The following is a 56,941-nucleotide window of genomic DNA, read 5'->3' on the forward strand; positions in this document are numbered from 1 at the left end:
CAGCGAAAGAAGGTTCTGTTGTAGTTCCGGTTTGTGCTGCTGTTGAAGCAGACATTGCCGAACTGGACGACGAAGAGCGTGACGAGTTTATGCAGGAGCTTGGGCTGGAAGAGCCGGGCCTGAACCGTGTGATCCGTGCCGGTTATAAGCTGCTGAACCTGCAAACTTACTTCACCGCTGGGGTGAAAGAAGTGCGTGCATGGACCATTCCGGTTGGTGCAACCGCGCCGCAGGCAGCGGGCAAAATCCATACTGATTTTGAAAAAGGCTTTATCCGTGCACAAACCATCTCGTTTGAAGATTTCATCACTTACAAAGGTGAACAAGGCGCGAAGGAAGCAGGCAAAATGCGTGCAGAAGGTAAAGACTACATCGTTAAAGATGGCGATGTGATGAACTTCCTGTTCAACGTCTAATTCCGCGTAATATCCTGGCGGTTAATAACGAGCCATTATGTGAGTTGCACGTAATGGCTTTTTTACGCCTGCTACGCGTCTTCTTTCAATTCTGAGTTACCAAAACTCATAATCAGACTCCTGACAATATTAACAATGCAGCTTTTATGTGATAACAATCACAGTGCATTAACCGTTCAAGAGTTTGTCATGAAAAAAACATTTACCTTCAGCCTGTTAGCAATTGTCTTTGCAAGCCTGTTGAGTGCTTGTGTTCCCCACCATCATCACCGCCACAGCGATGGCCCTCGTGGTCCTGCGCCCTCAGGTAAGCCAATGCCACCTTCAAATGGTGGACCAAATCACGGCAGTCATGGTCGCTATTAATTAGCAATTCATAGCGGGAAAGTACATACTCTCCCGCTATCCACGGCGCTTAAACTGCCCTGCATCAATGCCATGTTGCTTCATTTTCCGCCACAGCGTAGTGCGGCCGATCCCAAGTAAAGCCGACATTTCCTGAATGCGACCGCCTGTGACCTGGGCTGCGTTAATAATTGCCTCTTTTTCAACTTCCGCAAATGACAGACTGGTGGAAAGGCGGGTGGCGCTGACATCATCTGTCGCCTGCTCGGTAAACAGATGTTCCGGCAAATCACTGACGCGAATGCGCCCATTATCACTACTCAGAGCAAGATTCTCGATGACGCTGTAAAGTTCAAAATCGTTGCCAGGCCATGCACAGGAAACCAGGCGAGCGAGGGCATCGTCATCAATTTTCAGCCGCGTAGAGAAGCGTTTTTCAAGGCTGCGTAATTTGTTATTCACCAGCGCCGGAATGCTGCCACGCCGCATACGCAGTGGCGGGATGGTAATTTCAAATGCATGCAGCGCGTAATACAGCTGGCGACTAAAACGATTTTGTTCCACCAGCATTGCGAGGTCCGCGGTCGTTGTGGCAATCACTTTGACATCAATGGGTATTAAACGCCGCGCATCCAGTCGCGTGATAACCCCCTGCTTGATAACCTGAAGCAAGGCAGACTGTAACTCCACCGCCAGATATTCAATCTTTTCAAGAAACAGCGTGCCGCCGTGCGCCAGTTCCAGCCGACTCAGACGGCCATTTTCACTATCCGTGCGATCGCCACCAATAAATTCTTCCGCCAGCGCCGCATCACCATATAACTCACAATTGACGGCGATATAAGGCCCCGCTGCACGCTCGCTTTCATTATGAATTGCCTGACTTAGCAGTGCCTTGCCCACGCCCTCTTCTCCACAAAGCAGGACAGGAAAGCTACTGCGTGCCGCCTGGCGACCAAAATGAATCAAGCGGCGGGTTTGCGGATCGTCCTGTGGCATATGAGCGAAGGTATGGCTGACTTTTCCTAATTGACTGGTCATTAACTGCCGCATCTGTTCCACAGGATGGAGCAATAAAATAAAGCTGGTTCCCTGCGTTTCTATTATCGGTTTAAGGGTTATCACCGCATCAATAAACTGATGCTGACTTTCAAAGGTGGCTTCTACGTGTTTGAGCGGATGTGCCTGTTTTATTGCTTGTTGCAATACGGCGGGTAACGTTAAGAGTTCAGTGATTGCCCTTCCCTGACTTGCCGTCGCGTCAAGGCGCAAGACTCGCGCCGCCTGGGCGTTGATAAATTGCAAATTACCCTGCTCGTCCCAGCTAATCACGCCATCATCCATACTTTCTAACAGGGCATTAAGTTGATTTAAATGACGGTTAGTTTCAGCGAGCAAACTGTCCGTCAGCAGTAAATTTCCGACCTCGCGTGCGATTGCCAACGTCAACGGCAAATCAGCTGCGGTAGTTTGCTCAACCGGACACGCCAGCGCTATTGTTCCCGTCAATCGGCCCTTGCTGTCAAACAACGGCGTTGCGCAAAAGGCCCAGTTCCAGAGTGCCTGTTTGAAATGTTGATCGGCCATCGTTTTCACGGCCTGACCAGAGATAGCCGCTAACGATAGCGCACAAGTACCAATAATTCCCTCGGCGCAATACGTGCCGTCATTGAATCCCAGTACACTTAGCTGCTGCAAGGTTTGCGGATCGCCATTACGGCTGAGAATGCAGGCGGTTTCATCGAGGATAAGCAACGCACACTCTCGCGGTGCCATATATTCCCAGGCATCTTCCAGCGCAGCCTGCCCGAGCGTCAGCATCGCTTTCTTACGCCGATAAATAGAAGCAAATGTCACGCCCTGGGCCTGGTGTGGTACGTTCCATGTCTCCCGTTTCATCAGCTTATTGCATCTCTCCCAGGAGGTTGCAATTAAGGGAGATATGCCCCGACCATCGTTGTTAAAAGCGCCACTCATATCCCGCATCCCTTATGACAAAAGGTGTTCCGGCTCGCAATTTTAAGTATTAATACACGTAAAAGTTTCAATATGGAACATTCATTAAAGCATATGTTTCACTATGAAACATAATTTGAGCTAATTTTCTTTTCCCTTGCCTGATGCACAATGGATTCATCGGCAGTCAGTGGTCGCCGTGTCGTTGAACATCATCCATGCCCTACCGTAATTGCTGGAGCAAAATAATGAAAAAATTGATCAATGATGTGCAAGACGTACTGGACGAACAACTGGCAGGACTAGCGAAAGCGCATCCATCGCTGACACTGCATCAGGATCCGGTGTATGTCACCCGAGCTGATGCCCCCGTTGCAGGAAAAGTCGCCCTGCTGTCGGGTGGCGGCAGCGGACACGAGCCGATGCATTGTGGTTATATCGGTCAGGGGATGCTTTCTGGGGCCTGTCCGGGCGAAATTTTCACCTCACCGACGCCCGATAAAATCTTTGAATGCGCCATGCAAATTGATGGCGGCGAAGGTGTACTGTTGATTATCAAAAATTACACCGGCGATATTCTTAACTTCGAAACAGCAACCGAGTTACTGCACGATAGCGGCGTAAAAGTGACCACTGTGGTCATTGATGACGACGTTGCAGTAAAAGACAGTCTTTATACCGCAGGGCGGCGCGGCGTTGCCAACACCGTATTAATTGAAAAACTCGTAGGTGCAGCGGCGGAGCGTGGCGACTCACTGGACGCCTGTGCGGAACTGGGGCGTAAGTTGAATAATCAAGGCCATTCAATAGGTATCGCTCTCGGTGCCTGTACCGTTCCTGCCGCGGGCAAACCTTCTTTTACCCTGGCGGATAATGAGATGGAGTTTGGCGTCGGCATTCATGGTGAGCCAGGTATTGACCGCCGCCCCTTCTCTTCCCTTGATCAAACCGTCGATGAAATGTTCGACACCCTGCTGGAAAATGGCTCATACCATCGCACTTTGCGTTTCTGGGATTATCAACAAGGCAGCTGGCAGGAAGAACCACAAACCAAACAACCGCTCCAGTCTGGCGATCGGGTGATTGCGCTGGTTAACAATCTTGGCGCAACTCCGCTTTCTGAGCTGTACGGCGTCTATAACCGCCTGACCACACGTTGCCAGCAAGCGGGATTGACTATCGAACGTAATTTAATTGGCGCGTACTGCACCTCACTGGATATGACCGGTTTCTCAATCACCTTACTGAAAGTTGATGACGAAACGCTGGCACTCTGGGACGCCCCTGTCCACACCCCGGCCCTTAACTGGGGTAAATAAGGAGAAAGCAATGTCACTGAGCAGAACTCAAATTGTTAACTGGCTCACTCGTTGTGGCGATATTTTCAGCACCGAGAGCGAGTATCTTACTGGACTGGATCGCGAGATTGGCGACGCTGACCACGGGCTAAATATGAATCGAGGCTTTAGCAAAGTGGTGGAAAAACTCCCTGCTATCGCAGATAAAGATATCGGTTTCATTCTCAAGAATACCGGCATGACGCTACTTTCCAGCGTCGGAGGTGCCAGTGGTCCGCTGTTCGGTACCTTCTTTATCCGCGCCGCACAGACAACCCAGGCACGGCAAAGCCTGACGCTGGAAGAGCTTTATCAGATGTTCCGCGATGGCGCGGACGGCGTAATCAGTCGCGGGAAAGCCGAACCTGGCGATAAAACCATGTGTGATGTGTGGGTGCCGGTGGTGGAATCGTTACGTCAGTCCTGCGAGCAAAATCTCCCTGTTCCGGCGGCGCTCGACGCTGCCAGTAGCATCGCCGAATCCGCTGCACAAAGTACGATTACGATGCAAGCCCGCAAAGGCCGCGCCAGTTATCTCGGTGAACGCAGTATTGGTCACCAGGATCCCGGCGCGACCTCGGTGATGTTTATGATGCAAATGTTGGCGTTAGCCGCAAAAGAGTAAGGAATTGGTGATGGTAAACCTGGTCATAGTTTCACATAGCAGCCGACTGGGAGAAGGTGTCGGTGAATTAGCCCGTCAGATGTTAATGAGTGATAATTGTAAAATCGCCATTGCCGCGGGAATTGACGATCCACAAAATCCCATTGGTACCGATGCCATCAAAGTGATGGAGGCCATCGAATCTGTTGCCGATGCCGACCATGTGCTGGTCATGATGGATATGGGTAGCGCATTATTGAGTGCTGAAACTGCGCTGGAATTGCTGGCTCCCGAGATCGCCGCAAAAGTACGTTTGTGTGCTGCGCCGTTGGTCGAAGGTACACTGGCAGCAACGGTCAGCGCGGCCTCGGGGGCGGATATCGACAAAGTGATCTTTGACGCCATGCATGCGCTGGAAGCCAAACGTGAACAACTGGGTTTACCGTCCTCCGACACTGAAATCTCTGACACATGTCCTCCGTACGATGAAGAAGCCCGTTCTCTGTCGGTGGTCATAAAAAACCGTAACGGCCTGCATGTACGTCCGGCCTCCCGGCTGGTTTATACCTTATCGACATTTAATGCCGATATGTTGCTGGAGAAAAACGGCAAATGCGTTACACCGGAGAGTATTAACCAGATTGCGTTACTACAAGTTCGCTATAACGATACGCTGCGCCTGATTGCGAAAGGACCAGAAGCTGAAGAGGCACTGATCGCTTTCCGTCAGCTGGCTGAAGATAACTTTGGTGAAACGGAGGAAGTTGCTCCACCTACTCTGCGTCCCGTTCCGCCTGTTTCGGGTAAAGCCTTTTATTATCAACCTGTTTTATGTACGGTACAGGCAAAATCAACCCTGACCGTGGAAGAAGAACAAGAACGATTACGCCAGGCCATTGACTTCACGTTATTAGATCTGATGACGTTAACAGCGAAAGCAGAAACCAGCGGGCTTGACGATATTGCCGCAATCTTTTCTGGTCACCATACACTGTTAGATGATCCGGAACTGCAGGCGGCGGCAAGCGAACTCCTTCAGCATGAACATTGCACGGCGGAATATGCCTGGCAGCAAGTTCTTAAAGAACTTAGCCAGCAATACCAACAGCTGGATGATGAATATCTACAGGCTCGATATATCGATGTGGACGATCTTCTGCATCGCACCCTGGTCCACCTGACCCAAACGAAAGAAGAACTCCCGCAGTTTAACTCGCCAACTATTCTACTGGCGGAGAACATTTATCCCTCCACAGTACTGCAACTGGATCCAGCGGTTGTAAAAGGTATCTGCCTTAGCGCCGGAAGTCCGCTATCCCACAGTGCCCTAATCGCCCGTGAACTGGGAATTGGCTGGATTTGCCAGCAGGGTGAGAAACTGTATGCGATACAACCAGAAGAAACGCTAACGCTGGACGTTAAAACGCAACGTTTCAACCGTCAGGGTTAAACCACCGTTCGGATGGCATCATTCTGATGTCATCCGGCAATTTACTCTGCACTGATGTTTTTAACTACCTGTTATATTTTTCACCAAATTATGATGATTTTTCTTCGCTAATCGCAAACCCAACGTCGCTGGCTGACTAATAAACAGATGTTATTTTATCACTCTATTTCGCCGTTATTTATCCCTTTAATTCCCTTTTCTAAAATGTCTGTCAGTTCGCAGAATGTGATTTCGATCATGCAGCTAGTGCGATCCTGAACTAAGGTTTTCTGATACTTGAATACCGTTTTATTCGGTTTCGCCAAAGGAGAATGACTGATGAAATCCCCCGCACCTTCTCGCCCGCAAAAAATGGCGTTAATTCCAGCCTGCATCTTTTTGTGTTTCGCTGCGCTATCGGTGCAGGCAGAAGAAACATCGGTAACACCACAACCGCCTGATATTTTATTAGGGCCGCTGTTTAATGATGTGCAAAACGCCAAACTTTTTCCGGACCAAAAAACCTTTGCCGATGCCGTGCCGAACAGCGATCCGCTGATGATCCTTGCTGATTATCGGATGCAGCAACACCAGAGCGGATTTGATCTACGCCATTTCGTTAACGTCAATTTCACCCTGCCGAAAGAGGGCGAGAAATATGTTCCGCCAGAGGGGCAATCACTGCGCGAACATATTGACGGACTTTGGCCGGTATTAACGCGTTCTATCGAAAACACCGAAAAATGGGATTCTCTATTACCGCTGCCAAAACCTTATGTCGTGCCAGGCGGACGTTTTCGCGAGGTATATTACTGGGACAGTTACTTCACCATGTTAGGACTTGCCGAAAGCGGTCACTGGGATAAAGTCGCGGATATGGTGGCCAATTTTGCTCATGAAATAGACACTTACGGTCATATTCCCAACGGCAACCGCAGTTACTATTTAAGCCGCTCGCAACCGCCCTTCTTTGCCCTGATGGTAGAGTTACTGGCGCAGCATGAAGGCGACGCCGCGTTGAAACAATACCTGCCGCAAATGCAAAAAGAATATGCTTACTGGATGGACGGTGTTGAAAACCTGCAAGCCGGACAACAGGAAAAACGCGTTGTAAAACTTCAGGATGGTACCCTTCTCAACCGCTACTGGGACGATCGCGATACGCCACGACCAGAGTCATGGGTGGAAGATATTGCCACTGCCAAAAGCAATCCGAATCGACCTGCCACTGAAATTTACCGCGACCTGCGCTCTGCCGCTGCGTCTGGCTGGGATTTCAGCTCGCGCTGGATGGACAATCCGCAGCAGTTAAACACCTTACGCACCACCAGCATCGTACCGGTCGATCTGAACAGCTTGATGTTCAAAATGGAAAAAATCCTCTCCCGCGCCAGCAAAGCTGCCGGAGATAACGCGATGGCAAACCAGTACGAAACGCTGGCAAATGCCCGTCAAAAAGGGATCGAAAAATACCTGTGGAACGATCAACAAGGCTGGTATGCCGATTACGACCTGAAAAGTCATAAAGTGCGCAATCAGTTAACCGCGGCCGCCCTGTTCCCGCTGTACGTCAATGCGGCAGCGAAAGATCGCGCCAACAAAATGGCGACGGCGACGAAAACACATCTGCTGCAACCAGGCGGCCTGAACACCACGTCGGTGAAAAGTGGGCAACAATGGGATGCGCCAAACGGCTGGGCACCGTTGCAGTGGGTCGCGACAGAAGGATTACAAAACTACGGGCAAAAAGAGGTAGCGATGGACATTAGCTGGCACTTCCTGACCAATGTTCAGCACACCTATGACCGGGAGAAAAAGCTGGTGGAAAAATATGATGTCAGCACCACCGGAACAGGGGGCGGCGGTGGCGAATATCCATTACAGGATGGCTTTGGCTGGACCAATGGCGTGACGCTGAAAATGCTGGATTTGATCTGCCCGAAAGAGCAACCGTGTGACAATGTTCCGGCGACGCGTCCACTCAGTGAATCAACAACACAGCCGCTAAAACAAAAAGAGGCGGAACCTACGCCTTAACTTTACTGTATATCGAGCAATGCCATTACGTGCATAAAATTGGCATTGCTCTTTCTTCATCACGAAATACCAAATACCACTCTTTCTACGGTCTATGCCTTTATTTTCTTTTATTAGAGAAGATTTTAATTTTATTTTATCAACTTGTTAATCATTACACCTCTATTTATATTTTCCCCCACTCCCCATTCTCCCTGACAATTTTCTTGTGGAACAAAGTGTTATTTAAGAAACAAGCAAATCATTCTGTCTCTTTAGACAAATTTTGACATCAAACATGATCTTTTTCGCTATATGTGTAAGTATATAGCGGTTTTAATTATCAGGATATTACTTATGTCACTAACCAGACGGAGGTTTACACAGATTCTTGCGTCGACATTGTTCCTGCATCATCTGCCGTCCTTTGCACAATCAGTCAAATTCTGGGCCTCACGGACGCTTCCCGAAGCCCAAAACATTACACGCATCGTCAGCGCAGGCGCGCCCGCCGATTTACTATTGCTGGCTGTCGCGCCAGAAAAAATGGTCGGTTTTTCCTCTTTTGATTTTGCCCGTCAGGCATTAATTCCATTGCCAGAGCACATTCGCCAGTTCCCCAGGCTGGGACGACTCGCCGGGCGCGCCAGCACACTCTCGCTGGAAGGGCTTATGGCGTTACATCCCGATTTGGTCGTTGATTGCGGCAATACGGATGAAACCTGGATCTCCCAGGCACGGCAGGTTAGCGAACAGACACAAATACCCTGGTTATTGCTTAACGGGAAACTGGAACAATCAGCAGAACAGTTAACAACGCTTGGCAAAACGTTAGGCGAAGAGCACCGCGCCGCAGAACAAGCCAATCTCGCCAGCCGCTTCGTTGGTGAAGCTCAGGCATTCGCCACCTCACCCGCCGCTAATCTCAGCTTTTATGCTGCGCGCGGTCCTCGAGGGCTGGAAACGGGCTTACAGGGTTCGTTGCATACCGAGGCGGCGGAATTATTAGGTTTGCACAACGTCGCGCAAATAGCCGATCGCCACGGTCTGACACAGGTTTCCATGGAAAATCTCCTGCGCTGGCAGCCGGATATTATTCTGGTTCAGGAGGCCGTTACTGCAGATTTTATTCGTCGTGATCCTCTCTGGCAGGGCGTGAAAGCCGTTGCGGAACAACGCATCTTATTTTTAAGTGGCCTGCCCTTTGGCTGGCTGGATGCCCCGCCGGGAATCAACCGTCTTCTGGGATTACGCAGACTTCACGCCTGGCTGGATCCCGCCATCAATCGCCAGTTTAAAAGTGACATACAGCATTACGCCCAACTGTTCTGGCATTGTTCACTCAGTGACGCCGACTATCAAAAATTGGTGGCGAGCTAATGAGAACCGTAAACGGATGTATTTTGCTGCTAGCAGCTATCAGTATCACTTTTGCCGCCGTAAGTGGGGCTTATCATCTCGATATGCAGCAACTGCTGGCGCTCATTCTTCGTCAAGAAAATGTTCCTGTGCAGGAACAAATTGTCTTCTGGCAAATCCGCGTGCCGCGTATTCTTGCTGCGCTGTTTCTGGGCGCGGCGCTGGCAGGGGCCGGAACCACCTATCAGGGAATGTTGCGTAATCCCTTAGTGTCACCGGATATTTTAGGCGTCTCCGCCGGTGCCGGACTTGGTGCCTGCGCGGCAATCCTGTGGGGATTATCCATTGTTTACATCCAGCTGTACGCATTTTGCGGCGGGCTGATGGTGGTCGCGGGCGTCTGGTTGATTACGCGTCGGGTGACCCGCCACGATCCGATCTTAACCCTGGTGCTGGTAGGTATTGCGTTAGGCACGTTGTGCGGAGCGGGGATATCGCTAATAAAAACGCTGGCCGATCCTTACACCCAGTTACCGTCAATTACCTTCTGGTTGCTGGGGGGGCTGTCCACCGTGACCTTACGCGATCTCTGCTATGCTGCACCGATCATTCTCATAGGCTCCTTGCCCCTGTTTTTTCTCCGCTGGCGCATGAATTTACTCACGCTTTCCGACGACGAAGCCCGTTCGCTGGGACTGAACGTGACACGTCTGCGCTTTGGATTGATTGTCTGCGCCACACTCATCACCGCCAGCACGGTAGCAATAGCGGGCATAATTGGTTGGGTCGGACTGGTCGTTCCGCACATTGCCCGCTTGTTGACCGGTCATAACCATCAGCAGCTGTTGCCCATGGCAATGTGTACTGGCGCGATTCTGCTCCTGCTTACCAATACGCTGGCACGCAGCATTGGAACAACAGAAATCCCACTTGGCATTCTGACCGCTTTTGTTGGCGCACCGTTTTTCCTGTTTTTGTTGTTACGCGGAGGTCGCCAGTGACTTTGCTTGCCGTCCGTCATGCGTCTCTGGGTTACTCCCGCCATCCGGTGCTACGCGACGTGTCCTTCACCCTGTCGCAAGGAACAATTTGTTGTCTGTTAGGAGTCAATGGTTGCGGCAAAACCACACTCATGCGCTCCATTCTTGGCGTTATACCGTTATTAAAAGGCGAGATCTTACTGGATAGCCTCCCTGTGCAGACACTCAGCCATCGCCAGCGCGCGCAGGCTATTGCCTGGGTGCCGCAGGCGCACGACGGCATTTTTGCTTTTAGTGTGCTGGATATGGTGTTGATGGGCCTGGCCCCCACCATAGGCGCTTTTTCCGTTCCCGGTAAGCAAGAACGCCTGAAAGCAACGGAGCAACTGGAAAAGCTGGGCATTTTGCATCTGGCGACACGACGCTGGAATACGCTTAGCGGCGGTGAACGTCAGCTGGCTTTAATCGCCCGTGCACTCGTCCAGCAACCGCGCTTGTTATTACTGGATGAGCCTGCCTCCAGCCTCGATTTCGGTCATCAGATCCAACTTCTGGACACGCTGGCGCAGCTCAAAAATAACGGCATGACAATGTTAATGTCGACTCATCATCCGCTCCATGCAAACGCCATTGCCGACAGCATTATCCAGGTAGAGCCAGATGGACGAGTAACACAAGGCTTACCGACCGAACAGTTAACAACGAAAAAACTGGCTGCCCTGTACCGGGTTTCTGCCGACCAGATTCACCATCACCTCTCTGCAATTAAGCACTAAGGAAAAATCATGCTCATTGACGATATTGATTTTGCAGACCTTTACCTTCAGCAACTCAGGCTGGCCCATCGCACAGAAAAAACGCCGGATCACTGGGATCAACGGGCGGAAAAAATGGCGGAAAATTGCGCCTCGCCTACGGACAGCTACCTGCAACAACTGACCTCAAAAATTGACCTGCAAGGCGCGCAAACCTTATTCGATATGGGCTGCGGACCGGGTACCGTATCGCTGGCGCTGGCGGACAAACTCACGACGATTTATGGCGTTGATTACAGTCAGGGGATGCTGAACGTTGCCGCCCGTCGCGCCGCCGCGCTAAAGGCAGACAATGTCCACTGGATCCAGCGCGCCTGGGAAGAGGACTGGAGTGACCTACCACGCTGCGATATTGCCGTGGCTTCCCGCTCCACTCTGGTGGCTGATATGCGCCAGGCAATGAGCAAACTGAATAATCAGGCACGGCTTCGCGTCTATACGACTCATCTGGTCAGCACCTCGTTCGTCTCTCCAGCCATTCAGCGGGCGGCTGGTCGGGAAGTGATCGAATTACCCAACTATATCTTTGCACTCAACGTCCTGTATCAGATGGGAATTTATGCTCACGTTGATTTTATCCGTGGACAAAATTGCCAACAGGATAACAGCACCTGGGAACGTTTTGAGCAGAACGTCAGCTGGAGTCTGGGCGCGCTTAACGACGATGAGCGTGAGCGGTTATATCGCTGGTATCAACAACAAGATGCTCGTGCCCTCGCCCCTGCCAGCCGCGACTGGGCGCTCATCTGGTGGGATAGCGTACCGCAGGAGACACTGCGATGATTTTCCTTTCTCAGGCACAAATCGATGCGTTACTGCTGGAAGATATCCAGGGCGGTGACCTGACCACGCGAGCATTAAATATTGGACACCAGCATGGCTATATAGAGTTTTTTCTCCGTCAGGGCGGCTGCGTCAGCGGAATTTCTGTCGCGTGTAAGATGTTAACTACGCTGGGATTAACTATTGATGACGCGGTCAGCGACGGTTCTCAAGCGAACGCGGGTCAGCGGCTAATCCGTGCGCAAGGTAATGCCGCAGCACTTCATCAGGGATGGAAGGCAGTCCAGAATGTGCTGGAGTGGAGTTGCGGTGTTTCTGATTATCTCGCTCAAATGCTGGCGTTACTTCGTGAACGTTACCCTGATGGCAATATCGCCTGCACCCGAAAAGCAATTCCGGGCACCCGCTTACTGGCCTCGCAGGCAATTCTGGCTGCCGGAGGACTGATTCATCGTGCCGGATGTGCGGAAACCATATTATTGTTTGCCAACCACCGCCATTTTCTTCATGACAATCAGGACTGGTCAGGCGCAATCAATCAGTTACGTCGCCACGCACCCGAGAAGAAAATAGTTGTTGAAGCCGACACGCCGAAAGAGGCAATCGCCGCGTTACGCGCGCAACCAGACGTACTTCAGCTCGACAAATTTAGTCCGCAACAGGCAACTGAAATTGCGCAAATAGCACCGTCGCTGGCTCCCCACTGCACGCTGGCTCTGACCGGCGGAATTAATCTGACAACACTCAAAAATTACCTCGACTGCGGCATTCGCCTTTTTATTACCTCCGCGCCTTATTACGCGGCACCTGCTGACATTAAAGTCAGTCTGCAACCCGCAGCCTCTATTTAATTCTTTGTTAAACGGAATTTATTCTATGAGACTCAAAAAACGTTATCTCTGCACAGTATTATCACTTGCCTTTACCCAGCAGGCCGTAGCGGCTCAGGAGAGCGACACGCTGACCGTATGGTCCAGTCCGGTATCATCAACGACGACCACCGTTCTCGATCAACCCACCATGAAGGCCCTGGATAAACAGAATGTCGCTCAGGCATTAAGTGTCGTCCCCGGCGTGGTGCTGCAAAAGTCAGGTAGCCGCAACGAAGAACAGGTCAAAGTTCGTGGCTTTGATAGTCGTCAGGTGCCGGTCTATTTCGACGGTGTGCCCATTTATGTTCCCTATGACGGCAACCTCGATCTGGCGCGGATTCTGACCAACAATTTGGGGGCAGTTGAAGTTTCCAAAGGGTATTCGTCGCTGCTTCAGGGGCCTAATCAGATGGGCGGAGCCATTAATATCACCACCCAGAAGCCAACAAAACCTCTGGAAGCAAATCTGGGATATCGCCAGGGATGGAGCCGTAGCCAGGACAATGCCTACGATATGCATGCTTCATTTGCCGCCAGCAGCGATCTGGGGTATTTGCAAGTCAGCGGTAGCCAGCTAAAGCAGGATTTTCTCGGCCTGCCGCATGGTGTAAATAATGATATTGCAGGCAAACACGGCAAGATGATTAATTCATCGGCTGATGATAAACGCGGCATTGTGAAGCTCGGTTTTACACCACGCGAAAACGATGAATACACATTGACTTACATTAAGCAGGATGGTGAAAAAGATAACCCGCCATACAGTGGAAATAGTGGTCAGAAATCACGCTACTGGCAGTGGCCAGAGTATGACAAAGAAAGTTTTTATTATCAGGGAACGACCCAACTAAACGATCGTTTTACCCTGAAAAGTCGGCTGTATCACGACACCTTTGAAAATACGCTAATGATGTACAACTCGCTGGCTGATTTGAAAAATAAAAAAGGCAGCTACAGCCATTATTCCGATTACAGCGACGGTGCCGGGTTACAACTGGCAGCCGATGTGCGTGAAAACGATCTGCTGTCGTTTGCCGTTAACTGGAAAGATGACGTACACCGGGAAAAAGGTGCGCCGCACGCCGCTTACGATCGCTATGAAGATCGTACCTGGTCGCTCGCCAGTGAATATCAATGGGCTGCTGCCGATAATGTCGATGTCGTGGCTGGAATCAGCTATGACTGGCGCGATAGCGTAGAAGCGAAAAAACATGAGAAAGATGGCAGTATCACCCATTATGACGACAACAATCAGTCAGCTTTTAACTGGCAGGTGATGGGGAAATACCACTTTGCCAATGAAGACACGCTGGCGCTTTCGTACTATGACCGCACACGCTTTCCGACGCTGAAAGAACGCTATACCACGTCCAAACCTGCGTATAACCAGATAGCGATTGTTAACCCGCAGCTCAAGCCGGAACGCGCGCGCGGGGTGGATTTAACCTGGAATGGTGCCTTCACGCACGACTGGGGATTTGAGGTCAGCGTTTACTATAACCGGGTGAGTGATGCCATCCTCTCGCACAATATCGATGCCGATACCATTCAAAATCAGAACAGCGGCACGGTGGATTACAGCGGTCTGGATGCCGGTATTAAGGGGAAAATCAGCAATATACTGGATGTAGGATTGAGCTACGCCCTGATCCACGCTGATGCCAAACGCAAAGACATCGGCAAGATAACCGATCTGCCAACGCAGACAATGACCGCATGGATGACTCTCAAACCGTGGGAGCCGTTAAGCGTAACGCTGTCGGAAGAGGCGCGTTCCTCCAGCTACAGCAACAGTGACGGTTCACAAAAAGCCGCCGGTTTTGCGGTGACCCACATTCGAGCCGATTACACCTTAGGTCATGGCTTCAGCGTTAATGCGTCGGTCAATAACCTGTTTGATACCAAATATGCCTACAGTGAAGGGTTTATTGAAGAAGGTCGCAATTTCTGGGCTGGTATCGAGTATACGTTCTGATGTGAAAGCGGATAGCGGCATCTGTATCGCTATCCGCCTTATGAAAATCTTATTCTCTTCGCAGGAGGCGGAATACGCCCAGCACCAGGATAGCGCCCACCACCGCCACCAGGAAGCTGTGCAAATTAAAACCGCTGATGGAGCCGCCAATGCCAAACATGGTCGCCAGCCAGCCGCCGACCACCGCACCGACTATCCCAAGAATACAGGTCAGGAAAAATCCACCACCATCACGCCCCGGCATGATTAGCTTGGCGATAATACCGGCTATCAGGCCAAAAATAATCCAGGCAATAATTCCCATGTTCAGGCCCTCGTTTCGATGAATCGGACGCAAGAAATGCTTACGTCAACGCTCTAAGTATAGGCAAGGGCGGGATCGATGCTGGGCGTATGTCGGCTGATTTAAGAACAACATGTAAAAAATATTCGCGCATTTGTATTAAGTTTTGTTAACTGCGACCGATAAACCAAAGACAGTTTGTCAGTCAGGAGTTTTTCCGCGTGAGTCATTACCATGAGCAGTTCCTGAAACAAAATCCGTTAGCCGTCCTGGGCGTGTTACGCGATTTGAACAAAGCCGCAATTCCTTTGCGTATCAGCTGGAATGGCGGGCAGCTGATCAGCAAAATACTGGCAATAACTCCGGATAAACTGGTGCTGGATTTCGGCAGCCAGGCCGAAGACAACATCGCCGTGCTAAAGGCGCAGCACATTACCATTACCGCCGAAACTCAGGGTGCGAAAGTCGAGTTTACTGTTGAACAACTACAGCAGAGTGAATACTTGCTGCTTCCGGCATTTATTACCGTACCGCCTCCCACCTTATGGTTTGTACAACGACGCCGATATTTCCGCATCACCGCCCCACTCCATCCGCCTTATTTTTGCCAGACCAAACTGGCGGATAACAGTACGTTACGTTTCCGCCTGTATGATTTGTCGTTAGGCGGCATGGGCGCATTACTGGAAACAGCAAAGCCTGCCGAATTACACGAAGGCATGCGCTTCGCTCAGATTGAAGTCAACATGGGGCAATGGGGTGTTTTTCACTTTGACGCCCAGTTAATCTCCATCAGCGAGCGCAAAGTGATTGATGGCAAAAATGAAACCATCACCACTCCCCGTCTGAGCTTCCGTTTTCTTAACGTCAGCCCGACGGTGGAGCGGCAATTACAGCGGATTATTTTCTCTCTCGAGCGAGAAGCCCGGAAAAAAGCGGACAATGTGCGCGACTGATTTACATCGCGTCCAGTGCCTGCTCAAGTTTGTAGATATAGCGCGGAGCCTGCGGCGCAGGATGATTTCGCGCTACGTGATCGAGGAACTCATCAGCATCCAGATCGTTGATTTTGCTGATCGCCTTTTTCCGATCTGACGAGAAAGTCCGTAGCAGCGCACCTGCCCCGTTAGCGTATGACACCACCAGCGCATATTGCAGTACCTTCGGATCTTCAATGCCTGCCAGCGGGCCGGTTTCCAGAATATTCAGGTAAGCCGCCCCCATTGAAATATTACGCTCCGGATTTTTCAGCTCGCTGGTCGTCGGCTCACCGCTCCAGCCCATACGACGATATACATCACGTCCGGAGGTTGAAGCTTTTATCTGCATCAAACCAATGGCATTCGATTTACTCACCGCGTTCGGATTACCACCCGATTCGATAGCGATAATCGCCGTGATCAATTGTGGATCGACGCCCCAGGCTGCACCGGCTTTCTGGCTTATTGGCATCCACTGCATCGCACGTTGCACCGGAACTTTCGCGTTCCACGGCGGGTTCGTATAGTCATGCTTTGATGAACAACCCGCTAATAACACAATCAAAAAGGCAAACCATCTCAATTTCACTTCTTCTGTCCTTATAGCCTGGAATCGCCGTTGAGGTGACAACGGCACACCTAAGCGGCATGATATATATTTCGTTTCTGTTGTCAGCAAGGAATTGCCATGTCTCTGTTTCACTTAATTGCCCCATCGGGTTACTGCATTAAACAGCACGCCGCGCTGCGTGGTATCCAGCGCCTTACCGACGCGGGGCATCAGGTCAATAACGTCGAGGTTATTGCCCGTCGTTGTGAGCGTTTTGCGGGTACGGAAACGGAGCGTCTGGAAGATCTCAATTCTCTTGCCAGACTGACTACCCCCAACACCATCGTGCTGTCTGTACGCGGCGGTTACGGTGCCAGTCGTTTACTGGCAGATATTGACTGGCAGGCACTGGTGGCTCGCCAACAACATGACCCGTTACTCATTTGCGGACATAGCGATTTTACCGCCATTCAGTGCGGTCTTCTGGCGCAAGGCAATGTCATCACCTTTAGCGGCCCCATGCTGGTAGCAAACTTTGGCGCGGATGAACTAAATGCCTTTACCGAGCACCACTTCTGGCTGGCGTTACGCAATAAAACGTTCACCATTGAATGGCAAGGGGAAGGCCCGACATGTCAGACCGAAGGCACGCTGTGGGGAGGCAATCTTGCGATGCTGATTTCACTGATTGGTACACCGTGGATGCCAAAAATTGAGAACGGTATTCTGGTGCTGGAAGATATTAACGAGCACCCTTTCCGCGTCGAACGTATGCTGTTGCAGCTCTATCATGCTGGAATTTTGCCACGTCAGAAGGCGATTATTCTCGGTAGCTTTAGCGGCAGCACGCCTAATGATTATGACGCAGGTTACAACCTGGAGTCAGTGTACGCGTTTTTGCGTTCCCGCCTGTCGATTCCACTCATTACCGGCCTCGATTTTGGTCATGAACAACGCACGGTTACACTGCCGTTGGGCGCACATGCCATTCTTAATAACACCCAGGAAGGCACCCAGTTGACGATTAGCGGTCATCCTGTTCTTAAAATGTAAAAAAATCACGCTTCAGGGCTAAGTAAAACGCTGTCTCTGCCGCTAATATGGTAGGGTTTATATAAGAGACAGCGTAATCAGGAGTAACCGACCGTTGGATGCCACAACAATAATTAGCCTTTTCATCTTAGGATCCATCCTTGTCACCAGCAGTATATTACTTAGTTCATTTTCTTCCCGTCTTGGCATTCCCATTCTGGTTATTTTTCTGGCGATCGGCATGCTGGCGGGGGTTGATGGCGTCGGCGGTATCCCGTTTGATAATTACCCCTTCGCCTACATGGTAAGTAACCTGGCGCTGGCGATTATTTTGCTCGACGGCGGGATGCGTACTCAGGCCAGTTCCTTTCGTGTGGCGTTAGGACCGGCACTGTCGCTGGCGACGCTGGGCGTGCTTATCACCTCTGGTTTAACCGGCATGATGGCGGCGTGGCTGTTTAATCTTGATTTGATTGAAGGATTATTAATCGGCGCTATCGTCGGCTCCACCGATGCTGCAGCGGTCTTTTCTCTGCTGGGTGGTAAGGGGCTTAACGAACGTGTTGGCTCGACGCTGGAAATTGAATCCGGCAGTAATGATCCAATGGCGGTCTTTCTGACGATTACCCTGATTGCGATGATCCAGCAACATGAAAGCAGTGTCAGTTGGATGTTCGTGGTCGATATTCTGCAGCAATTTGGCCTCGGGATTGTCATCGGGCTTGGCGGTGGTTATTTACTGCTGCAAATGATTAATCGCATCGCCCTGCCCACCGGATTATATCCATTGCTGGCATTAAGCGGCGGTATTTTAATTTTTGCTTTAACCACGGCGCTGGAAGGCAGCGGTATTCTGGCTGTTTATCTGTGCGGTTTTCTGCTGGGTAATCGGCCGATTCGCAACCGCTACGGCATCCTGCAAAATTTCGACGGCCTCGCCTGGCTGGCGCAAATCGCCATGTTCCTGGTGCTGGGGCTATTGGTTAACCCAAGCGATCTGCTGCCTATTGCCATTCCGGCGCTCATTTTGTCCGCATGGATGATTTTCTTCGCCCGTCCTCTTTCGGTATTTGCCGGATTGCTACCGTTCCGTGGCTTCAATCTGCGTGAGCGCGTGTTTATCAGCTGGGTAGGATTACGCGGCGCGGTGCCGATTATTCTGGCTGTGTTCCCGATGATGGCGGGGCTGGAGAATGCGCGACTGTTCTTTAATGTCGCCTTCTTTGTGGTCCTGGTTTCACTGCTATTGCAGGGAACATCACTCTCGTGGGCGGCGAAAAAAGCCAAAGTGGTCGTTCCGCCAGTGGGACGTCCGGTGTCACGCGTTGGCCTGGATATTCATCCGGAAAATCCGTGGGAGCAGTTTGTTTATCAATTGAGTGCCGATAAATGGTGCGTGGGCGCGGCACTGCGTGATTTGCATATGCCAAAAGAGACGCGTATTGCGGCACTGTTTCGTGATAACCAGTTGCTTCATCCCACCGGCAGCACCCGACTGCGCGAAGGCGATGTGTTGTGTGTAATTGGTCGGGAACGCGATCTCCCGGCGCTCGGTAAACTGTTCAGCCAGTCGCCGCCGGTCGCGCTGGATCAACGCTTCTTTGGTGACTTCATTCTCGAAGCCAGCGCCAAATATGCTGATGTGGCGCTGATATATGGCCTGGAAGACGGGCGAGAATATCGCGATAAGCAGCAAACGCTGGGTGAAATCGTCCAGCAGTTGTTAGGCGCAGCACCGGTTGTCGGTGACCAGGTAGAGTTTGCCGGGATGATCTGGACGGTGGCCGAGAAAGAAGATAATGAAGTGTTGAAGATTGGTGTTCGGGTAGCGGAGGAAGAAGCCGAATCTTAAGTTTAATGTGTTTTGTAACGCTGGATACGACGCTGGTCGCATCCAGCGATAACAAGTTACACCGTCACAACCGGGACGCGTAACGCCAGCGCGCACATCAACTCATAGCCTACCGTTCCGGCAGCGGCGGCGACATCATCAATTTTGATCTCCTTGCCCCACAGCTCAACTGGCGTACCAATACCCGCTTGCGGGCAAGGCGTTAAATCGACCGCCAGCATATCCATCGAGACTGTCCCCACCGTCATGGTGCGAACGCCGTCCACTAAAACAGGGGTACCGGTAGGCGCGTGGCGCGGATAACCGTCGGCGTATCCTGCGGCGACAATGCCGATTCGCTGTTCATCGCGCGCAGTATAGCGACCGCCGTAGCCCACACGCTCGCCCGCTTTTAGCGTCTGGACACCAATAATCTCACTGCTTAGCGTCATCACCGGACGTAATCCGGTATTGGCGATATCACGCCACTGACCGGACGGCGAAGCGCCATACAAAATAATACCAGGCCGAACCCAGTCAAAATGCGCTTCCTGGTGCCACAGAGTCGCCGCCGAATTGGACAACGAACGCCGACACTCCAGCCCTTCCGCCGCCTGCTCAATACGCGCCATCGCGCTGGAAATTCCATCAGGATGTTCCGCTTCGGCAAAATGCGACATCAGAGTCATTTCGCCAACATTCGCCATTGCCCGCAACTGCTGCCAGACGGTAAGCACGCGATCGGGCTGGAAGCCCAACCGATTCATCCCACTGTTCACTTTAAGATAAATATCCAACGGTGCTTTTAGCCGCGCATTTTGCAGTGCTTTGAGCTGCCAGTTGCTGTGTACGCAGGTGGTCAGGCGGTGCTGGTCATAAATCTCCAGATCCTGAGCATGGAAAAATCCTTCCAGCATCAGGATCGGTCCTTTCCAGCCGCGCTCACGTAACGTTATTGCCTCTTCCAGGTTAAGCAATGCAAAGCCATCGGTAGCCCCGAGCGCGCTCCAGATACGCTCAATACCGTGCCCGTAAGCGTTCGCTTTTACCACCGACCAGACGCGCGCGCGCGGCGCGGCCTGGCGGACAATGGACAGATTCTGTTTTAATGCCTGCAGATCGAGGCTGGCCTGTATCGGACGGGTCATCTCGTTTCCTTAGCTGTGTGCGCCATGTAAATGGCCCGGGCGTGATGGCGTAAATCCACGGCTGTAGCGCGCTACGCTTAGATCTTCATACGGGATCGCTGGCGTGCGCCCCGAGAGCAGATCGCTTAACAACTGACCGGAACCGCAAGCCATCGTCCAGCCGAGCGTGCCGTGACCGGTATTCAGCCACAGATTTTTAAAGCGTGTACGTCCGACAACCGGCGTGCCGTCTGGCGTCATCGGGCGCAGGCCAGTCCAGAAAGTCGCCTGCTCAACATGACCGCCGCGTGGATAGAGATCGCGAACCACCATCTCCAGCGTTTCACGACGCGGTTGCAACAGCTCGGTGTTAAAGCCAACAATTTCCGCCATTCCGCCGACACGAATGCGGTTATCGAAACGGGTAATGGCGATTTTGTAGGTTTCATCAAGAATAGTGGATACCGGCGCACCATCTTCCTGCGCAATTGGAATGGTCAGCGAGTAGCCTTTCAGCGGATACACCGGAATATCAACAATGCCTTTGAGCATCGCCGTCGAATAAGAACCAAACGCCATCACATACGCATCGGCCTTAATCACTTCATCACCACACTTCACGCCGTAAATTTGCTCGCCGTCGCAAAGCAGTTGGTCAACGGGCGTATTAAAGCGGAATTTAACCCCCGCCTGCTCCGCCATCCGCGCCAGATTCTGGGTAAACAGCTGGCAGTCTCCGGTTTCATCATTGGGTAACTGCAGGCCGCCCGTCAGTTTGTGCGCCACTTCTGCCAGCGCGGGCTCCACTTCCGCCAGGCGGCTGGATTCCAGCAGCTGATACGGTACGCCAGCATCTTCCAGCACGGCGATATCGCGGGTCGCGTTTTCATACTGTTGTTCAGTACGGAACAGTTGCAGCGTCCCACCCTGACGCCCTTCATACTGAATATTGGTTTCGGCGCGCAATGCTTTCAGGCAATCACGGCTGTATTCCGCCAGACGTACCATCCGCCCTTTGTTTTCCATGTAGTGGCTGGTGTCGCAGTTACGTAACATTTGCCACATCCATTTCAACTGGAACTGCGTACCGTCGAGACGAACCGCCAGCGGCGCATGGCGCTGGAACATCCATTTAATCGCTTTTAAAGGCACACCTGGTGCCGCCCACGGTGCAGCATATCCGGGGGAGATTTGCCCGGCATTCGCGGCACTGGTTTCCAGGGCGGCCCCCGGCTCCCGATCAATGACGGTGACCTCATGTCCTGCCTGATTTAAGTACCAGGCGCTGGCAACGCCTACCACACCACTTCCCAGTATGACAACTCGCATAGCCACTCCGATAACGGTAGATACAGTAAAAGAATAATAATCTAATTACATCTTGATAACTCAGTTGAAAATATTATTCAACATACAGCTTTTTTATGGTGAGCTGGCTCACATCTCCCTGACTCTGCGGCAATATGGCGTCTTTAGTATCTCCTGCTGAACGCCCTTTTTATCCAGCATAAAATTCCGTTCAGAAGCGGATTAGTGGCACTCTGATAATAAGAAATCGCAAAGAAAAAAATTCTCCGGCGACGCGGTTTTTAACAGGTGTTCTATGCTTGAAATGAGGTGCTCCACACAGAGAGCGCCGACAACAATGAGGTGCGCGTATGGCGACGATCGATTCTATGAATAAGGACACCACACGTTTGAGCGATGGACCCGACTGGACGTTCGACCTGCTGGATGTTTATCTGGCAGAGATAGACCGGGTGGCGAAACTCTACCGGCTGGATACCTACCCGCACCAGATTGAAGTGATAACCTCAGAACAGATGATGGATGCCTACTCCAGCGTCGGCATGCCAATTAACTATCCGCACTGGTCATTCGGTAAAAAGTTTATCGAGACTGAACGGCTGTATAAGCACGGTCAGCAAGGACTGGCCTATGAAATCGTCATTAACTCTAACCCGTGTATCGCTTACCTGATGGAAGAGAACACCATTACCATGCAAGCGCTGGTGATGGCTCATGCCTGCTATGGGCATAACTCTTTCTTCAAAAACAATTACTTATTCCGTAGCTGGACCGACGCCAGTTCGATTGTCGATTATCTGATTTTTGCCCGTAAATATATTACCGAGTGCGAAGAACGTTATGGCGTTGATGAAGTAGAACGGCTTCTGGACTCGTGCCACGCGCTGATGAACTACGGCGTGGACCGGTACAAACGCCCGCAAAAAATCTCGCTGCAAGAAGAGAAAGCCCGGCAGAAAAGTCGCGAAGAGTATCTGCAAAGTCAGGTCAATATGCTCTGGCGTACCCTGCCGAAGCGCGAGGAAGAGAAAACGGTTGCTGAAGCGCGCCGCTATCCGTCCGAACCACAAGAAAACCTGCTCTATTTTATGGAGAAAAATGCGCCACTGCTGGAATCATGGCAGCGTGAAATCCTGCGTATTGTGCGTAAGGTGAGCCAGTATTTTTATCCGCAAAAACAGACTCAGGTGATGAACGAAGGCTGGGCGACCTTCTGGCACTACACCATCCTTAACCATCTGTATGATGAAGGGAAAGTAACGGAACGTTTTATGCTGGAGTTTTTGCACAGCCACACCAATGTGGTCTTCCAGCCGCCCTATAACAGCCCGTGGTACAGCGGCATCAACCCGTATGCCCTCGGGTTTGCCATGTTCCAGGATATTAAACGGATTTGTCAGTCGCCAACGGAAGAAGACAAATACTGGTTCCCGGATATCGCCGGTTCCGACTGGCTGGAAACGCTGCATTTCGCGATGCGTGATTTCAAAGATGAGAGTTTTATCAGCCAGTTCCTGTCACCGAAAGTGATGCGTGATTTCCGCTTCTTCACCGTGCTGGATGACGATCGGCATAATTATCTGGAGATTTCCGCTATTCATAATGAAGAAGGTTATCGGGAGATCCGTAACCGGTTATCGTCTCAATATAATTTAAGTAATCTGGAGCCGAATATTCAGATCTGGAACGTGGATTTGCGCGGCGACCGTTCGCTGACGCTGCGTTACATTCCACATAATCGCGCACCGCTGGATCGGGGGCGCAAAGAAGTGCTGAAGCATGTGCATCGCCTGTGGGGATTTGATGTGATGCTGGAACAGCAAAACGAAGACGGCAGCGTCGAGTTGCTGGAACGTTGCCCGCCGAGAATGGGAAATCTGTAAATAGTCCTCCTCGTTTGAGGAGGACTCATTTTTGCCGGATGCGGCGTAAATGCCTTATCCGGCCTACAAAGTATCGCAAATTCAATACATTGCAAAAAAACACGTAGGCCTGATAAGCGTAGCGCATCAGGCAATTATACGTTTGTCATCCGTCTGGAAGGATTATCGTCCCTGAATGGCTAAATCACCCGGCAGATTTTTCTGCATCCGGTGCCAAATCTCGCCACTCTCATGCCCATAGCGACGCACTGTTTCGTATACCTGATCGTGTGCGCCTTCACTGCACAACGCCGACAGTTTGTGATAGAAGCCCAGCGCCAGACTGCGCGCTTCCGGATTGGCGAAATAGTGACGACCAATGCGCGTATACAGCCCTTTCATCCCGTTAAGGATCAGACCGTAAATCGGGTTGCCGGAAGCAAACGCCAGGCCGCGGAAAATGTTGTAATCCAGCTCGGCAAAGGCGTCGGCGTGATCGGCCACTTCATTAGCGGTTGCCAGCACTTCCTGCGCTTTATCGGGATGTTGACGAAACGCGGTGCGAATAAAAATAGTTGAAATATTGGTACGCACCGACAGCAAATTATCAATAAGCTGCGGCACACTTTCGTGGTCCAGTCGCGCCAGTGTTTCAAGGATATTTAAACCAGAGGTTTCCCAGAAATTATTCACCTTCGTCGGCTTGCCGTGTTGAATGGTCAACCAGCCATCTCGTGCCAGACGTTGTAACACTTCACGTAACGTAGTACGCGTTACGCCAATTAATTCTGAAAGTTCACGTTCTGCGGGCAAAATAGTCCCGGGAGGGAAGCGGTTATTCCAGATACTTTCAATAATGTACTCTTCCGCGAAACCCGCCGGGCTTTGCGCCTTAATGACCATAGTGAGATTTCCATAACACAGCAAAACAAAGTTGGACTCATCATACCAGAGGGCTAACTACGCTGATAGCAGACAAAAAGAAGAAAAAAGGGATCAAGGCTTCATTTTCCGCATCTCTTTCCCCTTGACTATCAAGACTTGCCTCACTCCTGCCTGACCGTTAAGCTTTGCGTTTAAACATAAAAACATCATTGATTATTTGTAAGGTAAGGGAAACCATCATGGAGATCTCCTGGGGCCGCGCGCTATGGCGCAATTTTTTGGGCCAGTCCCCCGACTGGTACAAACTCGCCCTCATCATTTTCTTAATCGTAAATCCGTTAATTTTCCTCATCAGCCCTTTCGTCGCGGGCTGGTTGCTGGTAGCGGAATTTATTTTCACTCTGGCGATGGCCCTGAAATGCTACCCGCTGCTCCCCGGTGGTCTGTTGGCTATCGAAGCGGTATTCATCGGCATGACCAGCGCGGAACACGTCCGTGAAGAGGTGGCGGCAAATCTTGAAGTCTTGCTGTTACTGATGTTTATGGTGGCGGGTATCTATTTTATGAAACAGCTATTGCTGTTCATATTTACCCGTTTGCTGTTAAGCATTCGCTCCAAAATGCTGCTGTCGCTCTCTTTTTGCGTGGCGGCGGCGTTCCTCTCCGCGTTCCTCGATGCCTTAACCGTCGTGGCGGTGGTGATCAGCGTTGCCGTCGGTTTTTATGGTATTTATCACCGCGTAGCCTCTTCCCGTACTGAAGATACCGACCTGCAAGACGATAGTCATATCGACAAGCATTACAAAGTGGTTCTGGAACAGTTCCGTGGCTTTCTGCGTAGCCTGATGATGCATGCCGGTGTTGGCACCGCATTAGGCGGCGTGATGACCATGGTGGGCGAACCACAGAACCTGATCATCGCTAAAGCGGCTGGCTGGCATTTTGGCGATTTCTTCCTGCGCATGTCGCCGGTGACCGTCCCGGTTCTGATTTGTGGCCTGTTAACCTGCCTGCTGGTAGAGAAGCTGCGTTGGTTTGGCTACGGTGAAACGCTGCCGGAGAAAGTCCGCGAAGTGTTGCAACAGTTTGACGATCAAAGCCGCCACCAGCGTACCCGTCAGGATAAAATCCGTCTGATTGTCCAGGCGATTATTGGCGTCTGGCTGGTGACTGCGCTGGCGTTGCATCTGGCGGAAGTTGGCTTGATTGGTTTGTCAGTCATTATTCTGGCGACATCATTGACTGGTGTCACCGATGAACATGCTATCGGTAAAGCCTTCACCGAATCTCTGCCATTCACCGCACTGTTGACGGTGTTTTTCTCGGTAGTCGCGGTGATTATCGACCAACAACTGTTTTCGCCGATTATTCAGTTTGTGTTGCAGGCATCGGAACATGCTCAGCTGTCGCTGTTCTATATTTTCAACGGTCTGCTGTCATCCATTTCGGATAACGTCTTCGTGGGGACGATTTATATCAACGAAGCGAAAGCGGCAATGGAAAGTGGCGCTATCACGTTGAAGCAATACGAGCTGCTGGCGGTCGCCATTAATACCGGTACCAATCTGCCCTCCGTCGCTACGCCGAACGGTCAGGCTGCGTTCCTGTTCCTGCTGACCTCTGCACTCGCGCCATTGATTCGCCTCTCTTATGGGCGCATGGTGTGGATGGCCCTGCCTTACACCCTCGTCCTGACACTCGTCGGCTTGCTCTGCGTCGAGTTTACGCTTGCCCCTGTAACCGAATGGTTTATGCAAATGGGCTGGATAGCAACGCTTTGATAACAACTTACCGGGCATATAAATGCCCGGTTTGCCTTTTCGCCCGATAATTGTCCAATTGCGTCCTATTTTTGCTGCCTCCTGGTGGCGCAGCGAATGAATTGGTTTAAACTGCGCACTCTATGCATATTGCAGGGAAATGATTATGTTGCGATTTTTGAACCAATGTTCACAAGGCCGGGGCGCATGGCTGTTGATGGCGTTTACTGCTCTGGCACTGGAACTGACGGCGCTGTGGTTCCAGCATGTGATGTTACTGAAACCTTGCGTGCTCTGTATTTATGAACGCTGCGCGTTATTCGGCGTTCTGGGTGCTGCGCTGATTGGCGCGATCGCCCCGAAAACTCCGCTGCGTTATGTAGCGATGGTTATCTGGTTGTATAGTGCGTTCCGCGGTGTGCAGTTAACTTACGAGCACACCATGCTTCAGCTCTATCCTTCGCCGTTTGCGACCTGTGATTTTATGGCTCGTTTCCCGGAATGGCTGCCGCTGGATAAATGGGTGCCGCAAGTGTTTGTCGCCTCTGGCGATTGCGCCGAGCGTCAGTGGGAATTTTTAGGTCTGGAAATGCCGCAGTGGCTGCTCGGTATTTTTATCGCTTACCTGATTGTCGCGGTGCTGGTGGTGATTTCCCAGCCGTTTAAAGCGAAAAAACGTGACCTGTTCGGTCGCTAATCCATTCGGCGCTCCTGCGGGAGCGCTTTTTCCTGCCGCTATGTTTATTTGACCCGCAGTAAATCAGAACTTCGCGTTGTATAACATGGTGAAAGCATGGCACGCTTCATCTGCCATTGTTGCTGGATCCCCTGCCCGGCAAAATAGAGTGTTCCTCTGCCCTCTTTAGCATTCAGCGTATCCATTACCGCCATCAATTGCTCACTCCCGGGGCGCGGTGCGTTGTCATCGAATAAATTGAGCTGCGCGACTCCCTGACTGAAGAAATCCCCCAGCATCACGCCCGCTTTTTGGTAGCGATGGCCCGCTTGCCAGATGGCATCCAGAGATCGCGTAGCGGCGTTAATGATATCCCTGCTGTCCTGAGTGGGCGTCAGCAGTTTTACCGATGCGCTATTGCCGTAATAAGGTTCATTGAACGCAAATGGTGACGTCTTAATAAACGTGGAGATAAACCGACAATATTGATGCTCGCTGCGAAGTTTTTCCGCCGCCCGGGCAGCGTAACTACAAATGGCCTGCCGCATCGACGGATAATCCGTGATGCGTTCACCAAACGAGCGGGAACAGATAATTTCCTGCTTCGTCGGTGCAAACTCTTCCAGTTGCAAACAGGGTTCACCGCGCAGTTCACGCACCGTTCTTTCGAGCACGACATTAAAATGTTTACGGATAAACCGGATATCTGAATCCGCCAAATCGAGAACGGTTTTGATCCCCATCGCGTCCAGTTTTTTGCTGATCCGCCGTCCAATCCCCCAGACTTCATCCACGGGGAGAGCAGACATTAATTTACGCTGGCGTTCCAGATTTGATAAATCCACCACCCCGCCCGTCTGCCGCTGCCATTTTTTTGCCGCATGATTGGCAAGCTTAGCCAGCGTTTTGGTCTGGGCGATCCCCACACCAACAGTAAGATGGGTACGTTGTAGCACCGTTGCGCGAATTTCTCTGCCAAAATCAGTCAGATCGCGACAATTATGCACACCTGTCAGATCGCAGAATGCCTCATCAATACTGTAAATCTCGACGCGGGGCGATAGTTCTTCCAGCGTCGACATCACCCGATTACTCATGTCTGCGTAAAGCTCATAATTGCTGCTAAAGCAAACCACGCCACAGCGACGAAACAGATCTTTTTGTTTGAACCAGGGATCGCCCATTTTAACGCCCAGCGCCTTTGCCTCAGCGTTTCGGGCGATAACGCAACCGTCATTATTCGATAGCACAACCACCGGTTTACCCCATAAATCAGGGCGAAACACCGTCTCACAGCTGGCATAAAACGCGTTTACATCACAGAGGGCAAACATCAGCGCATCGCCTTAACGACGTGGATCACCACACCAAAGACATCCAGCGTATCTTCGCTACTGATGGTAATGGGCGAGTACGCACTGTTCATAGGAATAAGCTGTACCGTCGGGCGTAGTTGCAATTTTTTCACCGTAAACTCGCCGTCAACAGCAGCGATGATAATATCACCATGGCTGGCGGTAATAGCGCTATCGACAATCAGTAAATCACCGTCACTAATCCCACCATCAATCATAGAATCACCACTTGCTTTGACGAAATAAGTCGCGCTGGGATGCTGGATCAACAGTTGATTCAGATCGATACGCTGTTCAACGTAATCTGCGGCCGGTGAAGGAAAGCCACACTGAACAAGATCGCTAAATAGCGGAAAAGTCAAAATTTCGCGGAGATCCGCAGGCTTGATAAACAACATAATAATCTGCCTGAAGTTATACTGTTTTTATATACAGTAGTCTGTTCTTGTCAGCAGATCAATACTGATTCAGGCTATCAATATTTGTCGCTGCATAGACTGCTGATTTTTCGTTCTCTTATCCTGTGCTCACGCGGCCTTCTGGCGACAGCGTCCATCCAGCAGAAAGGAAAAATATCACCTGGTTTAAAATAGAATCGAAGCATTCGCCCAGAAAGGCATTCTCATTAAGATACTGGATGACGGCATCAAGAAACTGTGTTCTATTGCTGCGGGCGTAGTTGAAGGGAAACTGATTCCAGAATTGAAGAACAAGTTAAAATCTGTGCAGAGTTTCTTTACCACCCTGTCTAACACGGTTAAACAAGCGAATAAAGATATCGATGCCGCCAAATTGAAATTAACCACCGAAATAGCCGCCATCGGGGAGATAAAAACGGAAACTGAAACAACCAGATTCTACGTTGATTATGATGATTTAATGCTTTCTTTACTAAAAGAAGCGGCCAAAAAAATAATTAACACTTGTAATGAGTATCAGAAAAGACACGGTAAGAAGACACTCTTTGAGATACCTGAAGTCTGATAAGCGATTATTCTCTCTATGTACTCAAGGTATAAAGTTTATCACATTTAAAAATACAGACGTTTTTTAAAGATTGAGAGTTACCTGTTGATAATAAGGTATCGAGTAACTCTCATTATGACAGAGCGCTTTCAAAAACAGGGCTACGAAATGGCGAGCATCCAGACGTATATTAAGAAAGCCCCCATCAACATCTATTAAATTTATCACTGCGCCCAGTCAGGTTTATTTAAGATATGATCCTGCCAGTCAATCACTTCTGATTCTTTTACTGCGATATGACGCACAGAGATACGTTCACCATGCATTGCCGCTTTCGAACCAGTAAGTAGCGGATGCCACGCAGGTAAACCTTTACCTTCCGCCAGCAAACGATAAGCGCAGGTCATTGGCAGCCATTCGAATGTTGGCAGATTTTCACGGGTTAATTTAATGCAGTCGGGTTCAAACTCGAAACGACGTTCGTAGTTCCGACATTGACAGGTTTTAATATTGAGCTGGCGACAGGCGACGTTAGTGAAGTAGATTTCGTCGGTGTCTTCATCCATCAGTTTATGCAGGCAACACTGACCGCAACCATCACACAACGACTCCCATTCCGCATCGCTCATTTCGTCCAGGGTTTTACTTTGCCAGAAAGGTACATCGCTCATCAGGTGTTCCGCCATTACGTTAAAACGCACCTTATAACCAGTCTGGCACAGCGATGCAAGTTTTGCCGCCGCTTTCAGGCGGCAAAAAGTATTACAAAACGCGAGTTGTCAAAGAATGCCCATCGAAAGTGACTGTCAGCTCATCACCGCTTTGCAACGGGCCGACACCATCAGGCGTGCCTGTCAGCACAACGTCACCGGCCTTGAGGGTAAAAAACTTGCTCATATAAGCGATCAGCGGAACGATTTTATGGATCATGTCCGCAGTCGTACCTTGCTGGCGTTGCTCGCCGTTTACGCTCAGGCCCAGCGTTGTATTTTGTGGGTCGCCGGTAAACTCCGCCGCGGGAATAAACCCGGAAAGCGGACAAGAGTTATCAAACGCTTTGGCCTTTTCCCACGGCTGCCCGGCTTTCTTCATTTTTCCCTGAACATCACGCAATGTCAGATCGAGCGCCACGCCGTAACCGGCAATGGCTTTGCGGACATGCTCTTCCGTAGCCTGACGCAGCGTCGCGCCAATCAACACCGCCAGTTCGACTTCATGATGAACTGAACCGAAATCGGATGGGATCGCCAATGGCTGCCGCAGATCGCACAGTGCCGTTTCTGGTTTAATAAACAGCACTGGCTCTTCGGGCACTGCGCTGCCCATCTCTTTAATATGTTTGGCATAGTTACTACCAACACAGACTACTTTACTCACCGGATAATCCAGCAGCGCACCTTGCCAGTTGTGATGTTGATACATAACGTTCCCCTCACCTTATCGTGGATATGAAAACCCGCGCCGACAAAGATAATGCCACCGCCGGATATCGGTTATTTGTTAATGTCGTCTGTTTTTTGCCCCATGACGGAAAGATGTTGCTTCAGCAAATCTTCGGGTGGTGGCGGTAACTGCAAATAGTAACCTTGCTCGGTTAATGCCTGTTTAACCTTTTCAATATCGGCATTAACCAGTTTCTTCCGCCCATCCAGCGGAAGAATCATCGCTAACTGAGGCTGACCAAAACCTTTCATCAGTTCCTCAGGAACACGCGAAAAATCGTCTTTTTTTTCGACATATAAATAGGTCTGGTCACGCTTGCTGCTTCGATAAATCACACAAAACATACTTTTACTCTTTAAGATGCCAGGTTTTGGCATAAGCTAACATCAATGAAACCCGCGCCACAAGCCAGCCAGCTGTAGATTTCTACGGTTTGTTCAGTCCATGCCCCCTTTATAAGTAATCCCCCCGGCAAAAATGCCGCGCCGGGATTTAACCGAACACAGGAAAGTCACTGGAATTCTCCCGTGAAGGATTGTTATATTATAACAGTTCATCGTACTCATTCTGAACAGGAGACTACCAATGAAAATTAAGGGCATCAGTAAGGCTGTATTGTTGCTTGCACTGCTAACCTCCACGAGCTTTGCTGCGGGTAAGAATGTCAATGTTGAGTTTAGAAAAGGCCATAGCAGCGCTCAGTACTCCGGCGAAATAAAGGGATACGATTACGATACATATACCTTCTATGCCAAAAAAGGTCAGAAAGTGCACGTGAGTATCTCTAACGAAGGCGCTGATACTTACCTCTTCGGGCCAGGAATCGATGATTCTGTTGATTTATCCAGATATTCCCCAGAACTCGATAGTCACGGACAATACTCACTCCCTGCTTCTGGCAAATATGAGCTGCGAGTGCTGCAAACCCGAAACGACGCCCGTAAAAACAAAACTAAAAAATATAACGTCGATATTCAAATTAAGTAAATATCAACCGACGGGGACTCTCCCCGTCATAAACGTTAACGCCCCACTCCTCTCTGTCGCTTAAGAGGTTAATGACGAATAGAACATAATGTAAACAAGACATCACTCACGACACATAAATAACATCTTTGTGGTGGTTTGATTGATTTTTCCATTCCGCTTACCATTCACACCAAAATAACGATCATCACGACATAATTTTTCTTTAACATCGCAAAATACACCGTTAGAGAATGTAAATTCGCTGGGATCGTAACCTTGTACTGATTGTAAGTTTTCAGCGGCTTTTTCGCCGAGATATTTCCTTGTTAACTCTGGGGAAATGCCATCTGAGTTAACACAAATATACGGGTCGCAAACAACGCCGCACGCCGGAGATTGAAGTCCGCCAGCGTCATTTCCAGACGCCATTGATGAGAACATCATCCCCACACCTGACAATCCGATATAAAAAATACGCATCATATTCATAGCACATCCTGATAATCCAACCGTACAACACTTATGCTCATTTCATCATCAATCCGTAATCAAAACCGCTGACCTGGACGAGTTACGATGACCTGACAGAAGTATCAGACGTCTTCTGCGGTTTCTATGATAGAGCAATTCTGTGGCGGATATTAAGATAACGGGTATCTGTTCTTTAATGATGCTGCAAAAAATGGAAAGTTAAGAAAGCCTGGCGTGGTGAAAAAATACACTCGCCTCAACACTGGATATTTAAACAGGCCTGAAGATGCTGTCACGATTAGGGTGCGGAAAAAGGAAGCGTAAATAAGAACAATCAAAAGTACGACGGCAATGGGTTGATTGACAAGGGTATTTTTTAAGCTATGAATCAGCGCCATTTATCACAGAATAGACTTTTACTCTGAATAAATGGGAGGGTGACTTGCCTCAATATAATCCAGACTATAACATGCCTTATAGTCTTCGGAACATCATCGCGCGCTGGCGATGATTAATAGCTAATTGAGTAAGGCCAGGATGTCAAACACGCCAATCGAGCTTAAAGGCAGTAGCTTCACTTTATCTGTGGTTCATCTGCATGAGGCAGAACCTAAGGTTATCCATCAGGCGCTGGAAGACAAAATCGCTCAGGCCCCCGCATTTTTAAAACATGCCCCCGTTGTACTCAACGTCAGTGCACTGGAAGCCCCGGTAAACTGGTCAGCGATGCATAAGGCGGTTTCGGCAACCGGTTTGCGGGTTATTGGCGTAAGTGGCTGCAAAGATGCGCAACTTAAAGCCGAAATTGAAAAGATGGGGCTGCCTATCCTGACGGAAGGAAAGGAAAAAGCGCCGCGTCCAGCTCCCGCACCGCAGGCTCCAGCGCAAAATACAACGCCGGTCACAAAAACGCGTTTAATTGATACCCCAGTGCGTTCCGGTCAGCGTATTTATGCTCCACAATGTGATCTGATTGTTACAAGCCACGTTAGCGCAGGGGCCGAATTGATTGCCGATGGTAACATTCATGTCTATGGCATGATGCGCGGTCGTGCGCTGGCAGGGGCAAGTGGTGACCGGGAAACGCAAATATTTTGTACGAACCTGATGGCGGAACTGGTGTCCATCGCAGGTGAATACTGGCTGAGTGATCAAATCCCAGCAGAATTTTATGGCAAAGCGGCACGACTGCAGTTAGTCGAAAACGCTTTGACCGTTCAACCGTTAAATTGATCCCTTTTTAACAAGGAATTTCTATGGCACGCATTATTGTTGTTACTTCGGGCAAAGGGGGTGTTGGTAAGACAACCTCCAGCGCGGCCATCGCCACTGGTTTGGCCCAGAAGGGAAAGAAAACTGTCGTGATAGATTTTGATATCGGCCTGCGTAATCTCGACCTGATTATGGGTTGTGAACGCCGGGTCGTTTACGATTTCGTCAACGTCATTCAGGGCGATGCAACGCTAAACCAGGCGTTAATTAAAGATAAACGTACTGAAAATCTCTATATTCTTCCGGCATCGCAAACTCGCGATAAAGATGCCCTCACCCGTGAAGGGGTCGCCAAAGTTCTTGATGATCTGAAAGCGATGGATTTTGAATTTATCGTTTGTGACTCCCCGGCAGGGATTGAAACCGGTGCGTTAATGGCACTCTATTTTGCAGACGAAGCCATTATTACCACCAACCCGGAAGTCTCCTCAGTACGCGACTCTGACCGTATTTTAGGCATTCTGGCGTCGAAATCACGCCGCGCAGAAAATGGCGAAGAGCCGATTAAAGAGCACCTACTGTTAACGCGCTATAACCCAGGCCGCGTAAGCAGAGGTGACATGCTGAGCATGGAAGATGTGCTGGAGATCCTGCGCATCAAACTCGTCGGCGTGATCCCAGAGGATCAATCAGTATTGCGCGCCTCTAACCAGGGTGAACCGGTCATTCTCGACATTAACGCCGATGCGGGTAAAGCCTACGCAGATACCGTAGAACGTCTGTTGGGAGAAGAACGTCCTTTCCGCTTCATTGAAGAAGAGAAGAAAGGCTTCCTCAAACGCTTGTTCGGAGGATAAGTTATGGCATTACTCGATTTCTTTCTCTCGCGGAAGAAAAACACAGCCAACATTGCAAAAGAACGGTTGCAGATTATTGTTGCTGAACGCCGTCGCAGCGATGCAGAACCGCATTATCTGCCGCAGTTGCGTAAAGATATTCTTGAGGTCATTTGTAAATATGTACAAATTGATCCTGAGATGGTAACCGTACAGCTTGAGCAAAAAGATGGCGATATTTCTATTCTTGAGCTGAACGTGACCTTACCGGAAGCAGAAGAGCTGAAATAAGCCCCCTGTAAAAGCGCATTTATCTTCAAGGCAGAGTCATCTCTGCCTTGAGTTTCTGTGCACAATAATATTGATAAATCAGATTATCTTACCTTTACAACATTGCGTTAACAGTCAATGACACTTCTTGAATAAAAATATTGTCAATCAATGAGTTATTTATCATTTGAGATTATTCTCATTCCCGTAAAAAACATAATTCCTATCATCACAGTCACGCTCATTTTGAATTATCTGAATAATAGCGAGCGTTCTTTAGTTAAGCAGATCTTAATTGAAGACGAAATTATTGTGTGTGCAACTTACTTAATACCGGACAACTAAGTTGAAGAAAAAAATACTTGCCTTCGGGCTTATCTCAGCATTGTTCTGCTCCACGCCAGCGATGGCGGATATGAATCGCACCACGAAAGGTGCATTGCTAGGCGCAGGCGTTGGTTTACTTACTGGCAATGGTGTTAATGGCGTACTGAAAGGTGCAGCTGTTGGCGCTGGTGTTGGTGCAGTAACAGAAAAAGGCCGCGACGGTAAAAATGCGCGTAAAGGTGCAAAAGTGGGTGCCGCCGTTGGTGCTGTCACTGGCGTTCTGACCGGCAATGGCCTCGAAGGGGCGATTAAAGGTGCCGTGATTGGCGGTACGGGTGGTGCAATTCTGGGTAAAATGAAATAAGGAATGATGATGAAAAAATTTGCTTTACTGGCGGGTCTGTTTGTTTTCGCACCAATGACCTGGGCGCAGGACTACAATATTAAGAACGGTTTGCCATCAGAAACCTATATTACTTGTGCAGAAGCCAACGAAATGGCAAAAACTGACAGCGCACAGGTTGCAGAAATTGTTGCGGTAATGGGTAATGCCAGCGTTGCCAGCCGTGATTTAAAAATTGAGCAATCTCCGGAACTGAGCGCCAAAGTGGTAGAAAAACTGAATCAGGTTTGCGCTAAAGATCCGCAAATGCTGTTGATCACGGCAATTGATGACACCATGCGTGCTATCGGCAAAAAATAATATTTCATATGTTACCGCGTCGATGAATTCGACGCGGTTTTTTAGCTAACGGGCGGGATCAGAACTTATATTTCAGGCCCACCATCATTGCGGTGTCATTGTAGCCATTATCACCCAGCTGCACGCCCACATTACCCCAGACGCTGGCCGCCGGATTCAGATTGCCATTTACGCCATGTTTCATTTCCCCCAGATTACGCGCCCCGTCTTGTTCAACTTTCACACCGTTTATTGAGACAGCAAAATCTTTACTGTTATGGATCCCGTTCATTTCAACAAAAGGTTCAAAGCCGTCACCGTGCGGACCGCTGTTTTTCTCCTGAGTACGAATAAAGGTGCGGAAAACCAAGTCGGATCTGAATGTTGTTATTTGCGTCATTCTCAATACGTGAGCCATTGGCTTCCGTGTGCGCATTATGATCGACGCCCATCCAGATGGCCTGTGCCGAGGTCGTTCTCAACTGTCCGTTGCTGTCACGCCAGGCATTATGCCCGCCAATTTGACGTAACCAAAGTTGGCTTGAACGCTCCTGTTCAGTTACAGGATCGATATAGCGCGTTTCACCTGCACAATCGTTCAGACGCATAACAAAAAGAGTGTTAGCGGCTGCCAGGTTGGCGACGTAACTGCCAGCTTCGGGTCGCAGGACGGGGGTAGGCGTTTCTGTTGATTCTGAAGTGACATTGGAAAAAAATAACTCTCTACCATTGTATATTTTTGCAATGGGGGCTTTAGTGCCATTTGTTGTAATAGAACTTTTTTATATCAATGTTACCTTGTCGAATAGCAACTGCATAACTTCCATCAGCCACAGTTTCAAGTACCACATAATCTAAATTAATATATGCTTTTTTCCCATTAGCATAAGCACCATAGCTATTAATACCATTAGTTGTTATGGAACCACCATTCATTTTTAAATCAGCACGGCTAATAACTTCGTAACTGTTAGAATCACAAACTTCATCATCTACAGCATCGACACATGTTCGAGACTCTCCAGGACTTGAACATGCAAGAACTCCTACTGCATTTTTCCCATAGGTAACAATGTTCGTTTTATCTGTGGTTTCAAGACTGGTGTTATTTTCCACAGTCTCAGAATCATTAACCTGACTTAAAAGTCCCGCTGAATATGCCCCCTCGTCTCGACTGAATTATCACCATTCATAACGATGGTGCCACCAAATTCACTGACTACTGCGCTGGCTGTTATCCCTCCATTTTCTTTGTCAGATACGCTTTCAGAGCGTCTTAATATTGCTATCGCTTATATATAATACTTTGTTTTGGCTATCAACAGAAATACCATAAGATCCATCACCACTAGTCATCACACTGGCATTATGTATATATCCAGTTACACCGTCATCCACTTTCACGGCATGGCTTTCGTCTTAAGTGATTAGATACTCCCCATTACTTGTAGAAGTATTATTTTTGATTTCAATCGGTGATTCTTCATCGGTTATATAGGAAATTATACTATAATTATCCAACAATTGTGTTGCATATGCATTACCCACCGCCAGAGCAATAAGTCCTAAACTGAACCAGGGGAGTTTTTTCAGTTTCATAGATTAACCATCCATTCATTGGATTAACAAACATTCCTGGTCAAATACCCTATGAGTTCAGATTACCAAAACGGAAGGCAAAGATAAAAACAAAAGCACAAGAAATTTAAATAGATAAACAGCGACAATATTTAAATGATAAATAAGCCAGCATTATCATTTTTAGCTTATTTTCATGACATTGATCACTTTGGGGTAACTATTTTGTTTAACAAATAACTCTTCGACATCAAAATTATCAACAGTTGCCATGGAAATTATTTCACTGATATATAAAACAACTGTGATAACACCAGGGTTGACAACTATTTGTGCAATAATTCCTTTCCTTCAATGATCCAGGGGTTCACTGCCAGCAACCCATTCAGCCGCATACTGGCAGTGAGAAACTGAAAGATTAGTGCTGATCCCTGTGGCTGACGAGTCTTTCCCTTAATCGATTAACCAGATTGATCGCCAGCCAAACCAGGGCATTAAGCAAATTTATCGTCACAAGCACTTCTCCCAGCCCGGTGCTGGGTTTTGCAATAAGGATGACCAGGAGAGTGATCAGCATAAATGCAATGGAAAAGATGATATAGAGAGTGAAATAATCCAGATTATTACTATTGTTCATGCTACTAATGGCAATCCAGTCAAAACTTTCACACAATTATAGCAAACAAAAGAATGAACAATAGTAACAAGAGGCAACGAGCTAATTAGCTGTCTATAATTACACCGCACCATGGCCTTGCTGATCAATTTTCACTCAACCACAACCTTCACCTTCGGTTTAGAAAGGATAATTTTGACCATGTCGATATATGTAACAGGTTTGTAGAAATAATAACCCTGCTGAAATGTGATATTATTTTGGTTCAGATAGTCAAATTGTTCTTTCGTTTCGACACCTTCAGCGACGATACTGATCGAAAGTTTACGCGCCAGATCCAATACACAATCCAGAATTCGGGTTGATGCTGGGTCTGCGTTGACGCGGCCAACGAAACTATGATCAATTTTGATATAATCAATATGCAGGTCATGCAGATAAGAAAGCCCTGAGTAACCAGTACCGAAATCATCCAGCGCGATGACAAAACCATTTTCATGCAGAATGTTCAACCGCTGAACCAGACTTTCATCAACATTTAATGGCTCACGCTCGGTGACTTCCAGAACAAGGTTTAAATCGCGGCGGGTAAAACTGTCACGGTAATTTAAGCACTCGTCGACAAACGTCGGCGAAATAATATGCGAGGCGCTAAAATTAATCCCAATATGAAAACCTTCCGGCAGTTTACTCGCGATAGCGTTCATCTGTCTGGCAACCTGATTCATCAGGCTTTGCGTAAGCGGAACGATTAATCCGCATTTTTCAGCAAGTGGAATAAATGCCGCGGGTGATATATATCCACCGTGAGGTTGTTTCCAGCGGGCTAACACCTCAACTCCCCGCAATGTCCCTTCCCGACCATTTACCACAGGTTGGTAAAAAGGGACGATCTCCCCATTATTTATAGCCCGTCGCAGGATCTCTTCAGGCGTTGCGCTTTTATAGGCAGAATTAAACAAATTAGGCGGGATATCAGGCGTCAAGAATGGAAAACGAGCGCTCTCCATTCCTGTTTGCCCTCTGATATTGCGGATATATTAAGAAAGCATAACGCCTGAAATGCTCACTTTGCATCAGCATAGTGATACAGCTGATGTTTATTCAAAAACCTTACTCAAGTTTTAAGAGAGCACAAATTCCCTGTCATTAATAATGATATCCGTTAGTGTAGTCTTATGCATTTCAATGTACTGCAAGATTTGCAGATAGAGATCAGAAAGAATAACACTGGTCTCATCTTTTAAACGCAAGCGTAAAGCCTGAGCAATAATATGACTATCAACATATCCATGTGTCATGAACACCTCCCTCTCGAGATTTTTAAACAAAGCACATTGAAAAATAAATCTCTCTGGGATTGAATTATTCATGTCAGCCTCGCAGGAATAGTGATCCAATAAAATTATGCTGTGTATAGTCTAAAGTGACAGACAAAAATAAGATGAATGAGTTTTCTATAAACTTATACTTTATAATTAAAAGTTACATATCATCAGCTGTGTATCGCAACACGATTTCCAGTGTTTTTCTAATCACATCAGCTTTGAGAATATCACTTGTTGTTTCCAGGGAGTGTATCAGACTTAAGATAATATTTTTATTATTAACATTATCGCCTGAAAGCATTAAATTGGTCACAGCCTGCCCTAACACAGCAGACTCTTCTTCTAACAAATTACCTGAACTACGAAAGTAACTTGATAACGCTTTATCAGATATTGCATTATGAATAGTAGTATCTTCAAGCATGGTAACCTCTCATCTTACTTATGAAATTTTAATGTATTCTGTTTATTTTCTTACCAGTGAACATACTTTTATTGTCAGCTATCGCTGTTCTTCGGTTTGGCCCTCCTGTATCACTGTTGCTAAAATCACGAATTATGCTGTCAATTAAATCTCGTCGGAAAGTATTTTCCTCAGCCGATTTCATTACGAGTAATTGCTTAATAAGAGTCTGCAACGAAAAATTTATCTTCATGCGCAGTATCTGGAGCACCGCCTGGCCAGTAATTTCATATTTTATACTTTCATTATCAGATGTCTTCATAACGACTTCATAGCTAACCTGTTAAATAATCAGGCTGTTGCATTATTCAAAAAGCAACCCAATTAGTGCATTATAATGTTTCTGTTCCTCTTCCCCTGTCGCTTGTTCCAGTCGGCAAAGAAGTTTGGCACAAAGCGACTTTCGACTCAGATTACGTCCATCTTTCAAAATCTCAGTCACAATTTCCCCGAGAGTTTCCTGCTGAGTAGGCAAGTTAGCTTTTGCAAAGTAACGAGTGATTGCTCCTGCAGAATCTGAAGTCACTGAATTTTGATGCATGCTACGCCTCTGTTAAAAATGTTAATCAATGTTAAGTGAGGTAACAATAGCAAACTTGTACGAAATATGTGTACAGAATGATAAATTAATTTTTCGCAATTAGTGCTAATTCATATAAAACAATGCATTACGATAAAACATATTGCATCATTTAAATGACAACCTATACAAGTTTTTTCGCCAAACCGTCTTCAACCTTTTCCACTTTTTATCAATGTAAAGAAACGGTTATGTTTTGGTATTAAAAGAAAGACACAAGAAGATATGTCTGTTACCGTCTTACTCTCGCCTCGCCCATTACCCTGGATTGTTAATGCTTACCACCCTTATTTATCGTAGCCATATACGTGACGACGAACCTGTCAAAAAAATCGAAGAAATGGTTTCGATAGCAAATCGCAGGAACATGCGGTCTGACGTAACAGGGATCTTACTGTTTAATGGTTCTCATTTTTTCCAGCTTCTGGAAGGTCCGGAAGAACAGGTTCAAATGATATATCGGGCCATATGCCAGGATCCACGGCACTATAATATTGTTGAACTGTTGTGCGATTACGCGCCTGCTCGCCGTTTTGGCAAAGCAGGAATGGAATTATTTGATTTACGCCTGCACGAGCGAGATGACGTTTTACAGGCCGTATTCGACAAAGGCACATCAAAATTTCAGCTAACTTATGATGACAGAGCGCTACAATTTTTTCGTACTTTTGTCCTTGCAACTGAACAATCAACCTATTTCGAGATTCCTGCTGAAGACTCCTGGCTTTTTATCGCTGACGGATCTGATAAAGAACTTGATTCTTGTACCCTTTCATCAAATATAAACGACCACTTTGCCTTTCATCCTATTGTCGACCCTTTATCGCGGCGGATAATCGCTTTTGAAGCCATTGTGCAAAAAAATGAAGACAGCCCGTCAGCTATAGCGGTTGGGCAGCGTAAAGACGAGGAAATCTACACAGCGGATCTCAAAAGTAAGGCGCTTGCATTTGCGATGGCACACGCACTTAAGCTCGGTGATAAAATGATTTCAATCAATCTATTACCTATGACCCTGGTTAACGAGCCTGACGCAGTCTCTTTTTTACTTGATGAAATAAAGGCCAATGCTCTGGTGCCTGAACAAATCATCGTTGAATTTACTGAAAGTGAAGTCATATCTCGGTTTGATGAGTTTGCCGAAGCGGTTAAATCGCTAAAGGCTGCCGGTATCAGTGTAGCAATTGATCATTTTGGCGCAGGTTTTGCTGGTTTGTTACTCCTGTCACGCTTCCAGCCTGACAGAATTAAAATCAGTCAGGAATTGATTACCAATGTTCATAAAAGCGGACCACGGCAGGCAATTATTCAGGCGATCATGAAATGCTGTACATCACTTGAAATTCAAGTCTCTGCTATGGGTGTGGCAACACCAGAAGAGTGGATGTGGCTTGAATCTGCAGGAATTGAGATGTTTCAGGGAGATCTGTTTTCCAAAGCTAAATTGAATGGTATCCCTTCAGTTGCGTGGCCGGAGAAAAAATAATTTTCAGCACATTATTTCGCATGATTTCTGGAAATCATCGCGAAAATGAATGCGTTATGTTTTAATTTAATCCACATTAAAAATAATGTTTCATCCAATTTAGCTGAAATCTTATTTATACTTTGTACAATTTTAGCGTATATTGTACAAAGTATTATTGGGTCGTGTAGAGGCGACGGAGATTTATGACCGCAAGGAGGAATTGTGGCTTATTACAGCATTGGTGATGTTGCTGAACGTTGCGGGATTAATCCTGTCACTCTCCGGGCCTGGCAACGCCGCTACGGTTTGTTAAAACCACAGCGCAGTGAAGGCGGACACCGACTCTTTGATGAAGAAGACATACAACGCATCGAAGAGATTAAGCGTTGGATAAGTAATGGCGTTCCTGTAGGCAAAGTTAAAGCATTACTGGAAACTACCAGCCAGGATACGCAAGATGACTGGAGCCGCTTGCAAGAAGAGATGATGTCAATTCTTCGTATGGCTAATCCTGCCAAACTACGCGCGAGAATTATTTCACTGGGTCGAGAGTACCCAGTAGATCAATTGATTAATCATGTTTACCTTCCTGTTCGCCAGCGTCTCGTGCTTGATCACAACACCTCCCGCATTATGAGCAGTATGTTTGACGGCGCATTAATTGAATACGCAGCGGCCTCACTTTTCGAAATGCGCCGTAAGCCCGGTAAAGAGGCCATTCTGATGGCGTGGAATGTTGAAGAGAGAGCACGATTGTGGCTGGAAGCATGGCGTTTATCATTGTCAGGATGGCACATTTCTGTTCTTGCTGATCCCATTGAATCGCCGCGCCCGGAACTGTTCCCAACGCAAACATTGATTGTCTGGACAGGCATGGCACCAACGAGAAGGCAAAACGAACTTTTACAACACTGGGGTGAGCAAGGTTATAAAGTCATCTTTCATGCCCCCTAAATTCACCTTTATCCCGCCCCTTAGACAGAATGTTATAATCTGAACCCACAACAGCGTTTGTAGCGGAGCTGGTCCGTTGCAAAATGCCCACCGGGAGAATTCAGGTAATCCCCCTTTCACACTTTGTACATATCACAGCCAAAGGACAGACCAGATTGAAGTGGTAAAACTGATCGTGCACACTACGCAGTCTCACACCTAACAAGAGGTTATTATCCTGATGGATCAGGTCGTTGTTTTTCAAAAGATGTTTGAGCAAGTGAGAAAAGAGCAAAACTTCTCCTGGTTTTATTCAGAATTAAAACATCACCGTATTGCACATTACATTTATTATCTGGCTACGGATAACATCAGAATTATTACTCACGATGACACGGTTTTGTTATTAAGAGGAACCAGGAACCTGTTAAAAGTTAGTACGACCAAGAACCCAGCTAAAATAAAAGAGGCCGCATTGCTTCATATTCGCGGAAAATCTACATTTCGGGAATACTGTTCAACACTGGCAGGCGCTGGCGTTTTCCGGTGGGTTACTGATGTTAATCATAACAAACGCAGTTACTACGCCATTGATAATACGCTTTTATATATTGAAGATGTAGAAAATAATAAACCATTAATCTAGCTAAAGTTGGGAGCTTAAAAAATGCTTCATAATTCAGTAAGGCATTAGCATAATAGAAATAAAAGTGCAGAGACTATCCCTATGGATGATTAATACTGTCTTTTTATTGCTCCCCATAAATAATCACCAGACCAATACGATCAAATTGATATTTGAAATGTGTTCACTTGACTTTTGATACGTTATTTTATAACGGTTAACATATTTATAAAAACAACGGGCGTGTTATACGCCCGTTATAATATTTAACACATGTGGTAATTACATATTTTTGATGATCGCGTCACCAAACTCGCTGCATTTCAGCAGTTTAGCGCCTTCCATCAGACGTTCGAAGTCATAGGTTACGGTCTTGGCGTTGATTGCGCCTTCCATACCTTTAACAATCAGGTCTGCGGCTTCAGTCCAGCCCATATGGCGCAGCAGTATATAAAAACATTAAGTTTAAGTCATTGATATTTAATGATAAAAATTATTTTATTGTTTTTTTATTAGCCAAAATCAACTTTATTCAACCATTTGATTTCATTGACGTTCGTTTTTATTTTGGGGAAAGGTTTTATCTACCATTTATATCAAAATTACAAGTCTACATTTTATTAACATCTCAATACATGTGAGGCCTTGCAGACCTTTGTGAGAGCTTATGTGTCTCAGTTTTGTCCCACCTTTTATTACGACTTGCATAGCCAATGAAGATAAATGTAGTTAATGCCTGTTATGAGCGAGGAGTGGACGTAAAAGAATTTTTAAAAATTTAAGGCTTACTAAGGTAACAAGTATCAGAGAATCTCATGAACCTATTGCTGCGTCCTAGCAGAACGAAATTTCTCTCTACTTAATACTAAAATTGTTTTATATTTTTCGTAGTCTTTTGTCACTAAGTTTGTTCGTACTTGATATAATTTTTAAAAATGGCTTTCGAAATCTCGTTCGAATGTCGTAGGACTTACAACCAAATCATGTACAGCGTCAACTAAATGCTGTGCTAATGAATATTTGAATTGGAGTGACTGCAAGTTTTCTTTATTGATTAATTTATATTTATCAGGGTCCACAGTATTTCCTTCATTATTGAAGGGATAGATCCATTGTCCATGTGCTAGCTTGTTTCGTATTTCTATCAGGATTCGTAGCTCATTCGACAAAACATCATGTAATGCTGCTCTTCGTGCGGCATGTGCTATCCCAAGAGTCCTTTCATCCAGCAGGAAACAAACTAATCCCTGTTTTGGGCCTCAAAGATGTTAATGATATTCATTTTCATTCTGTATAGGTTATGCTATAAAACATAGCCGTTGCTATGTTTGTTCTAATTTTGCTCACTATAGGTACTAAATTATGCGCTCAATAAAAAAAGTAACCATGCTCTTGGGGGGCCTCGCACTCACCTGCTCGATCGCATTTCAGGCAAGTGCAACTGAAAAATTTAAGGTCATTACAACATTTACCATCATCGCGGATATGGCCAAAAACGTGGCGGGAGATGCTGCAGAAGTCTCATCCATAACCAAGCCTGGTGCAGAAATTCATGAGTATCAGCCTACCCCTGGCGATATTAAACGTGCGCAGGGGGCACAACTGATTCTCGCCAATGGTATGAATCTGGAATTGTGGTTCCAACGCTTTTACCAGCATCTCAATGGGGTTCCAGAAGTAATTGTCTCTTCGGGTGTGACGCCTGTAGGGATCACCGAAGGACCCTATGAGGGCAAACCTAACCCCCATGCATGGATGTCGCCAGATAATGCTCTGATTTACGTCGATAATATTCGTGATGCGTTGATAAAATACGATCCGGCAAATGCACAAACCTACCAACGCAATGCCGATACTTATAAAGCCAAGATTACCCAAACCCTTGCCCCCCTGCGTAAGCAGATTACGGAACTTCCTGAGAATCAGCGATGGATGGTCACCAGTGAAGGGGCTTTTTCTTATCTCGCACGCGATTTGGGGCTAAAAGAGCTTTATCTGTGGCCGATTAATGCCGATCAACAAGGAACACCGCAGCAGGTACGTAAGGTTGTTGATATAGTTAAGAAAAATCATATCCCGGCAGTCTTTAGCGAGAGTACGATTTCCGATAAACCAGCGCGTCAGGTTGCGCGTGAAACCGGCGCACACTACGGCGGTGTGCTCTATGTCGATTCCCTGAGCACAGAAAACGGCCCGGTACCGACGTATATCGACCTTCTTAAGGTTACTACCAGTACGCTGGTACAGGGAATTAAAGCCGGGAAAAGGGAGAAATAATGATGCAATCTGCAGGCATTGTCGTTAATGATGTTGCTGTCACCTGGCGTAACGGGCACACAGCACTGCGCGATGCATCCTTCACAGTACCAAGTGGATCTATTGCCGCTCTGGTTGGGGTAAACGGTTCCGGAAAATCGACGTTGTTTAAAGCGATTATGGGATTTGTGCGTCTGACCAGCGGAAAGATATCTGTTCTGGGTATTCCCACGCGACAGGCGTTACAGAAAAACCTGGTTGCCTACGTCCCTCAGTCAGAAGAGGTTGACTGGTCATTTCCTGTACTGGTGGAAGATGTGGTGATGATGGGCCGCTATGGGCATATGGGTATGTTGCGTATCGCCAAAAAGAGGGATCGTCAAATTGTCACCGATGCGCTGGAACGTGTCGATATGGTGAATTTTCGCCATCGACAAATCGGCGAGCTTTCCGGTGGACAAAAGAAACGCGTCTTTCTGGCGAGAGCGATTGCACAGCAGGGTGATGTGATCCTGCTGGATGAACCTTTTACTGGCGTTGATGTGAAAACCGAAGCCAAAATCATCAGCCTGTTGAGGGAGTTACGCGCGGAAGGCAAAACGATGCTTGTCTCAACGCACAATCTCGGATCCGTCACGACATTTTGCGATTATACGGTCATGGTCAAAGGCACCGTCCTGGCAAGCGGGCCGACAGACACCACTTTTACAGCCGAGAACCTGGAGCTGGCTTTTAGCGGCGTACTGCGCCATGTCACACTTAACGGCTCGGAAGAAAGCATTATTACTGACGATGAACGCCCTTTTGTGGCTCATCGACCGTCAGCGGTGCAGAGGGAAGAAAGATGAACGTGCTACTGGAACCCTTCAGCTATGAATATATGCTCAATGCGATGTGGGTCTCGGCGATGGTCGGCGGTCTCTGCGCTTTCCTGTCATGCTATCTGATGCTAAAAGGCTGGTCGCTGATTGGCGATGCGTTGTCGCACTCTATTGTCCCGGGTGTTGCGGGGGCATATATGCTGGGGCTTCCGTTTTCTCTGGGAGCCTTCTTTTCCGGCGGACTGGCTGCGGGCAGCATGCTGTTTCTTAACCAACGCACCCGCTTAAAAGAAGATGCCATCATCGGCCTGATCTTCTCGTCCTTTTTTGGCCTGGGGCTGTTTATGGTGTCATTGAACCCGACATCTGTGAACATTCAGACCATCGTCCTGGGCAATATTCTGGCAATCGATCCGGCGGATATCCTGCAACTCACTATCATTGGCATTCTCTCGATCATCGTGCTTTTTTTCAAATGGAAAGATCTTATGGTGACCTTTTTCGACGAGAATCACGCCCGTGCTATTGGATTGCATCCGGGCAGATTAAAACTCCTCTTCTTCACCCTGCTGTCGGTTTCGACCGTTGCGGCGCTGCAAACGGTTGGTGCCTTTCTGGTGATCTGTCTGGTGGTGACTCCCGGAGCAACAGCATGGTTGTTAACCGATCGTTTTCCCCGCCTGCTCATGATTGCTGTAACTATTGGCAGTGTAACCAGTTTCCTCGGCGCGTGGGTCAGTTACTTTCTGGACGGCGCGACAGGTGGAATCATCGTGGTGGCGCAGACACTGCTGTTTCTTTTAGCATTTGTCTTTGCGCCCACCCATGGGCTTTTGGCAAATCGTCGGCGTGCGCATAAGGCGCTGGAGGATCGCTCATGATGGCATTATTACTGGAGCCACTGCAGTTCACCTTTATGAGTCACGCACTGCTGATTTCACTGGTAGTTTCCATACCCTGTGCGCTGCTGTCGGTCTTTCTGGTCCTGAAAGGCTGGGCACTGATGGGTGACGCGATGAGTCATGCGGTTTTTCCTGGCATCGTGCTTGCCTGGATTCTGGGGTTACCTTTGGCTACAGGGGCATTCGTCGCCGGAGTATTCTGCGCGGTGGCGACGGGATACCTGAAAGACAACAGCCGAATCAAGCAAGATACAGTGATGGGGATTGTTTTTTCTGGCATGTTTGCCGCAGGTCTGATTTTGTATATTGCAGTCAAACCAGACGTACATCTTGACCATATTCTTTTCGGCGACATGCTCGGGATAACCATCGGCGATATAATCCAGACGATGATTATTGCCGGGCTGGTTACACTTGTTATTAGCGTAAAATGGCGGGATTTTTTGCTGTTCAGCTTTGATTATCAACAGGCGCAGGTAAGCGGTTTGCATACGAGATGGCTGCATTATGGGCTGCTGTGCATGGTCTCTCTGACCATTGTGGCGACGCTGAAAGCGGTAGGTATCATTCTCTCCATTTCTCTGCTCATTGCGCCTGGCGCCATTGCGGTACTCCTGACACAACGCTTTCATATTGCGCTCCTACTGGCGACTGGCATATCGGTAATAGTGTCAATGACTGGTGTCTGGTTGTCCTTTTTTATCGACAGCGCACCAGCTCCGACGATTGTCGTCTTATTCGCGGTTTTGTTCATCATGACGTTTGCCGTTACCAGCATCAACGCACGCAAAAAGGGAAACTCCCATACACAGGATCTGTTATCACCCAATTAGCACAACATCCGAGGACAGCAACACCCGATACTTTTTCCTGGCTTCCAGCAACGGGGTTTCTTCCTCCGTTGCATATACAGCTCACCTTTTTTCGCCCACGATTAACCAACAGCCAGACCAGCAGACACGCCACCACCGGCACAGCAAAATCCATCAGGCTTGCCACATCCCAAGCACGCGGATCAAAACCGCCCCACCACGGCATATTCATTCGCTTGCCATGCCCGAACATTTCAATCCAGCGATATTCTGCCTGGGTATGTTCACGCGCAATGAAGAACGTACAACCGGCTATCGCTCCGTAAGCCCAGTTTCCGGTAAAAAGACCAACCAGTATCTGCGCAGCCACAGCACAAAGTGCATGAAGTAAGGGGCTTATATCCATTATTTCCTCCTTTCAGCTCCATTCCCGAAGCGGTGTTTCCAGCTCCACGACATAATCAGAGAATACAGAAACATCAAACAAGTCATCAAGAATGCGAATGTTGACAAAATAACCATCATTCCGGATACAGACAGGTTCTCCCTCTTCTGTTACCCCTGTTTCTGTGTAGGTGAAACCAATTTCATCAACTAACAGTTTATTCTGGAGGTCTTCATCTTCCGCCCAGCCAAGAGATGACAGGAAGGCCTTAAACTGCAGTTTGTCATGAAACTTCAAAGTTAAATCTTTCATACGACCTCTTTTAATTGCCTGTCATTTAATTCTTTATGCCATATGCGGAAATTGCGAATATGGCCAAACAGATGTCGTTCTCCAGTATTCGTCTGCCCTCCAAATCGGATATTTTTATCAGCGGTCACGCCATTATATTCACAATAAACTTCATTAACCGCTTTACCATTTGTCACCACATGAAAGTGACCATCAGCTTTTGCAATACATCCAAATGTGGTTTTCTCTGCAAATACATCTGTCGCTGCGCTATTAACATACGAGCCTGAAGGGTTTGACAGACTCATATATAACTTACCACTACCTCTGTTGATTGCTGCAATTGCTGATTGCCCGGTATTGGCTGCTGCTATATCCCACACGCGGGGTGCGGCGTTTGGTGCAATATCCCAGTTTTTATGAATCTCAAGTAAAAAAGTAAATGGTAACTTATAAAGATTATTTCTGGTGGGGATACTAACCAAATCACTGGCTCTTGTCGTTGCGCTGCCTCCTGAAATAATAAATGATGATACACACGGCCCATTCTCTACTTGTGGGGTGGCAAGATAAATATAGTCACCAGATACTGTTGCCCCACCCTGCTCAGGAGAATACTGTATCTGAGAGCCTATTTTTAACTCACCATCAATTGCCTGAATCGTTGCCTCTGCAAAAATCCAGCCCGTGGTCTTATCCTTCCTGACTCGTGCCGTAATTCTGCCGGCAGCACCACCTGTCATATTAATTTCAAGCGTTTGCGTATCAATGTACGCATCGCCAAGAAAAGTTGTTGCACTACCATCATACTTATCAAACCGTATACGTAACCTTACCTGTCGTTCTGTTTTAAAACGGCATGAGGTTGTCACGTACTTGTTATCGCCTGAGACATCAACTGACTTTGTTGCAGCAATTGATGCCATATTAATAGCCGAAGTTTGCCCAACCAGAGAATCGTTGCAGACAAACTTTCCATAAGTAAAACCAAAACTATCCGTCCCGGTTTCGGGCACATCCATGTTTGATGACTTCCCCCAGCTGGCTGGACTTTCCGAATTGAGCATGTAGTTCGTTCTTTGTCCCTCAATAAGCAGGCCATCACACTCAAATCGCGGCTCATTAATTTCCGCCGTTTTCAGTTCGCCAGATTTGTTGATATATGTTGCCGTTGATGCGCGACTGAAATTAACCTGTTTATCACTGGCGACCTGAACCACATCGTCACCAATAGCTATTTTTTTATAGCCCGGAGAAAAACCCGCAATCATATCCAGTGAATCGTTAAACGGTATCCACACATCAGGCAGCGGCGGCACTATATTCGCATAGGGCTCTGCAGTCACTTCCGCTGCGGCTTCTGCGCGGTCTGCCGCCTTTTCAGCTCGTGTCGCTGCCGACAGAGCCTCATCCTTTTTCTGCCCGGCCTTTGTTGCGTCTGCTGCAGCCTCCCGCGCTTTTGTGGTGGCGACTCCGGCATTTTCAGCGGCTGACTCTGCATTACGGCGGGAAGCCTCTTCACTGTCTGCGGAGGCTTCTTCTGACGCACGGGCATTTGTCTCTGAACGTTCTGCCGCTGTTGCTGCGTTTTGTGCGGCTGTTTTTGAAGAAGCTGCCGCTTTCGCGCTGTTACCTGCATTCGTCTCTGATGTTTTCGCCGCGTTCCTGGACGATGCCGCTGCTGTTTCTGATTTCTTTGCTGCCGCTGCGCTCTGAGAGGCGGCTTCAGCGTTGCGTGCCACATCCTCCACCATTACCTCAAAACGACGCAATGCCTCCGGCATGACATCATCTTCCGTCATGGCACCGAGAAAATCATTCAGCGTACCTGGTCTGGAACCTTCATAGACGGTAATGGTCCCGGCATGTGAAGGCGGAAAACCTTCAACCAGCAGGGTGACGCTGTACTGGCCATACTCAACATCCATGCTGTAACGCCCGGCTTCATCCGGATTTTCAGAGGCCACCGTGTTCACCAGTACCGTGGTGCTGTTACGCTTTGCTTTGAGCTGAATAGTACAGTTCTGTATTGGTTTTCCTGCACCGTCTTTCAGCACGCCTGAAATCTGTACTGCCATATTCACTCCACAAATAAAAAAGGCGCCATTTCTGGCGCCCGTATTTGGGTTATAAAATTCAACTGATACTGATACCGGCTGTTGATTTCTTCATCACGACAACAAGAAGGTCGCTGATACTGGTCGTTGGCGTCCAGTTATTTGCACCATATGAAGAAACATTGAAAGTCAGGGTGACATGGCCGTGTCCCGCTGGCATATCAATGACGGATGAAAATACCCTGCTGACATCCGTCGCGGGTTGCTGAAAGATTTCCTGTCCGTTCTTCAGTACCTGCAGCTTACAGGTTGAATACCAGTATGACTGTTGGTTGTTGCTGTTGAAGTTTTCATGCTTACCACCGCGAAACAGAACGGGTGGGATTACTATCTGACGGTCAAAAGCCTGGTCATCGTACACAGTGACCGTTATTGTACCGCTGGCATAACTGCCATTTCTCGGAAAGGCTTTTCCCACCGTTTTGACAATATCACCTTCAATCTGGTTGGCAGACAGTTTTCCCAGAATCCGACAGTTCTGGTTAATCGTGACATTATTGAGCGTCCCTGAGTTCGCATTCACGTTACCGCTGATATCGGCATTTTTCGCCGTCAACCGCCCGTCCGGTGTCAGGGAAAATACCGGCGGATTGCCGCCGCTGGTAATGGTGGGAGCCGTCAGATACTTCAGGAACACTTCGTTCATGAATATCTGGTTGCCCTGCGCCACAAACATCGGCGTTTCATTCCCGTTTGCCGGGTCAATAAACGCGATACGGTTAGCGGCAACCAGGAACTGGCTCAGTTTGCCTTCCTCCGTATCCTCCATGCTGAGGCCAATACCCGCGACATAATGCCTGCCGTCTTCGGTCTGCTCAATTTTGACGCCCCACATGGCATTCCATTTATCGTTGGCGTCTTTCCACTCTTTCGAAAACTCCTCCAGTTTGCTGGCGTTATCCTCCGTCAGCTCGACTTTTTCCAGCAGCTCCTTGCCGAGATGGGATTCAGTTATCTGGCCTTTGAAAAAATCCAGATAGCCGGAAGCATCATCGCTCGCCTGACCGACAGCCTCCACGAATGCCGATTTGCCAACAGTATTCACACTGCGGATATAAAAATAATAATCATGGCCCGGCTTAATATTGATACTGGCAGCTATCCAGTACAGCGCCGTGCCAAGATAGCGGGCTGTGGTTTCAACCTGCCTGATATCGGTAATCCGCTTTTCCGAGAACCAGAATTCAAACTGTACCGTCGGGTCATAAACGGCAAGATGCGGCGTGGCGGTTATCTGAAAATAGCCCGGCGTCAGATCAATCCTCGACGGTGCTGCCGGTGCGGCAATCCGGAACGATACCGACGCCGGATCGCCCTGCTGCCCCCACGCATTTACCGCCCGGACTGTCAGCGTGTACCGCCCCAGCGCCAGTTGCGTGAAGCGGTATGTGGTTTCCGTCGTCCGGGCCGTGCTGACCAGCCGCTCACTGCCGTCATCCGCTGCCACGGTCAGGCGAAGCATAAAGCTCACCCCCTTCACCACCTTCGGCGTGTCCCAGCGCGCCAGCACCTGATATTCCCCGCTGTCTGCGGTGACTTCGGCAGTCAGGTGCTGCACCGCTGGCGGCGTGACACCATTCACCGTGCCGCTCTGGTCGCCGTCAAAGTGCGCCCCGTTATCCACGATGGCCTCTTTTTCCGGTACATGCTGCACGGCAGTGATGGCATACGTGCCGTCATCGTTCTCACGGATACTCACGCAGCGGAACAGGCGCTGGCGCAACGTCGGCAACTTCAGCCCCCACACGCTGTATCCGGCAACGCCGTCAGGAACCCGGCTCACTTTTACCTTCACGCCGTCGGTGACGGACTGGACCTCCACGCTGACCGGATTGCCGCTTCCGTCAACCAGGCTTATCAGCGTGGTACCGGAGGATGGCAGAGTGATTTCACGGTCGAGCGTCAGCGTCCGGGTCTGGCTGTTCACCGCCAGCACGCGCCCGCCGATGCTGATACCCGCATAGTCATCATCGCAGATTTCAATAACATCGCCCGGCACATGGCGAAGCCCTTCTGCGCCCACGCTGAAATCCACGGTCTGCGTTTCCAGCAGTTCCGTTTTAATCAGCCACAGCCCGGCTCGGTGTGCCTGCCCCCGACTGGTACAGCCAAAGGCATCCATCTTCGTGACGTTACGACCGTAACGGGCAATGGCCTGCGTGTCCTCCACAAGCTCTGTCGCCGTCTCCCAGCCGTTATCCGGGTCAATCCAGTTCACCTCAACGGCATTATGGCGGTCCTTCAGGGCGCTGAAACTGTAGCGGAACGGCGCGCCATCATCCGGCATCACCACATTACTGCGGTTATAGGTCCACACCTTATCCGACGGCCGGTCCTGCACGAACGTCAGCGTCTGCCCGTTCCATACCGGCATACAGCGCATCGCCGAGCAGAAATCACTGAGAACATCCCACGCCTTACGCTGTGTGGTCAGCCAGGCATTACAGGTGATGCGCGGCTCCGTGCCACCAAAACCATCCGGCACCGACTGGTCGCAATTCTGGCCGATGACATACAGCGCCCATTTGTCCACATCCGCCGCACCAAGACGTTTCCCCATGCCGTAGCGCGGATGGGTCAGCATATCCCACAGACACCAGGCCATGTTGTTGCTGTATGCCGGTTTTAACGTTCCGTCCCAGATACCGCTGTATTGTCGCGTCTGCGGGTTATAGTTCGACGGCACCTGCAGAATGCGCCCGCGCAGATGATAATTACGACTCACCTGCTGACTGCCGAACTGCTCCGAGTCCACCTGCACACCGACCAGTGCCGTGTTCGGGTAGCACTGTTTCATATCGATGATTTCGGTGTATGACGACCAGAGCGTTTTGTTCTGCAGCTGGTCTGTGGTGCTGTCCGGTGTCATCCTGCGCATCCGGATATTGAACGGGCGCGGAGGCAGGTTATCCACCACCACCGAGGCCAGATACTGCGAGGTGGTTTTGCCCTTAATGGTGATGTCTTTTTCCGTCACCCAGCCACCGTTACGCTGTATCTGAACCAGCAGGCGAACTTCCGACGGATTCCGGTCACCCTTTGAAGTGGTTTCCACCAGTGCCTGCACACCGAAGGTAAAACGCAGACGGTCGATGTTTGCCGACGTGATGGTGCGGGTGATCGGCGTGTCGTATTTCACTTCCGTACCCAGCACCGTCTCGGAGCCGGAGGATTCAAACCCCTCCGGCGGAGTCTGCTCCTGCTCACCTGCCCGGAACACCACCGTGACACCGGAGATATTGGTATTCCCCTCAGTGTCCAGCACCGGCGTACTGTTCAGTAGCACGCTTTTTAACCCATCCACCGGACCTTCAATCGGCCCTTCGCTGATGGCATCGATCACACTCAGTAACTGCGTGGATTTCAGGTTGTCCTTCGCTTCGCGCGGGGTATGCCCCTTACTGCTGCCTTTATACGTTTTACCGAGCATGATGTCTTTTCCTGTATGCCCGTGACATACAGTCCATACACCAACAATATCTTTGTATGGTATGTAGCTGACACCTTCCAGGCCATCGTCACCACTCGGACCAGTGATGAGCACAGACGCTATGGCAACAGCCCCACCACCAATAGCAGCAGCAATAGCCTTGCGTAATGATGGCGACATTATTCACCTCTCGCAGCCTTACGCTTATCTTCTTTAATCTTGAAATAAAGATTTGTCAGATACGTCAGCAAGCCAAATACCAGACTACCCAGCACACCTATTGCCGCCCACTGTGAGGGCGTGACTTTATCGAGCAACTGTAAAAACCAGTACCCGGCACTACCTGCTGAGGTGCCATAGGCGACACCCGTTGTTAACTTATCCATGGATTTCATAACCCCACCCCGCAGACAAAGCGGGTGTAAATTAAGGGGATACTACGTATCGCAATAAAGGCAGAAACGTAACAGATTCGGAGTCAGTGAATAACTCAGGTATTGGGTTATCAGCTAATATCGAGACTCAAAAAATGGAAAAACCCGCTCGACGGCGGGTTTAAGCTGTGTGACGAAGTAACCACTCTTAACAGCATAACCAATTTTTTACGTACGTAAACTACTAAATGATATTTGTGAGAATGCCACCGAGTGTTCAAAACACCACCACAAATACATAAGAAAACTTCAACAAATAACCAATGAATAATTTCCGATGTTATTTTTAGTTTGTTTAAATTAAGTTAAAGAATTATAGGGCGCTTATAAATAAGTGCCATTAATATAAATTAGCTAATAGATTTATTTTCGTTCAAACAAGAGCCATGAATAGGATTAGATAGAAAAGGTTCAGATAAAAATAGAGATCTACTTCACAAATTAAATGAGAAACTAAAACTTACATCTTGAAATAATCGCATTGATTAGATGAATATTTATCGCGCAGTGACATCATTTTTTAATAATAGTTCAAAAAAAAGGGCGTACAATGAAAAAATTAACAGTGGCAATTTCTGCTGTAGCTGCATCAGTACTGATGGCGATGTCTGCTCAGGCAGCTGAAATTTATAATAAAGACAGTAACAAGCTGGATCTATACGGGAAAGTTAATGCCAAGCACTACTTCTCCTCTAATGATGCAGATGATGGTGATACTACTTATGCCCGTCTTGGCTTCAAAGGTGAAACCCAAATCAACGATCAACTGACTGGTTTCGGTCAGTGGGAATATGAATTCAAAGGCAACCGTGCTGAATCTCAAGGTTCTTCCAAAGACAAAACCCGTCTTGCATTTGCAGGCCTGAAATTTGGTGATTACGGCTCAATCGATTACGGCCGTAACTACGGTGTAGCATACGACATCGGTGCGTGGACTGACGTCCTGCCAGAATTCGGTGGTGATACCTGGACCCAAACAGATGTGTTCATGACTGGTCGCACTACTGGTGTTGCAACTTATCGTAACAACGACTTCTTTGGTCTGGTCGATGGCCTGAACTTTGCTGCTCAGTATCAGGGTAAAAATGACCGCACTGACGTAACTGAAGCCAATGGTGATGGTTTCGGTTTCTCCACTACTTATGAGTATGAAGGATTCGGCGTGGGTGCAACCTATGCTAAATCAGATCGCACTGACGGTCAGGTCGCCTATGGTAAGAGCAAATTCAATGCCTCCGGCAAAAATGCGGAAGTATGGGCTGCAGGCCTGAAATATGATGCGAACAATATCTATCTGGCTACCACATATTCTGAAACTCAGAATATGACCGTTTTTGGTAATAACCATATTGCAAACAAAGCACAAAACTTTGAAGCAGTAGCACAATATCAGTTTGACTTCGGTCTGCGACCATCTGTTGCTTACCTTCAGTCAAAAGGTAAAGACCTTGGTGTTCATGGTGACCGAGACTTAGTCAAGTATGTCGATGTCGGTGCTACTTACTACTTTAATAAAAACATGTCCACTTTTGTTGATTACAAAATCAACTTAATTGACGATAGTAAGTTTACCAAAACAGCTGGTATTGATACCGACGACATCGTCGCTGTAGGTCTGGTTTATCAGTTCTAATCTGACTTACGAAAAAGATATGTTGCGGGAGGCTTTGCCTCCGCAACATATAAGTGGAGCCCTCAAGCCACTTCCTTTAGAAGCACTACCTTGCTTCTTACTATATAAACCTTCTGTTATATATTACCCTTTATTTTGGGGGCGTTTCCACGCCCCATTTTTAATAACTTTTAGTAAACAATTGCATATCAATTAGAATTATTAGCAACGATATCCATATCTAACCGGATATCTAATGCCATTAACATCCCTTCAATTATGCCCTCAGCCTTCTGTAACCTTTTCCCGATATAACCATCCGAGCAGCAATGCTTACTTGCCAGTGACATGAATGTCATACCACATACATAATAATCTACTAATAAATCGTGTAAATCGCTGTTGTTCTTTTTCAGACGGGCCATGCACCCGCAAATGATCATCGCGTCATCGTCACAACATTGCGGGCGAGATTTTACTTTTGAAGGAATTAATCCCTTAAAACCGGCGGCAACGGACGACCAGGTCACATCTTCATGATTATTAGCCGCCCACGCTCCCCAACGCTCAAGAACCAT

The 56,941-nt window shown here is 48.4% G+C and carries 57 protein-coding genes and 7 pseudogenes (2 of these 64 only partly in view); 34 read left to right on the forward strand and 30 right to left on the reverse strand.

Annotation, left to right across the window (positions count from 1 at the left end; all coding sequences use genetic code 11):
* A protein-coding gene (gene ychF / locus C4F37_RS20195; protein ID WP_001538644.1) for a redox-regulated ATPase YchF crosses the window boundary here: on the forward strand, positions 1–416 show its 3' end. It extends 676 nt beyond the left edge of the window; the window shows 416 of its 1,092 coding nt (coding positions 677–1,092); its start codon lies beyond the left edge, outside the window; it ends in the stop codon at positions 414–416.
* Positions 417–818: 402 nt separating this feature from the next.
* Here the strand turns inward: ychF and dhaR are convergent, their stop codons facing one another.
* The gene (gene dhaR / locus C4F37_RS20205; protein ID WP_001538643.1) at positions 819–2,738 is read right to left on the reverse strand and encodes a dihydroxyacetone kinase operon transcriptional regulator DhaR; all 1,920 of its coding nucleotides are present in this window, start codon (positions 2,736–2,738) and stop codon (positions 819–821) included.
* A 227-nt stretch (positions 2,739–2,965) separates the two neighbouring features.
* On the opposite strand from dhaR, the gene dhaK reads away from it, so the two are divergent.
* The 10 genes from dhaK to C4F37_RS20260 all read left to right on the forward strand — a co-directional run bounded on the left by dhaK (position 2,966) and on the right by C4F37_RS20260 (position 14,887).
* On the forward strand, positions 2,966–4,036 hold the full coding sequence (gene dhaK, locus C4F37_RS20210) for a dihydroxyacetone kinase subunit DhaK (RefSeq protein ID WP_000733694.1): 1,071 nt from the start codon (positions 2,966–2,968) through the stop codon (positions 4,034–4,036).
* A 10-nt stretch (positions 4,037–4,046) separates the two neighbouring features.
* Positions 4,047–4,679 (forward strand): dihydroxyacetone kinase subunit DhaL, encoded by a 633-nt coding sequence (gene dhaL, locus C4F37_RS20215; protein ID WP_001298093.1) that lies wholly within the window; start codon positions 4,047–4,049, stop codon positions 4,677–4,679.
* A 10-nt stretch (positions 4,680–4,689) separates the two neighbouring features.
* Positions 4,690–6,108, forward strand: coding sequence for a dihydroxyacetone kinase phosphoryl donor subunit DhaM (gene dhaM / locus C4F37_RS20220; RefSeq protein WP_001538642.1), 1,419 nt, complete (start codon positions 4,690–4,692; stop codon positions 6,106–6,108).
* A gap of 318 nt (positions 6,109–6,426) precedes the next feature.
* Positions 6,427–8,124, forward strand: a complete 1,698-nt coding sequence (gene treA / locus C4F37_RS20225; protein WP_001538641.1) for an alpha,alpha-trehalase — start codon at positions 6,427–6,429, stop codon at positions 8,122–8,124.
* Between the two features lie 336 nt (positions 8,125–8,460).
* The gene (locus tag C4F37_RS20235) at positions 8,461–9,483 is read left to right on the forward strand and encodes an iron ABC transporter substrate-binding protein (RefSeq protein WP_000060148.1); all 1,023 of its coding nucleotides are present in this window, start codon (positions 8,461–8,463) and stop codon (positions 9,481–9,483) included.
* Entirely contained in the window at positions 9,483–10,463 is a 981-nt protein-coding gene (locus C4F37_RS20240; protein ID WP_001773895.1) for a FecCD family ABC transporter permease, read from the forward strand. Before C4F37_RS20235 ends, C4F37_RS20240 begins: the two co-directional genes overlap by 1 nt.
* Entirely contained in the window at positions 10,460–11,218 is a 759-nt protein-coding gene (locus tag C4F37_RS20245) for an ABC transporter ATP-binding protein (RefSeq protein ID WP_001538640.1), read from the forward strand. The genes C4F37_RS20240 and C4F37_RS20245 overlap by 4 nt, the downstream gene beginning before the upstream one ends.
* 9 nt (positions 11,219–11,227) lie before the next feature.
* Positions 11,228–12,040, forward strand: a complete 813-nt coding sequence (locus C4F37_RS20250; RefSeq protein ID WP_000904011.1) for a class I SAM-dependent methyltransferase — start codon at positions 11,228–11,230, stop codon at positions 12,038–12,040.
* Positions 12,037–12,891, forward strand: a complete 855-nt coding sequence (gene modD / locus C4F37_RS20255; protein ID WP_000576827.1) for a ModD protein — start codon at positions 12,037–12,039, stop codon at positions 12,889–12,891. Before C4F37_RS20250 ends, modD begins: the two co-directional genes overlap by 4 nt.
* Positions 12,892–12,916: 25 nt before the next feature.
* Positions 12,917–14,887: a TonB-dependent receptor plug domain-containing protein gene (locus tag C4F37_RS20260; protein ID WP_001538639.1), complete on the forward strand. Its 1,971-nt coding sequence runs from the start codon at positions 12,917–12,919 to the stop codon at positions 14,885–14,887.
* Positions 14,888–14,936: 49 nt separating this feature from the next.
* Here C4F37_RS20260 and C4F37_RS20265 read toward each other — a convergent pair whose 3' ends face one another.
* On the reverse strand, positions 14,937–15,191 hold the full coding sequence (locus C4F37_RS20265; protein ID WP_000511315.1) for a GlsB/YeaQ/YmgE family stress response membrane protein: 255 nt from the start codon (positions 15,189–15,191) through the stop codon (positions 14,937–14,939).
* A gap of 200 nt (positions 15,192–15,391) precedes the next feature.
* On the opposite strand from C4F37_RS20265, the gene ycgR reads away from it, so the two are divergent.
* Positions 15,392–16,126, forward strand: a complete 735-nt coding sequence (gene ycgR, locus C4F37_RS20270; RefSeq protein WP_000020177.1) for a flagellar brake protein YcgR — start codon at positions 15,392–15,394, stop codon at positions 16,124–16,126.
* Between the two features lies 1 nt (position 16,127).
* On the opposite strand, the gene emtA is transcribed toward ycgR, so the two are convergent.
* On the reverse strand, positions 16,128–16,739 hold the full coding sequence (gene emtA / locus C4F37_RS20275; protein WP_001295994.1) for a membrane-bound lytic murein transglycosylase EmtA: 612 nt from the start codon (positions 16,737–16,739) through the stop codon (positions 16,128–16,130).
* Between the two features lie 99 nt (positions 16,740–16,838).
* Between emtA and ldcA the strand changes: the two genes are divergently transcribed.
* Both ldcA and C4F37_RS20290 read left to right on the forward strand, forming a co-directional pair.
* Positions 16,839–17,753: a muramoyltetrapeptide carboxypeptidase gene (ldcA, locus tag C4F37_RS20285; RefSeq protein ID WP_000051575.1), complete on the forward strand. Its 915-nt coding sequence runs from the start codon at positions 16,839–16,841 to the stop codon at positions 17,751–17,753.
* A 94-nt stretch (positions 17,754–17,847) separates the two neighbouring features.
* Positions 17,848–19,518: pseudogene (locus C4F37_RS20290) on the forward strand (potassium/proton antiporter); the annotation flags it as partial.
* Here the strand turns inward: C4F37_RS20290 and C4F37_RS28430 are convergent.
* Genes C4F37_RS28430 through dadA form a run of 3 tightly spaced genes read right to left on the reverse strand, consistent with a single transcriptional unit; the run spans position 19,456 to position 22,019 of the window.
* Positions 19,456–19,626, reverse strand: a complete 171-nt coding sequence (locus tag C4F37_RS28430) for a hypothetical protein (RefSeq protein WP_418885988.1) — start codon at positions 19,624–19,626, stop codon at positions 19,456–19,458. The pseudogene C4F37_RS20290 and the gene C4F37_RS28430 overlap by 63 nt on opposite strands.
* A gap of 14 nt (positions 19,627–19,640) precedes the next feature.
* The gene (gene dadX / locus C4F37_RS20295; protein WP_001538638.1) at positions 19,641–20,711 is read right to left on the reverse strand and encodes a catabolic alanine racemase DadX; all 1,071 of its coding nucleotides are present in this window, start codon (positions 20,709–20,711) and stop codon (positions 19,641–19,643) included.
* A 9-nt stretch (positions 20,712–20,720) separates the two neighbouring features.
* Positions 20,721–22,019 (reverse strand): D-amino acid dehydrogenase, encoded by a 1,299-nt coding sequence (gene dadA, locus C4F37_RS20300; RefSeq protein WP_001266908.1) that lies wholly within the window; start codon positions 22,017–22,019, stop codon positions 20,721–20,723.
* Positions 22,020–22,348: 329 nt separating this feature from the next.
* On the opposite strand from dadA, the gene C4F37_RS20305 reads away from it, so the two are divergent.
* The gene (locus C4F37_RS20305; RefSeq protein ID WP_000190855.1) at positions 22,349–23,881 is read left to right on the forward strand and encodes a SpoVR family protein; all 1,533 of its coding nucleotides are present in this window, start codon (positions 22,349–22,351) and stop codon (positions 23,879–23,881) included.
* Positions 23,882–24,043: 162 nt separating this feature from the next.
* Here the strand turns inward: C4F37_RS20305 and fadR are convergent, their stop codons facing one another.
* Positions 24,044–24,763 carry a fatty acid metabolism transcriptional regulator FadR gene (gene fadR, locus C4F37_RS20310; RefSeq protein WP_000234823.1) on the reverse strand — a complete coding sequence of 240 codons (720 nt, stop codon included), beginning with the start codon at positions 24,761–24,763 and terminating at the stop codon, positions 24,044–24,046.
* Between the two features lie 221 nt (positions 24,764–24,984).
* Here fadR and nhaB point away from each other — a divergent pair, with 221 nt between their 5' ends.
* A complete protein-coding gene (gene nhaB / locus C4F37_RS20315; RefSeq protein ID WP_000406391.1) occupies positions 24,985–26,526 on the forward strand; it encodes a Na(+)/H(+) antiporter NhaB in 1,542 nt (513 codons plus the stop codon).
* Positions 26,527–26,671: 145 nt separating this feature from the next.
* The gene (gene dsbB, locus C4F37_RS20320) at positions 26,672–27,202 is read left to right on the forward strand and encodes a disulfide bond formation protein DsbB (protein ID WP_000943452.1); all 531 of its coding nucleotides are present in this window, start codon (positions 26,672–26,674) and stop codon (positions 27,200–27,202) included.
* Positions 27,203–27,246: 44 nt separating this feature from the next.
* Here dsbB and umuC read toward each other — a convergent pair whose 3' ends face one another.
* Positions 27,247–28,515 carry a DNA polymerase V catalytic protein gene (gene umuC / locus C4F37_RS20325; RefSeq protein ID WP_000457596.1) on the reverse strand — a complete coding sequence of 423 codons (1,269 nt, stop codon included), beginning with the start codon at positions 28,513–28,515 and terminating at the stop codon, positions 27,247–27,249.
* On the reverse strand, positions 28,515–28,934 hold the full coding sequence (locus C4F37_RS20330) for a translesion error-prone DNA polymerase V autoproteolytic subunit (RefSeq protein ID WP_001773894.1): 420 nt from the start codon (positions 28,932–28,934) through the stop codon (positions 28,515–28,517). The genes umuC and C4F37_RS20330 overlap by 1 nt, the downstream gene beginning before the upstream one ends.
* 262 nt (positions 28,935–29,196) lie before the next feature.
* Between C4F37_RS20330 and C4F37_RS20335 the strand changes: the two are divergent.
* A pseudogene (locus tag C4F37_RS20335) lies at positions 29,197–29,520 on the forward strand (hemolysin E); the annotation flags it as partial.
* A gap of 206 nt (positions 29,521–29,726) precedes the next feature.
* Here the strand turns inward: C4F37_RS20335 and C4F37_RS20340 are convergent.
* From C4F37_RS20340 to C4F37_RS20350, 3 genes are all read right to left on the reverse strand, one after another.
* A complete protein-coding gene (locus C4F37_RS20340) occupies positions 29,727–30,173 on the reverse strand; it encodes a YcgN family cysteine cluster protein (protein ID WP_001339583.1) in 447 nt (148 codons plus the stop codon).
* 91 nt (positions 30,174–30,264) lie between these two features.
* Positions 30,265–30,924, reverse strand: a complete 660-nt coding sequence (locus tag C4F37_RS20345) for a fumarylacetoacetate hydrolase family protein (protein ID WP_000284277.1) — start codon at positions 30,922–30,924, stop codon at positions 30,265–30,267.
* Positions 30,925–30,995: 71 nt separating this feature from the next.
* Positions 30,996–31,289 carry a YcgL domain-containing protein gene (locus tag C4F37_RS20350; protein ID WP_001386210.1) on the reverse strand — a complete coding sequence of 98 codons (294 nt, stop codon included), beginning with the start codon at positions 31,287–31,289 and terminating at the stop codon, positions 30,996–30,998.
* A gap of 241 nt (positions 31,290–31,530) precedes the next feature.
* Between C4F37_RS20350 and pliG the strand changes: the two genes are divergently transcribed.
* Positions 31,531–31,932 (forward strand): g-type lysoyme inhibitor PliG, encoded by a 402-nt coding sequence (pliG, locus tag C4F37_RS20360; protein WP_000693755.1) that lies wholly within the window; start codon positions 31,531–31,533, stop codon positions 31,930–31,932.
* 102 nt (positions 31,933–32,034) lie between these two features.
* On the opposite strand, the gene C4F37_RS20365 is transcribed toward pliG, so the two are convergent.
* Complete coding sequence (locus C4F37_RS20365; RefSeq protein WP_001056846.1) at positions 32,035–32,403, reverse strand: YcgJ family protein; 369 nt, start codon at positions 32,401–32,403, stop codon at positions 32,035–32,037.
* A 519-nt stretch (positions 32,404–32,922) separates the two neighbouring features.
* Here C4F37_RS20365 and minC point away from each other — a divergent pair.
* The 6 genes from minC (at position 32,923) to C4F37_RS20400 (ending at position 35,733) form a co-directional block, all read left to right on the forward strand.
* A complete protein-coding gene (minC, locus tag C4F37_RS20375; protein ID WP_000072533.1) occupies positions 32,923–33,618 on the forward strand; it encodes a septum site-determining protein MinC in 696 nt (231 codons plus the stop codon).
* Between the two features lie 23 nt (positions 33,619–33,641).
* Positions 33,642–34,454, forward strand: a complete 813-nt coding sequence (gene minD / locus C4F37_RS20380; protein WP_000101055.1) for a septum site-determining protein MinD — start codon at positions 33,642–33,644, stop codon at positions 34,452–34,454.
* A gap of 3 nt (positions 34,455–34,457) precedes the next feature.
* Positions 34,458–34,724 carry a cell division topological specificity factor MinE gene (gene minE / locus C4F37_RS20385; protein WP_001185665.1) on the forward strand — a complete coding sequence of 89 codons (267 nt, stop codon included), beginning with the start codon at positions 34,458–34,460 and terminating at the stop codon, positions 34,722–34,724.
* 150 nt (positions 34,725–34,874) lie between these two features.
* Entirely contained in the window at positions 34,875–35,048 is a 174-nt protein-coding gene (locus tag C4F37_RS20390; protein WP_023150733.1) for a hypothetical protein, read from the forward strand.
* Position 35,049: 1 nt separating this feature from the next.
* Positions 35,050–35,394 carry a YMGG-like glycine zipper-containing protein gene (locus C4F37_RS20395; RefSeq protein WP_000726974.1) on the forward strand — a complete coding sequence of 115 codons (345 nt, stop codon included), beginning with the start codon at positions 35,050–35,052 and terminating at the stop codon, positions 35,392–35,394.
* A 3-nt stretch (positions 35,395–35,397) separates the two neighbouring features.
* Positions 35,398–35,733, forward strand: a complete 336-nt coding sequence (locus tag C4F37_RS20400) for a YmgD family protein (protein WP_000979977.1) — start codon at positions 35,398–35,400, stop codon at positions 35,731–35,733.
* 58 nt (positions 35,734–35,791) lie between these two features.
* Here C4F37_RS20400 and C4F37_RS28435 read toward each other — a convergent pair.
* The 9 genes and pseudogenes from C4F37_RS28435 to ycgZ form a co-directional block, all read right to left on the reverse strand.
* A pseudogene (locus tag C4F37_RS28435) lies at positions 35,792–36,422 on the reverse strand (autotransporter outer membrane beta-barrel domain-containing protein); the annotation flags it as partial.
* Positions 36,423–36,465: 43 nt separating this feature from the next.
* Positions 36,466–36,828: a hypothetical protein gene (locus tag C4F37_RS28440; protein WP_001538635.1), complete on the reverse strand. Its 363-nt coding sequence runs from the start codon at positions 36,826–36,828 to the stop codon at positions 36,466–36,468.
* Between the two features lie 303 nt (positions 36,829–37,131).
* Positions 37,132–37,311, reverse strand: a complete 180-nt coding sequence (locus tag C4F37_RS28445) for a hypothetical protein (protein ID WP_001374999.1) — start codon at positions 37,309–37,311, stop codon at positions 37,132–37,134.
* Between the two features lie 397 nt (positions 37,312–37,708).
* Positions 37,709–37,927 carry a cell division-associated protein YmgF gene (gene ymgF, locus C4F37_RS20430; RefSeq protein ID WP_001065862.1) on the reverse strand — a complete coding sequence of 73 codons (219 nt, stop codon included), beginning with the start codon at positions 37,925–37,927 and terminating at the stop codon, positions 37,709–37,711.
* A 131-nt stretch (positions 37,928–38,058) separates the two neighbouring features.
* A pseudogene (locus tag C4F37_RS20435) lies at positions 38,059–38,850 on the reverse strand (cyclic diguanylate phosphodiesterase); the annotation flags it as partial.
* Positions 38,851–39,030: 180 nt separating this feature from the next.
* Positions 39,031–39,279 (reverse strand): protein YmgC, encoded by a 249-nt coding sequence (gene ymgC / locus C4F37_RS20440; protein ID WP_001538633.1) that lies wholly within the window; start codon positions 39,277–39,279, stop codon positions 39,031–39,033.
* A gap of 112 nt (positions 39,280–39,391) precedes the next feature.
* A complete protein-coding gene (gene ariR / locus C4F37_RS20445; RefSeq protein ID WP_000888771.1) occupies positions 39,392–39,658 on the reverse strand; it encodes a biofilm/acid-resistance regulator AriR in 267 nt (88 codons plus the stop codon).
* 28 nt (positions 39,659–39,686) lie between these two features.
* Positions 39,687–39,959, reverse strand: coding sequence for a hypothetical protein (locus C4F37_RS20450; RefSeq protein WP_000858013.1), 273 nt, complete (start codon positions 39,957–39,959; stop codon positions 39,687–39,689).
* Positions 39,960–40,001: 42 nt separating this feature from the next.
* Positions 40,002–40,238, reverse strand: a complete 237-nt coding sequence (gene ycgZ / locus C4F37_RS20455; RefSeq protein WP_000554153.1) for a regulatory protein YcgZ — start codon at positions 40,236–40,238, stop codon at positions 40,002–40,004.
* Positions 40,239–40,551: 313 nt separating this feature from the next.
* On the opposite strand from ycgZ, the gene bluF reads away from it, so the two are divergent.
* The 4 genes from bluF (at position 40,552) to ymgL (ending at position 43,502) form a co-directional block, all read left to right on the forward strand.
* Positions 40,552–41,763 carry a blue light-responsive regulator BluF gene (gene bluF / locus C4F37_RS20460; protein WP_001538632.1) on the forward strand — a complete coding sequence of 404 codons (1,212 nt, stop codon included), beginning with the start codon at positions 40,552–40,554 and terminating at the stop codon, positions 41,761–41,763.
* A 204-nt stretch (positions 41,764–41,967) separates the two neighbouring features.
* A complete protein-coding gene (gene bluR / locus C4F37_RS20465; RefSeq protein WP_000332315.1) occupies positions 41,968–42,699 on the forward strand; it encodes a DNA-binding transcriptional repressor BluR in 732 nt (243 codons plus the stop codon).
* Between the two features lie 220 nt (positions 42,700–42,919).
* The gene (locus C4F37_RS20470) at positions 42,920–43,324 is read left to right on the forward strand and encodes a DUF1398 domain-containing protein (RefSeq protein ID WP_000373104.1); all 405 of its coding nucleotides are present in this window, start codon (positions 42,920–42,922) and stop codon (positions 43,322–43,324) included.
* A gap of 52 nt (positions 43,325–43,376) precedes the next feature.
* Positions 43,377–43,502, forward strand: coding sequence for a protein YmgL (ymgL, locus tag C4F37_RS27410; RefSeq protein WP_001445545.1), 126 nt, complete (start codon positions 43,377–43,379; stop codon positions 43,500–43,502).
* Positions 43,503–43,585: 83 nt separating this feature from the next.
* Here ymgL and C4F37_RS20475 read toward each other — a convergent pair.
* Positions 43,586–43,753 (reverse strand): annotated as a pseudogene (locus C4F37_RS20475) (isocitrate/isopropylmalate family dehydrogenase); the annotation flags it as partial.
* 912 nt (positions 43,754–44,665) lie between these two features.
* Between C4F37_RS20475 and sitA the strand changes: the two are divergent.
* Genes sitA through sitD form a run of 4 tightly spaced genes read left to right on the forward strand, consistent with a single transcriptional unit; the run spans position 44,666 to position 48,115 of the window.
* Positions 44,666–45,580 carry an iron/manganese ABC transporter substrate-binding protein SitA gene (gene sitA / locus C4F37_RS20485; RefSeq protein ID WP_001256622.1) on the forward strand — a complete coding sequence of 305 codons (915 nt, stop codon included), beginning with the start codon at positions 44,666–44,668 and terminating at the stop codon, positions 45,578–45,580.
* Complete coding sequence (gene sitB, locus C4F37_RS20490; RefSeq protein ID WP_000983702.1) at positions 45,580–46,407, forward strand: iron/manganese ABC transporter ATP-binding protein SitB; 828 nt, start codon at positions 45,580–45,582, stop codon at positions 46,405–46,407. Before sitA ends, sitB begins: the two co-directional genes overlap by 1 nt.
* Entirely contained in the window at positions 46,404–47,261 is an 858-nt protein-coding gene (gene sitC / locus C4F37_RS20495; RefSeq protein ID WP_001101732.1) for an iron/manganese ABC transporter permease subunit SitC, read from the forward strand. The genes sitB and sitC overlap by 4 nt, the downstream gene beginning before the upstream one ends.
* On the forward strand, positions 47,258–48,115 hold the full coding sequence (sitD, locus tag C4F37_RS20500; RefSeq protein WP_000968127.1) for an iron/manganese ABC transporter permease subunit SitD: 858 nt from the start codon (positions 47,258–47,260) through the stop codon (positions 48,113–48,115). The genes sitC and sitD overlap by 4 nt, the downstream gene beginning before the upstream one ends.
* 94 nt (positions 48,116–48,209) lie before the next feature.
* On the opposite strand, the pseudogene C4F37_RS20505 reads toward sitD, so the two are convergent.
* The 6 genes and pseudogenes from C4F37_RS20505 to essD form a co-directional block, all read right to left on the reverse strand.
* A pseudogene (locus C4F37_RS20505) lies at positions 48,210–48,500 on the reverse strand (hypothetical protein); the annotation flags it as partial.
* 12 nt (positions 48,501–48,512) lie between these two features.
* Entirely contained in the window at positions 48,513–48,791 is a 279-nt protein-coding gene (locus tag C4F37_RS20510; RefSeq protein WP_000654168.1) for a hypothetical protein, read from the reverse strand.
* Complete coding sequence (locus C4F37_RS28450; protein WP_414024920.1) at positions 48,788–50,041, reverse strand: phage head spike fiber domain-containing protein; 1,254 nt, start codon at positions 50,039–50,041, stop codon at positions 48,788–48,790. The genes C4F37_RS20510 and C4F37_RS28450 overlap by 4 nt, the downstream gene beginning before the upstream one ends.
* Positions 50,042–50,484: 443 nt before the next feature.
* Positions 50,485–50,848, reverse strand: a pseudogene (locus C4F37_RS28455) (prophage tail fiber N-terminal domain-containing protein); the annotation flags it as partial.
* A gap of 58 nt (positions 50,849–50,906) precedes the next feature.
* On the reverse strand, positions 50,907–54,497 hold the full coding sequence (gene gpJ / locus C4F37_RS20520) for a phage attachment tail tip protein J (RefSeq protein WP_001556898.1): 3,591 nt from the start codon (positions 54,495–54,497) through the stop codon (positions 50,907–50,909).
* The gene (gene essD, locus C4F37_RS20525; RefSeq protein WP_000839596.1) at positions 54,497–54,712 is read right to left on the reverse strand and encodes a phage lysis protein EssD; all 216 of its coding nucleotides are present in this window, start codon (positions 54,710–54,712) and stop codon (positions 54,497–54,499) included. Before essD ends, gpJ begins: the two co-directional genes overlap by 1 nt.
* Before the next feature lie 589 nt (positions 54,713–55,301).
* Between essD and ompC the strand changes: the two genes are divergently transcribed.
* Positions 55,302–56,384: a porin OmpC gene (ompC, locus tag C4F37_RS20530; RefSeq protein WP_000737271.1), complete on the forward strand. Its 1,083-nt coding sequence runs from the start codon at positions 55,302–55,304 to the stop codon at positions 56,382–56,384.
* A 188-nt stretch (positions 56,385–56,572) separates the two neighbouring features.
* Here the strand turns inward: ompC and quuD are convergent, their stop codons facing one another.
* Positions 56,573–56,941, reverse strand: the 3' portion of a protein-coding gene (gene quuD / locus C4F37_RS20535) for an antitermination protein QuuD (protein ID WP_001204794.1). It continues 15 nt past the right edge of the window; 369 of the gene's 384 nt are visible here — the last part of the coding sequence; the start codon falls outside the window, past its right edge; it ends in the stop codon at positions 56,573–56,575.

Origin of the sequence: Escherichia sp. R1 (genome assembly GCF_003000935.1) — a bacterium.
GTDB classification, from domain to species: domain Bacteria; phylum Pseudomonadota; class Gammaproteobacteria; order Enterobacterales; family Enterobacteriaceae; genus Escherichia; species Escherichia coli.

Coding starts and splice junctions, on each gene's coding strand:
- dhaR (WP_001538643.1), bottom strand. CDS start 2,738: ATGAGTGGCGCTTTTAACAACGATGGTCGGGGCATATCTCCCTTAATT.
- dhaK (WP_000733694.1), top strand. CDS start 2,966: ATGAAAAAATTGATCAATGATGTGCAAGACGTACTGGACGAACAACTG.
- dhaL (WP_001298093.1), top strand. CDS start 4,047: ATGTCACTGAGCAGAACTCAAATTGTTAACTGGCTCACTCGTTGTGGC.
- dhaM (WP_001538642.1), top strand. CDS start 4,690: ATGGTAAACCTGGTCATAGTTTCACATAGCAGCCGACTGGGAGAAGGT.
- treA (WP_001538641.1), top strand. CDS start 6,427: ATGAAATCCCCCGCACCTTCTCGCCCGCAAAAAATGGCGTTAATTCCA.
- C4F37_RS20235 (WP_000060148.1), top strand. CDS start 8,461: ATGTCACTAACCAGACGGAGGTTTACACAGATTCTTGCGTCGACATTG.
- C4F37_RS20240 (WP_001773895.1), top strand. CDS start 9,483: ATGAGAACCGTAAACGGATGTATTTTGCTGCTAGCAGCTATCAGTATC.
- C4F37_RS20250 (WP_000904011.1), top strand. CDS start 11,228: ATGCTCATTGACGATATTGATTTTGCAGACCTTTACCTTCAGCAACTC.
- modD (WP_000576827.1), top strand. CDS start 12,037: ATGATTTTCCTTTCTCAGGCACAAATCGATGCGTTACTGCTGGAAGAT.
- C4F37_RS20260 (WP_001538639.1), top strand. CDS start 12,917: ATGAGACTCAAAAAACGTTATCTCTGCACAGTATTATCACTTGCCTTT.
- C4F37_RS20265 (WP_000511315.1), bottom strand. CDS start 15,191: ATGGGAATTATTGCCTGGATTATTTTTGGCCTGATAGCCGGTATTATC.
- ldcA (WP_000051575.1), top strand. CDS start 16,839: ATGTCTCTGTTTCACTTAATTGCCCCATCGGGTTACTGCATTAAACAG.
- C4F37_RS28430 (WP_418885988.1), bottom strand. CDS start 19,626: ATGCGACCAGCGTCGTATCCAGCGTTACAAAACACATTAAACTTAAGA.
- dadX (WP_001538638.1), bottom strand. CDS start 20,711: ATGACCCGTCCGATACAGGCCAGCCTCGATCTGCAGGCATTAAAACAG.
- dadA (WP_001266908.1), bottom strand. CDS start 22,019: ATGCGAGTTGTCATACTGGGAAGTGGTGTGGTAGGCGTTGCCAGCGCC.
- C4F37_RS20305 (WP_000190855.1), top strand. CDS start 22,349: ATGGCGACGATCGATTCTATGAATAAGGACACCACACGTTTGAGCGAT.
- fadR (WP_000234823.1), bottom strand. CDS start 24,763: ATGGTCATTAAGGCGCAAAGCCCGGCGGGTTTCGCGGAAGAGTACATT.
- nhaB (WP_000406391.1), top strand. CDS start 24,985: ATGGAGATCTCCTGGGGCCGCGCGCTATGGCGCAATTTTTTGGGCCAG.
- dsbB (WP_000943452.1), top strand. CDS start 26,672: ATGTTGCGATTTTTGAACCAATGTTCACAAGGCCGGGGCGCATGGCTG.
- umuC (WP_000457596.1), bottom strand. CDS start 28,515: ATGTTTGCCCTCTGTGATGTAAACGCGTTTTATGCCAGCTGTGAGACG.
- C4F37_RS20330 (WP_001773894.1), bottom strand. CDS start 28,934: ATGTTGTTTATCAAGCCTGCGGATCTCCGCGAAATTTTGACTTTTCCG.
- C4F37_RS20340 (WP_001339583.1), bottom strand. CDS start 30,173: ATGAGCGATGTACCTTTCTGGCAAAGTAAAACCCTGGACGAAATGAGC.
- C4F37_RS20345 (WP_000284277.1), bottom strand. CDS start 30,924: ATGTATCAACATCACAACTGGCAAGGTGCGCTGCTGGATTATCCGGTG.
- C4F37_RS20350 (WP_001386210.1), bottom strand. CDS start 31,289: ATGTTTTGTGTGATTTATCGAAGCAGCAAGCGTGACCAGACCTATTTA.
- pliG (WP_000693755.1), top strand. CDS start 31,531: ATGAAAATTAAGGGCATCAGTAAGGCTGTATTGTTGCTTGCACTGCTA.
- C4F37_RS20365 (WP_001056846.1), bottom strand. CDS start 32,403: ATGAATATGATGCGTATTTTTTATATCGGATTGTCAGGTGTGGGGATG.
- minC (WP_000072533.1), top strand. CDS start 32,923: ATGTCAAACACGCCAATCGAGCTTAAAGGCAGTAGCTTCACTTTATCT.
- minD (WP_000101055.1), top strand. CDS start 33,642: ATGGCACGCATTATTGTTGTTACTTCGGGCAAAGGGGGTGTTGGTAAG.
- minE (WP_001185665.1), top strand. CDS start 34,458: ATGGCATTACTCGATTTCTTTCTCTCGCGGAAGAAAAACACAGCCAAC.
- C4F37_RS20390 (WP_023150733.1), top strand. CDS start 34,875: ATGAGTTATTTATCATTTGAGATTATTCTCATTCCCGTAAAAAACATA.
- C4F37_RS20400 (WP_000979977.1), top strand. CDS start 35,398: ATGATGATGAAAAAATTTGCTTTACTGGCGGGTCTGTTTGTTTTCGCA.
- C4F37_RS28445 (WP_001374999.1), bottom strand. CDS start 37,311: ATGAAACTGAAAAAACTCCCCTGGTTCAGTTTAGGACTTATTGCTCTG.
- ymgF (WP_001065862.1), bottom strand. CDS start 37,927: ATGAACAATAGTAATAATCTGGATTATTTCACTCTCTATATCATCTTT.
- ymgC (WP_001538633.1), bottom strand. CDS start 39,279: ATGAATAATTCAATCCCAGAGAGATTTATTTTTCAATGTGCTTTGTTT.
- ariR (WP_000888771.1), bottom strand. CDS start 39,658: ATGCTTGAAGATACTACTATTCATAATGCAATATCTGATAAAGCGTTA.
- C4F37_RS20450 (WP_000858013.1), bottom strand. CDS start 39,959: ATGAAGACATCTGATAATGAAAGTATAAAATATGAAATTACTGGCCAG.
- ycgZ (WP_000554153.1), bottom strand. CDS start 40,238: ATGCATCAAAATTCAGTGACTTCAGATTCTGCAGGAGCAATCACTCGT.
- bluF (WP_001538632.1), top strand. CDS start 40,552: ATGCTTACCACCCTTATTTATCGTAGCCATATACGTGACGACGAACCT.
- C4F37_RS20470 (WP_000373104.1), top strand. CDS start 42,920: ATGGATCAGGTCGTTGTTTTTCAAAAGATGTTTGAGCAAGTGAGAAAA.
- sitA (WP_001256622.1), top strand. CDS start 44,666: ATGCGCTCAATAAAAAAAGTAACCATGCTCTTGGGGGGCCTCGCACTC.
- sitB (WP_000983702.1), top strand. CDS start 45,580: ATGATGCAATCTGCAGGCATTGTCGTTAATGATGTTGCTGTCACCTGG.
- sitC (WP_001101732.1), top strand. CDS start 46,404: ATGAACGTGCTACTGGAACCCTTCAGCTATGAATATATGCTCAATGCG.
- sitD (WP_000968127.1), top strand. CDS start 47,258: ATGATGGCATTATTACTGGAGCCACTGCAGTTCACCTTTATGAGTCAC.
- C4F37_RS20510 (WP_000654168.1), bottom strand. CDS start 48,791: ATGAAAGATTTAACTTTGAAGTTTCATGACAAACTGCAGTTTAAGGCC.
- C4F37_RS28450 (WP_414024920.1), bottom strand. CDS start 50,041: ATGATTGCGGGTTTTTCTCCGGGCTATAAAAAAATAGCTATTGGTGAC.
- gpJ (WP_001556898.1), bottom strand. CDS start 54,497: ATGTCGCCATCATTACGCAAGGCTATTGCTGCTGCTATTGGTGGTGGG.
- essD (WP_000839596.1), bottom strand. CDS start 54,712: ATGAAATCCATGGATAAGTTAACAACGGGTGTCGCCTATGGCACCTCA.
- ompC (WP_000737271.1), top strand. CDS start 55,302: ATGAAAAAATTAACAGTGGCAATTTCTGCTGTAGCTGCATCAGTACTG.